The organism is Streptomyces sp. NPDC047049, assembly GCF_040643995.1.
Classification (GTDB): domain Bacteria; phylum Actinomycetota; class Actinomycetes; order Streptomycetales; family Streptomycetaceae; genus Streptomyces; species Streptomyces mooreae.
This window is the reverse complement of sequence record NZ_JBEYVM010000001.1, coordinates 1-56,799: the sequence shown is the minus strand read 5'-3', so window position 1 is coordinate 56,799 and position 56,799 is coordinate 1. Positions and strand designations below refer to the sequence as shown.

Here is a 56,799-nt window from a genome sequence, read left to right as displayed (position 1 = left end):
CGCGGTGGTCCGGGGACAGCTGGGCGGCGGGCCACGCCGGACTGCTGGCCGTGGTGTGGCCGCTGGTGCTGCTCGCGGTGTTCTTCCCGGCGGCGGTGCGGAGGTACCGGGGGCTGGGGCGGTAGGGCTGACCAGGAGCGGGCGCAGGGCGGAGCCCGTGGGCTGCTGTTCGGGGCGCTCGCTCCTTCCCGGCAGAGGCCCAGGTCCGGAGCCGCGGCGTGACCCGATGTCTCACCGGAGGGTGATCGCCCCGCGTTCCGCGAGACTGGTGCAGAGGTCGAGGCAGTGGGCAGCGAGCCGATCCGGCGGCGGGCTCGGACTCAGGTGCGCCGCCAGCTCGTCGACCGCAGCGGCCAGGGTCCGGCTTCCGGTACAGGCCTGGAGGAGCATTGCGACGGCCTGGTTGATCTCGTCCTGCCGGACGCTTCCGTCGGGCATCCCCTGGAGCAGCAGGAGGGTGCGGCGGGGGCCGGCGGGCGGGGGTGGCTCACCGCGATCGTGGCAGGCGACAATCTCCTCGATGTCGTGGTCGAGGGCGAGCAGCAGCGCGGAGGGAGCGAGCCGGGGCCGTACGCGGTGGAGGTCGGCGGTGACCTGGGGCAGGTGCGGGGCAGGGGCGGAGGCGGGCGTGAGGCGGATGCGAACCAGCGCGGTCTCGTAAGCCAGCACGTCGGGCAGGTATGCCGGGCCCGGTGCGGCGGTCCGTTCCGACTCCTTTTGGAGGAAGTCGGCAAAGGCCAAGGCCTGGTGACGCTTCTTCGGGTCGAGGGCCGGGCTGCGCAGGCTGTACTCCTCCACCAGGGCCGTGAGCCGCTCACCGAGTGTCCAGGCCGTCAGCGGCAGCACATCCGCGATCTTCGCGACCCGATTGGCGAGCAGGAGCCGGGAGAACATTGACACACGGGGCTGGTCCAGCTCGCGCAGCCGGTCCGCGATGTCCTGCCGGCCGGGCCAGGCGGGGCCGTCAGCCGGGGCGTGGTCCAGTACGGCCTGGCGCGCCAGGGGGTCCGTGAGGAAACGCGCCAGCGCCTGCTGTCGTTCAAGCTCGCTCATGGCGCCGCCTCCTCGCACCGGGCCGTCGGCCAGGACGGGGCGAGGACCTTGCGGACACCGGCGAGTTCAGCCAGCAGCTCGGCGGGGGGCGGGAAGTTCTGGTCGCGTTCGATCATGACGGCTTTCAGGGCGGGCATGCGCGGAGCGTAGGAGCCCAGCAGCTCCAGGACGTCCTGGGGGACCGGATGGCTGTGGGTGTCCAGCAGGACGCCGTTGTGCCAGTAGCCCCCGGCGAGGTGGATTTGCAGGACGCGTTCCAGCGGGATCCGGTCGAGGAATTCCGTCGCGGTGTACTCCAGGTTGGTCGCGTTGTTGACGACGTTGGTGAGGTCGAGGAGCAGATGGCAGTCGGCCCTGTCGACGACCTCGGTGAGGAACTCAGCCTCGCTGAGCGTGGACCAGGGGACGCGGAAGTAATAGGAGATGTTCTCCACCGCGAAGGGCTGGTCGAACTCCCGCGCAACGCTCTTGATGTTGCGGGCCGCGATGCGGGCGGTCTCCGGGGTGAAGGCGAGCGGCGTCAGCTGGCCGAGGCTGAGCCCGGGGACCTGGGTGAAGCACAGGTGGTCGCTGATCCACTCGGGGTGCACCCGTTCGGCCAGCCGCTGGATCTTTCCGACGTACTCGGCGTCGGGGGCCTGGTCCGTGCCCAGGGACATGTCGACGCCGTGCAGGAGGACCGGGAACCGGGCGGACAGGTCCACGGCCTCCGCATCCCGTTGCGGTGGGGCGTCGATGTACTGGTCGGTGAGGAGTTCGAGGAAGTCGATCACGTCGGCCGACTCCAGGATCATCTGACGCAACTCCTGCCGGTAGCCGAGCCCGACGCCCAGAACAGGTGGTCCATGCATGTTCTTCACCTCCGCGGGTGGTGCGGGTCGCTGTCGTGTGGTGTGGCTGGCCACCCGTTCCGCCTCGGCGCGCCGAGGCGGAACGGGCGGTGGGCCTCAGCCGGTGGGCGCTGCTGCCGCGCAGACGACGCAGATCAGGCAGACGATGCAGGTGATCTGCCCGGCCGCCGCTCCTCGGGCCGGCTTCATGGCGCGCAGCTCGAAGACGGTGTCCTCGCCACCAAGCGCCTTGGCCGCCTTGTATTTCGCGGCGTTGACGGTTCCTCGCACCTCGATCGCGTCGTTCGACTCGTTGGCGGATTCGCTCATCGTTCCTCCTCTTCGTGATGGTGCGGATATGTGTTGCCGCCGCTGGGGCGGCCTGTCGCGCTTACCGGGATCCGGGGCGCGTCAGTCGAAGGTGACGAGCCCCTCCCAGAACAGGCCTTCGAGGAGGTCGCGGCACTGCCGGGACGCGGCCCGCCCCGGATCCCGGAAGGCCGCCGGATAGCGCTTCCGGACCGCTTCCTCGATCTGGGCGACGGTCGGACGCCCGCCGGCCCGCAGCAGCCGGATGACCCACGCGGTGGGTTCGCTCACCCGCAGCGGAGCCGCCGCCTCATGGAAGAGGACGCGCAGCGGACCCTCGCCCGGGGCGCCCGGCCTCCCCTGCGCCAGGGCCTCGATGACGGGTTCCACGTCGTGGGCAAATTCCACGATCTCCCCCTCGCCGACGAACACCGGCCGCGCCCGCTCCGGGTGGGCCCGCCATCCGCCGTCCGCTCCGGGTGCCTCGACGGGTTTGCGGGCCGGGCCGGCGTCACGCGCCCATTGATGGATCTTGTACTCGTACCGGCACACGTCACGGCTCACCGAGGCGGGCTCCGGCAGCAGGTCCAATAGCAGCCGGCCGACCCTGAGCGCCGTGCCGCGCCGGGTTTCGTTGTCGTGGCCGGTGGCCGGGAGTCCCGGCACGGTCCGGCGGCGGAGCCGCTGCTCGTCGTCGGCCGTCAACAGGGCCCGGGTGCGCGGGTAGAAGCGCCCCACGGCACGCAGCACGCGCTCCGCGTCCGAGGGGGCGTCGGCCGTCGTCCGGGGGCGGGACCCGTACGTCGGCGGCTCGGCCGCGACCTCGGTCAACAGCCCTTCCAACTCGCCGATGTACGAGTCGTACGACTGCTCGTAGCGCAGCTCGGCATGGCCCCGCAGTCCGATCGCGCGGGCGCGGGCGCTGTCCTCCAGCGCGTAGCGGAGGCTCGCTGCCAGGTCCTCGTGACGGCGCGGATTGGTGACGATCACGTTCCGGCGGTCGCGGATCGACGTCCGGAAGAGCTGCTTGGCGGCGACTTCGGCGGAGACGACGAGCGGGCCTCCGCAGGCGATGACCTCCGTGGGGATCGTCGGGGTGTGCGCGGCGATGGGGAATTCGCGCTCCAGGAAGGCGACCGCCGTGCAGCTGCGGATGAAGGCGGGGATGTGCCAGTGCGGTACGAACGGGATGAGGTGCACGTGATCGCTGAGTCCGAGCTCCTCCGCCAACCGCCGGAAGGCCTGCTCCTGCCATCCGTGGGACGCGGCCAACAGGCGGAACCGGAATCCCTCGTCCCGCAGCCGCGCCATGGCATGCAGCACGTCCAGTGAGCCCTTGTACTCGCCGAGCTTTCCGTACATACCGAGCACCGGCAGGTCGTCGTCGGGGTAGGGGCCCGGACTGCCGCCGGTCGCGAGCCACTGGCCGAGGGAGCGGGATGCGCCCGTCGGGTTGAAGAACGCGGTCGGCAGCCCGAACCCGGCCTGCGCGGTGAGGACTTCCTCCGGGACGCCGGCCTCCAGCAGCCGGGCCCGCGAGGGGCCCCGGGAGATGACCCGGTTGGCGCCGCGCAGCACCTCCGTGTAGGTGGTGCGCAGCTCCGGGAGCCGCATGAGGCGGTGCAGGTCACTGCCCGCGTGCTTGAAGACGTACGGCACCCCGGTGAACCGGCCGGCCAGAAAGGCCGCGAGGCCATACGGTTCCAGGTAGTACGAGAAGACGACCTGGCAGTCGTGGTCGCGGATCACACCGGTCGCGATGCCGGCGAGCCGGCTGACGGTGGGATTCCCCAGGGGGATGTAGTAGAGCTCCCGGCGGTCCGGCGGCCGGGTGCTGAGCACTGTCACCGATCCGCCGGTTTCGGGAAATCGCGGCTGGTAGTGGCCGCCTTCGGCGAGATCCGCCTCGGGAATGCGGATACGGAAGGTATCTTCGACCTCGTCGGCGTTGGTGACCACGACGACCTGATGGCCGCGTTCGGCCAGGCCCCTCGCCGCCCAGTAGCAGTGCATGCTGACGCCGCCCTGGATCGGGGGGTATTTGGTCAGAAAGCAGATTCGCATGTGGCCGCCCCTAATGTTTCCGCGCTCAATCAGAAGCTGTGAGACTCGACTGAAGCCGACCGTGGATACACTGAACCGGATAATCTGCGATGCGTAAATGGCGGATCAGGCCAAACAGGATATTCCCACACGCCTCGTGAGTCGCCGTCAGTTCGCAGAAAGGCGCCGCCAATGCCTTGGAACTGCTAACGAAATGATCTGCGAGGTGGTGGGACCGTTCCGGGGCCGGTGATCCTGGTGTGTGCGTGAAGACGCGGCCGAAGCCATGGGGCGTTGATGACGAGCTGGGGGCCGGTGACCAGGCCCTCCGGCTCTGTCGGTGACGTACCGGAAAGAGCGGAACCACGGTCGACGAGAGCCGGAGCCTCACGTCGACGCATGCCCGAGCCGGCATGATTTCGCGGGCCGAAAAGACCTCTGCTGACGAAATCCCCTTGATTCCGCAGAGAGGCGGGTTCGATTGATGTCATGCGTAGGGGCTCGGGCAACTCCAGTAATTCAATTGGGTGTGAGATGCTCAAGGGGAGGTTGCGCTCGTGGGTGTACAACTGAGATCGGATTTCGCTGCGGGACGCTGTGGATATGTGGATCGCGATGTGTCGCATGACCCCGGTGAGTCGCCTGTTTCCCGGCGTAGCGCCGCCGATGCTGACCCAGGCTGACTTTCCAGATGTTCCGTCAGCTGAACGCGGCCCACGCCTCCGCGCTGTCGGAATTGCCTCAACTTCGCCAAGTCAAGTCCTAGTGGTGGAACGCCGTCGCCACGCTCTCCGGGCGTTGCAGTGGTCCCGGCTGTTGGCGGAGTTCGGTCAGCAGCTCTTCCAGGTCCGCGATGAACAGGTCGGCGAGGTCCAGGGAGAAGCCGTTGCGGCAGACCACCCGCAGGACGGACAGGTCCTCGCGCTTCGGGGGGAAGGTGTAGGCGGGGAGCAGCCAGCCGCGTTCCTTCATCCGCCGGGAGACGTCGAAGACATCGAAGGCGGTGACGTCGTCCGCGGTGGTGAAGGCGAAGACGGGCAGCTGGTCGCCCCGGGTGAGCAGTCTGAAGTCGCCCAGGGCGCCGATCCGTTCGGCCATCGACCGGGCCACGTCGCGGGTCGCCTGCTGGACGGCGCGGAAGCCGGCCCGGCCGAGCCGGAGGAAGGTGTAGTACTGCGCGGCGACCTGGGCGCCGGGCCGGGAGAAGTTGAGCGCGAAGGTCGGCATGTCGCCGCCCAGGTAGTTGACGCGGAAGACCAGCTCCTCGGGCAGCGCCTCCGTATTGCGCCACAGCGCCCAGCCGACGCCCGGGTAGACCAGGCCGTACTTGTGCCCCGAGGTGTTGATGGAGGCGACCCGCGGCAGCCGGAAGTCCCAGACCACGTCCGGGTCGAGGAACGGCGCGATCATGGCGCCGGACGCGCCGTCCACATGGACCGGGATGTCCCAGCCCTTCTGCTTCTGGACCTCGTCGAGCGCCGCGCAGATCTCGGCCACCGGCTCGTACGACCCGTCGAAGGTCGAGCCGAGGATCGCCACCACGCCGATGGTGTTCTCGTCGCAGAGCGCGGCGGCGGAGTCCGCGTCCAGGTGGAAGCGGTCGCCCTCCAGCGGGACCGTGCGCGCCTCGACCTCCCAGAAGTTGCAGAACTTCTCCCAGCAGACCTGGACGTTGGCGCCCATGACGAGGTTGGGCCGGGCCTGACCCGGATACCGGTCCTTGTTGCGCTGCATCCAGCGCCGTTTGAGGGCCATGCCGGCGAGCATGCAGGCCTCGCTCGACCCGGTGGTGGAGCAGCCGACGGCCTCGGACGGGACGGGGGCGTGCCACAGGTCGGCGAGCATCGCCACACACCGCTTCTCCAGTTCGGCGGTGCGCGGGTACTCGTCCTTGTCGATCATGTTCTTGTCCCGGCACTCCGCCATCAGCACCCCGGCCTGCGGCTCCATCCAGGTGGTGACGAACGTCGCCAGATTCAGCCGGGAGTTGCCGTCCAGCATCAGCTCGTCGTGCACGAACTGGTAGGCGGTGCGCGGGGAGACCGGGCCGTCGGGCAGGGTGTGCCGTGGTGGCGCGGACTCCATGCCGGCGACCGGGTCGGCCTCCCCGTAGAACGGGTTGACCGGATGTCCGATGTGCTTGCGGTCGGAGGCCGATGCGCCTTTGTGCAGAGTCATCTCTCGCCCCTACCCGTCAACTGGCCAAGGAAAGGCCGTGTTTGACGGCCTTGGTGAACTTCACCACGCGCTCCGCCTGGATGCGGGCGGCGGTGCGCGCGTCGTCGTCGAGCGGGGTGTCCGGGCCGCCGACGTGAGAGGTGCCGTAGGGATTGCCGTCGCGGAACTTCGCCGGGTCGGTGTAGCCCGGCGTCACGAGGATCCCGCCGAAATGGTGGACGGTGTGGTAGAGCGCGAGCAGGGTGGACTCCTGGCCGCCGTGCCGGGTGGCGCTCGCGGTGAAGCCGCTGTAGATCTTGTCCGCCAGTCTGCCCTGCTGCCAGAGGCCGCCCAGGGTGTCGAGGTACTGCTTGAGCTGCGAGGAGACGTTCCCGAAGCGGGTGGGGGTCCCGAAGATCACCGCGTCCGCCCAGAGCATGTCCTCGTGGGTGGCCTCCATGATGTCGGCGGTGGCCGTGGCGTTCGCCGCCCATGCCGGGTTGGCGTCGATCGCGGTCTGCGGTGCGAGTTCCGCGGTCCGGCGCAGTCGTACGTCGGCCCCCGCGTGCTCGGCGGCGTCCGCGATCCGCCGGGCGAGCTCGGCGATGGTGCCGGTCGACGAGTAGTAGATGACGGCGACCTTCACATCGTGCACGGGCATCGGCGTACCTCCTGGAACCCGACAATAAGGGCATAGGGGGTAAGTGGCCTCCAGGGTTCACCCAGTGGAAGCGCAACGGGCGGGCGGCCGTCCCGAGGGACCGCCACCCGCCCGTATCCGTCTTCACGAGACGCCGGGTCCGCCCGCCCGGCGCCGGCTCAGCTCGCGCTCGCCAGTGACAGCTTCGCGGCGAAGCCGAGGAACGCCGCGCCCGCACCCGCGGACAGCCCGGCGGTCAGCCGCTTGCGGCGGCGGAAGGTCGCCGCCAGAAACGTCCCGCTGAAGATCAGGACCGACAGGTACGTGAAGCTGAACAGCTGCGCCCAGGCACCCAGCGTCAGGAACGACAGCACCGGATGGGCATAGGACGGGTCGACGAACTGCACGAAGAAGGAGATGAAGAACAGGATCGCCTTCGGGTTGAGCAGGCTGACCACCAGCGCCCTGCGGTACGGCCGCTCCACGGTCTCCTTCGGCGCCTCGGACGCCCCGCCCCGCCGCTCGGCCCGGCGCGCCTCCCGGCCGCGCCACAGCGCCCAGGCGCCGCGCAGCATCCCGACCGCCAGCCACGTCAGATAGCCCGCGCCGGCGAACTTCACCACGGCGAACAGCACCGGGCTGGTCTGCAGCAGCGAGGCCACCCCGCCGGCCGACAGCGTCATCAGCACCGTGTCACCGCACAGCACCCCGGCCGCCGCCCGGTAGGCCACCCGCGGGCCGCGCCGGGCCGCCACCGACACGACGTACAGCGAATTCGGCCCCGGCAGCAGAATGATCAGCGCGAGACCCACCAGATACGTGGACAGATCCGTTATCCCCAGCATGTGCGGCAGGATCTCATCCCCCCGTTCACCGCCTCACCGGCTTTTCATGATGCGGACTTGCGCCTCACGCGACGTGAGGACACATCGTGGAGCGCGAAGCGAGAGGGGAGCGGAAGTGAGCTATTCGGTAGGGCAGGCCGCCGCCTTCGCCGGAGTGACGGTGCGCACCTTGCACCACTACGACGAGATCGGGCTGCTGCTGCCCGGCGCACGCAACCATGCAGGTCACCGGCGCTACGGCGAGGACGATCTGGACCGGCTGCAGCAGATCCTGTTCTACCGGGAGCTCGGCTTTCCGCTCGACGAGGTCGCGGCCCTCCTGGACGACCCGCACACGGATCCGCAGGACCATCTGCGGCGCCAGCACGGCCTGCTGACCGGGCGGATCGCCAGACTCCAGGAGATGGCCGCGGCCGTCGAACACGCGATGGAGGCACGCAGGATGAAGGTACGGCTCACACCGGAGGAGAAGTTCGAGGTCTTCGGGGGCTTCGACCCCGATGACCACGCCGCGGAGGCCGAGGAGCGCTGGGGCGGCACGGACGCCTACCAGGAGGCGCAGCGCAGGACGGCCGCGTACACCAAGGACGACTGGCAGCGCCTGACCGCCGAGTTCGACGCCCTGCACCGCACGATGGCGGACCTGCTCGCGCGGGACGTGCCGGCGGATTCCGAGGCGGCCATGGATGTCGCGGAGGAGCACCGGCGGTTCATCTGCGGTGCGTACTACGACTGCACCCACGAGGGCCACAGCGGACTCGGCGAGATGTATGTCGCGGACGAGCGGTTCACCGCCACCTACGAGGCCATCAGGCCCGGCCTCGCCGTCTACATGCGGGACGCGATGCTGGCCAACGCCGTCCGCCACCTGTGATCCGTACGGGCCGGGAGCGCGCCCCGGCCCGTAGGGGTCGCTTCCGCCGTGTGCTTCGGGGGCGGTGCGCCACCCGCCGCACACCCCGGCCCGGCGCTCAGCCCTGCGGGGAGAGCACCACAGCCGTCCCGTAGGCGCACACCTCGGTGCCCACGTCCGCGGCTTCCGTGACATCGAAGCGGAACATCAGCACCGCATTCGCACCGCGCGAGCGGGCCTGCTCCACCAGCCGTTCCATCGCCTGGTTACGGGTCTCGACCAGGGTCTTGGTCAGGCCCCGCAGCTCGCCGCCGATCATCGACTTCAGGCCCGCGCCGATCTGGCTGCCGAGGTGGCGCGAGCGCACGGTCAGGCCGAAGACCTCGCCGATGACACGTTCCACGTGAAACCCCGGGACGTCGTTGGTCGTGACCACCAGCACATCGGACTGCGCATGCTGCCCGCCGCCGTACTCCTCGATACCCATGGCGCGCACCTCCTTGCGGCCAGCATCACCCGGTCCGTCGGGCGCGGCCAGCGGTCGGGGGCGCTCGGGTGGGCCCCCGGGGCCCGCCTGGAACCAAGGGAGGCCGTGTGGCGTTGATAGTTTTGGGCCGCACACGCGCCTGCACCCTCGTCGCTTCGCTCGTCGCACCGCACGATCCGGCGCCCTCGACCCAGGAGCCTTCACCTCGTGAATACTCTCGCGCTCGGCCCTCAGTGGCTGGACCCGGACTATCTGATCGCGACCTTCGGCCTGGCCGGCGTCCTGGTCATCGTCTTCGCGGAGTCCGGCCTGCTGATCGGCTTCTTCCTGCCGGGCGACTCGCTGCTGTTCACCACCGGACTGCTGGTGACGACGAACAAGCTGGACCGGCCGCTGTGGCTGGTGTGTTCCCTGGTGGTGCTGGCCGCCGTCCTCGGTGACCAGGCGGGCTATCTTTTCGGCCGCAAGGTCGGCCCCTCGCTCTTCAAGCGCCCCGACTCCCGCCTCTTCAAGCAGGAGAACGTCGAGAAAGCGCATGCGTTCTTCGAGAAGCACGGCCCCAAGTCGCTGATCCTGGCGCGCTTCGTACCGATCGTGCGGACCTTCACGCCGATCATCGCCGGTGTGAGCCGGATGAACTACCGCTCCTTCATCACCTTCAACCTGATCGGCGGCGCCCTGTGGGGCGCCGGTGTCACGCTGCTCGGCGCCTCGCTGGGGAACATCGCGTTCGTCCACCAGCACATCGAGCTGATCCTGGTCGCGATCGTGCTGGTCTCCGTCGTACCGATCGCCATCGAGTACCTCCGCGCCCGCGGCAAGGCCAAGAACGAGCAGCCCGCCCCGCCCCACCCGGCGGACCGCGCCCACGGCCCCGCCCAGGACACCCGCCGCGGCCGCCACGCCAAGCGCTGACCACCGGCCACCGCCCGTCGCCTTACCCCACGGCCCCGCGCACCGGACCGGTAGCCGAAACGTCGCCCCCGCGCACGCGCCGTCCACCCCCATCAGGCATCGTGTCCTTCGTATCCGTCAGGAGGCTTACGAGGAGAGCGAAGAACCGTGGCGTCGGACCCACAACGCGGCCAGCGCGGCGCGAGCGGAAGTGGCAGCAGCAGCGGCGGCGGCCCGGACCCGGCAGATTCCGAGGAGCGCAAGCCCCAGCCGGACGAGGTGCACAGCGCCTTCACCCCGCCGCTGGGCGTGCCGTATCCGCCGCTGCCCGAGGACGAGCACCCCACCTCCGAGTTCGCGCTGCCCTCCGGCCTGCGCCCGGAGGCTCCCGCAGAGCAGGAGGGCTCGGCGTTCTCGCCGCCCAGCGGCACCACCGGCCAGACCCCGATGCCCGCCGGCTCCACCGCCCTCAGCTACGCCTTCACCCCGCCGCACGGCATCCCCGCCGTCCGCCTCACCAAGGAGGCGCCCTGGCAGGACCGGATGCGCACGATGCTGCGGATGCCGGTGGGGGAGCGGCCGGTCCCCGAACGCGTCGAGCGGGCCGACGACGAGACCGGCCCGGCCGTACCCCGCGTACTCGACCTGACGCTGCGTATCGGGGAGATCCTGCTGGCCGGCGGCGAGGGCGCCGAGGACGTCGAGGCCGCGATGTTCGGTGTGGCGCACGCCTACGGGCTGGAGCGCGTCGAGCCGACGGTCACCTTCACCCTGCTGTCGATCTCGTACCAGCCGTCGCTGGTCGACGACCCGGTCACGGCGAGCCGGACGGTGCGTCGCCGCGGCGTCGACTACAACCGGCTGTCCGCGGTCTTCCGGCTCGTCGACGAGATCACCTCCGAGGGCATCACCCTCGAAGAGGCCTACCGCGGCCTCGCCGAGATCCGCCGTAACCGCCACCCCTACCCGAGCTGGGCGCTGACGGTGGCCTCCGGGCTGCTGTCCGGTGCCGCCTCCATGCTGGTCGGCGGCACGATGCTGGTGTTCGTCGCGGCCGCGGTGGGCTCGATGCTCGGTGACCGGCTGGCCTGGCTCGCGTCCGGGCGCGGACTGCCGGAGTTCTACCAGTTCGTGGTCGCCGCGATGCCGCCCGCCGCGGTGGGTGTCGCCTTCGCTCTGGCGCACGCCGATGTGCAGGCCTCCGCGGTGATCACCGGTGGTCTGTTCGCACTGATCCCGGGGCGGGCGCTGGTCGCCGGTGTCCACGACGGACTGACCGGCTACTACATCACAGCCGCCGCCCGGCTGCTGGAGGTCGGCTACCTCATCGTCGGCATCGTCGTCGGCGTGCTCAGCGTGCTCTACATCGGCCTTCAGCTGAATCCCGGCCTGCGGCGGCTCAACCCCGAGCAGTCGCTGGGGGAGTACAACGTGCCGGTGGTGCAGACCGTGGCGGCCATGCTGCTGGCGCTGGCGTTCTGTGTGCTGCTCCAGCAGGAACGTCACACCGTGGCGTTTGCGACCCTGAACGGCGGCGTCGCCTGGGTCGTGTACGGCGCGCTCACCTACGTCGCCGGGATAAACGCCGTGCCCGCCACCGCGATCGCGGCCGGACTGGTCGGCCTGTTCGGCCAGTTGCTCTCCCGCTACCGCTATGCGTCCGCGCTGCCGTACGTCACCGCGGCCATCGGCCCGCTGCTGCCCGGTAGCGCCACGTACTTCGGCCTGCTCAACTTCGCCCAGGGGCATCTGCCGCAGGGCCTGACGTCGCTGGTCCAGGCCGCCTCGCTGGCGCTGGCCATCGCGGTGGGGGTCAACCTCGGCGCCGAGGTCGCCCGGCTGTTCCTGCGGGCGCCCGGCATCGAGGAGGCCGGCGGCCGCCGCGCCGCCAAGCGCACCCGCGGCTTCTAGGGCCTGTCGTTTGGATCATGCCGGGCTCGCCCCGGCAGGCGGCGCACCCCCGGCGGGCGGCGCACTGCCCGCGACACGCACGACGGGCGGCAACCCAACCGGGTGCCGCCCGTTCGCGTAAGAAAATCAGTCCGCGGACCCCGGCGCGTCGCGGTCACGAAAACCCCGCCGCGCGCCGGAACCGTACGGCTGTGTCAGTGCTTGCCGCCCTGCGCCTCGAGGCGCTTGTACGAGGCCTCGATCTCGGCCTCGGCCTCGGTGCGGCCGACCCAGTTGGCGCCCTCGACGGACTTGCCGGGCTCCAGGTCCTTGTAGACCTCGAAGAAGTGCTGGATCTCCAGGCGGTCGAACTCCGACACGTGGTGGATGTCCCGCAGGTGCTCCACCCGCGGGTCGGACGCCGGCACGCACAGCAGCTTGTCGTCGCCGCCGGCCTCGTCCGTCATCCGGAACATGCCGATGGCGCGGCACTTGATGAGGCAGCCGGGGAAGGTCGGCTCGTCCAGGATGACCAGCGCGTCCAGCGGGTCGCCGTCCTCGCCCAGGGTGTCCTCGACGAAGCCGTAGTCGGCCGGGTAGCTGGTCGAGGTGAAGAGTCGACGGTCCAGGCGGATCCGACCGGTCTCGTGGTCCACCTCGTACTTGTTCCGCGAACCCTTCGGGATCTCGATGGTGACGTCGAACTCCACGGGTGGCTCCTCCATGATCAACACATACGTCTGGTGATTAAGTGTCCCCCACGCAGGTGTGTGGTGGCGAAAGGGGCTGGTCCGAGGTGCCGGAGACCGGAAAGTGGCAGGTCAGATGGCAGTCGGCGCAGCGGTCCGGGCGGGCGGCGACGCGCGCGGCGGTCCGTGCGGCGCAGCGCGCGGCGGACGCGGCGCGCCGTACGGCCGAGCCCGCGCGGCATGCGTGGGAGGCCACACCGCGCCATACCCGGCAAACCTGGCGGCTGACGGCGGTCTCCGCAGCCACCGGCCTGGCGGTCGCGCTCGCCGCGGTGGCAGCGGCGGGGCCGTGGGACTCGGGTCAGCGTACGGCCGAGCGCGCACAGGCGGGCTCCATGGACGGTGCCAGTGGTGAGCATCACGCCGCCGACCCCGGGCGGGCACCCAGCGCCCCGCCCGTCCTGCCCGCGCTCGGCGGCGCGGCGCCCGGCTCCGCGGGCCGCGGCGCGGCCCCCGTGCCCACCGAGGCGGGACTGGCCGACGCGCTCTCCCCGCTGCTGAAGGACCCCGCGCTCGGCCCGCTGCGTACCGCCTCCGTCCTGGACGTCGCCGCGGGCCGCGAGGTCTTCGGCGAGGGCCAGGGCACGGCCGCCACCCCCGCCTCCACCGTCAAGCTCGCCACCGCCGTCGCCGCGCTCTCCGCGCTCGGACCCGACCACCGCATCGACACCACCGTCGTCATGGGCGGCAAGAACCGCATCGTCCTGGTCGGCGGCGGCGACCCCACGCTCACCGCCCGCGCCCCGCGACACGGCGCCGAGGAACAGCCCGCGAATCTGCGCACCCTCGCCGACGCCACCGCCCGCGCCCTCAAGAAGCGCCACCTCACCAAGGTCGGTCTCGGCTACGACACCGGCGCGTACACGGGCCCCGCCCTGCACCCCATCGGCCCGAACGAGAACATCGCCCCCGTCACCGCCCTGATGACCGACGAGGGGCGCCTGGACGACAGCGACCACGGCACCGCGCCCCGCAGCACCGATCCGGCCCGCGACGCGGCCCGCACCTTCGCCGGACTGCTGCACGAGCGCGGCATCACGGTCGACGGCGGCCCGTCGTACGCCAAGGCCCCCGAGAAGCCCGACCGGATCGCCACCGTCCGCTCGCTGCCGCTGTCCGCGCTCGTCGAGCGGATGCTCACCTACAGCGACAACGACATCGCCGAGGCCCTGGCCCGCCAGACCGCCCTCGCCCTGCGGCAGCCGCCCGGCTTCGCCGGCGCCGGAAAGGCCGTCCGCACCGCCCTCGCCCGGCAGCACCTGCCCCTGTCCGGCGCGGTCTTCGAGGACGGCAGCGGCCTGGACCGCGACGACAAGGTCACCGCCGCCCTGCTCTCCCACCTCCTGCTGCAGGCCTCGTCGCCCGACCGGCCCGCGCTGCGCCCCGTCCTCACCGGCCTCCCGGTGGCCGCCTTCACCGGCACCCTCAGCGACCGCTACCGGGGCCAGAGCGCCGGCGCCGGCGCCGTACGCGCAAAGACCGGCACCCTCACCGGCGTGAACACCCTTGCCGGCACCGTCGTCGACGCCGACGGCCGGCTCCTGGTCTTCTCCTTCATGACCACCGGCACCACCGACCCGCAAGGCGCCCAGAACGCCCTCGACAAACTCGCCTCGGCGGTGGCCAATTGCGGCTGCCGCTGAGTCCCGGGACCGCCGACCCCACCAGCCTTCACTTTCTCCCCCACGGGAGGGGACGGGCCGGAGGGGCCTGGTGTGTGGGGCTTTGCTTCCGAAGGCTCCGAGAAAGAGCAAAGGCGGAGCGCAGCGGAGCGTAAAGCGAAGCAGTCCACACACCAGGCCCCGGAGGCCCGTCACCGCACCCACCGCCCCGCGCAGCGGACCCGGCCCGCCGCCAGGCGAAACGGCGAGAAGCCCCTACGGCGGGACAGCCGAAAACGCGCGCCGAGGCAAAGCGCGGCGAACCGGCTACCCCGACGCCACGCGCCCACGTACGGTGAACTCATGACGAGCATCGGTGGAACCGAGATGGTCGACTGGAACCTCGCGGTCGCGACCGCGACCCGGTTCGTACGGCCGGGACCAGAGGTGAGCCGGGACGAGGCGCGCGCGATCGTCGCCGAGCTGCGCAAGCACGCCAAGTCCTCCGAGGCGCACGTCCGGGCCTTCACGCGGATGGCACAGCCCGACGCGACGGGCGATGCGCCGCATGACACGCCGGTCCTCGTCGTGGACCGGCCCGGCTGGATCAAGGCGAACGTCGCCGGTTTCCGGGCCGTGCTCAAGCCGCTGCTGGCCAAGATGGAGGACCGCCGCTCGGCGCTCCCCGGCGGCGCGGTGCTCGGCGCGGTGGGCGGCAAGGTCACCGGCGTGGAGCTGGGCATGCTGCTGTCGTTCCTGGCCTCGCGGGTCCTCGGCCAGTACGAGACCTTCGCCCCGGCCTCCCGGGACCTGCCGGCGGGGGCACAGGGCGGACGGCTGCTGCTCGTCGCGCCCAACATCGTGCACGTGGAGCGCGAGCTGGAGGTGGAACCGCACGACTTCCGGCTGTGGGTGTGCCTCCACGAGGAGACCCACCGCACCCAGTTCACCGCCGTGCCCTGGCTGCGGGACCACATCGAGGGCGAGATCCAGGCGTTCCTCGGGGAGACGGACATCGACCCGGGCACCCTCCTGGAGCGGCTGCGCGAGGCCGCCCAGTCGCTGGCCGGCGCCAAGCCCGAGGGCGAGGAGGGCGAGGAGGAGAGCAGCCGCTCCCTCGTCGATCTCGTCCAGACGCCCGCCCAGCGCGAGATCCTTGGCCGGCTGACGGCGGTGATGTCCCTGCTGGAGGGCCACGCGGACTACGTGATGGACGGCGTGGGCCCCGATGTCGTGCCGTCGGTCGCCGAGATCCGTGAGAAGTTCCAGAAGCGCCGGGCCAGCGGCGCCGGGCGGCTGGACCAGGCGCTGCGCAGGCTGCTCGGCCTGGACGCCAAGCTGCGGCAGTACCGCGACGGCGAGCGGTTCGTCAGCGCGGTCGTCGAGGAGGTGGGGATGGACGGCTTCAACCGCGTCTGGACGTCGCCGAACACCCTCCCGACCAAACAAGAGATCGCCAAACCGGCGGACTGGGTCGCGCGGGTGCACCGCAAAGCGGACGGGGCACCGTAATCGAACGGCGTGAGCTGGGCACGCCGGGTGGCAGTAGCGCGCCCCTTCAATCACCCGTCTGAGGGACCGTTACGGATGGATAGGCGTGCAATGCTCGGGGAACCGCTCGCCTCTGTCACCATCTAGGCACTCTGTGTGACGAAGATGCCCTCACCGGCGGGCTCCCAGCTGAACGATTGGAAACGGACATGGGTCCCCATCCAGCGGTCGCCGCGATACGCCTGGCGGTCCGCCGCGTACTCCACGACGTCCTCACCCACCACTGCGCGCAGGACCGGCACGAGCCCCCGCTCGTGCTCGTCGCCTGCTCCGGCGGCGCCGATTCGATGGCGCTCGCCTCCGCCCTCGCCTTCGAGGCCCCCAAGCTCGGGGTCCGCGCCGGGGGCGTCACCATCGACCACGGCCTCCAGGAGGGCTCGGACCTCCGCGCCGCCGAGGTCGCCCTGCGGCTGCGGGGCCTGCGACTGGACCCCGTCGAGGTCGTCGCCGTCGATGTGGACCAGCCGAACCGGGTGGCGCACGGCACCGCGTACCGGGGTGGTGGCGGGCGCGGGGCGGGCGGACCGGAAGCCGCCGCCCGTGACGCTCGTTACGCCGCCCTGGACGCCACCGCCGAGCGGCACGGCGCCACCGCGGTCCTCCTCGGCCACACCCGCGACGACCAGGCGGAAACGGTGCTGCTCGGCCTCGCCCGCGGCTCCGGGACCCGCTCGCTCTCCGGTATGGCGGCGACCAGCGGCAGGGACGGCCGCTACCGCCGGCCCTTCCTCGACGTGGACCGTCAGACCGCCCGCAAGGCCTGCCTGATCCAGTCGCTGCCCGTCTGGGACGACCCGCACAACACCGACCCCGCCTACACCCGCTCACGCCTGCGCCACGAGGGCCTGCCCGCCCTGGAGAAGGCGCTCGGCAAGGGCGTCGTCGAGGCGCTGGCCCGTACCGCCCAGCTCTCCCGTGACGATGCCGACGCCCTGGACGCCTGGGCTGCCGACGCGGAGGGCACGGTCCTCGACGACACCGGCACCCTCGACATCGCCGCTCTCTTCGTCCTGCCCCCCGCGGTGCGCCGCCGGGTGCTGCGCCGGGCCGTCATCGCCGCCGGCGCACCGGCCGGTTCGCTCTTCGCCCGCCACATCGAAGAAGTGGACCGGCTGATCACGGCCTGGCGGGGGCAGGGGGCCATCAACCTCCCCGGGCGAGTGGGTGTGCGACGGCAGGGTGGCAGACTGGTGATCCGGCAGGGCTGAGCCGCAGACGCTGCCCCGCATCCGAAGTCTCACGACTGACGCGAACACCGAACAGAGCGAGAGTGGCACGGGTGGACGACAAGGACATGGGCTCCGACCTTCAGTCGGTTCTCATCAGCAAGGAAGAGATCGACGCGAAGCTGGCTGAGCTGGCCGCGAAGATCGACGCGGAGTACGCGGGCAAGGACCTGCTCATCGTCGGTGTCCTCAAGGGCGCCGTGATGGTCATGGCGGACCTGGCGCGCGCGCTGTCCACCCCCGTCACGATGGACTGGATGGCCGTGTCGTCGTACGGCGCGGGCACCCAGTCCTCCGGTGTGGTCCGCATCCTCAAGGACCTCGACACCGACATCAAGGGCAAGCACGTCCTGATCGTCGAGGACATCATCGACTCCGGCCTGACGCTGTCGTGGCTGCTGTCGAACCTCGGCTCGCGCGAGCCGGCCTCGCTGGAGGTCTGCACGCTGCTGCGCAAGCCGGACGCGGCCAAGGTCGCCATCGACGTGAAGTGGATCGGCTTCGACATCCCCAACGAGTTCGTGGTGGGGTACGGCCTCGATTTCGCGGAGAAGTACCGCAATCTGCCGTTCGTCGGTACTCTCGCGCCGCACGTCTACGGCGGCTGACGGCGCTGCGCGTGCCCGTCCGGCCGGCGTGGCCGGACGGGGCCCGGCCCGGCTGCCGCGGGGCGGCGGGAACCCTTCGGGGCCGCCCGCCGTTGGAGCAGGGAGAGCGGAATCCCCGGCTTCGTGTTCACCCTCGGCGCAGGCGCCGGGTGACAATGCTGGGGTACCGTCCGAAGGCAGTTCTTTTTCGGGCCAGTAATACACCGTACGCACGACCAGCCCTCCCGAGGGCGTTGTGCCTCACTGTGGCAGGAGGGACGGGGCCTCAGCGGCTCCGTATGGATGGACGTGAAGCGATACTTCCGTGGGCCGGTCATGTGGATCGTGCTGGCCGTCCTCGCCGTGGTCGTGTTGATGCAGGTCGTCGGCTCGTCCGGCGGCTACAAGACGGTGGACACCGGTCAGGTCGTCAAGGCGATCGCTGACAACAAGGTGAAATCCGCCGAGCTGACGACCGGTGACGAGAACAAGATCAAGGTCGAGCTGTCGGGCTCCTACAAGATCGACGGCTCCAACAAGCTCCAGGCGAGCTACATCGGCGACCAGGGCGTCGACGTGGCCAAGAACCTGCAGGCCAAGTACCAGACCGGCGAGATCAAGGACGGGTACACCGTCTCCCCGTCGAAGCAGAACCCCTTCGTCTCGGTGCTGCTGTCGCTGCTCCCCTTCGTCCTCATCGTGGTCGTCTTCCTGTTCCTGATGAACCAGATGCAGGGCGGCGGCTCCCGGGTGATGAACTTCGGGAAGTCGAAGGCGAAGCTGATCACCAAGGACACCCCCAAGACGACGTTCTCGGACGTCGCGGGGTCGGACGAGGCGGTCGAGGAGCTCCACGAGATCAAGGAGTTCCTGCAGGAGCCGGCGAAGTTCCAGGCCGTCGGCGCCAAGATCCCCAAGGGTGTGCTGCTGTACGGCCCGCCCGGAACGGGCAAGACGCTGCTGGCGCGTGCCGTCGCCGGCGAGGCGGGCGTCCCGTTCTACTCGATCTCCGGCTCCGACTTCGTCGAGATGTTCGTCGGTGTCGGTGCCTCCCGTGTCCGTGACCTCTTCGAGCAGGCCAAGACGAACGCCCCGGCGATCGTCTTCGTCGACGAGATCGACGCCGTCGGCCGGCACCGTGGTGCGGGCCTGGGCGGTGGCCACGACGAGCGCGAGCAGACCCTCAACCAGCTCCTGGTCGAGATGGACGGCTTCGACGTCAAGGGCGGCGTGATCCTGATCGCCGCCACGAACCGTCCGGACATCCTCGACCCGGCGCTGCTGCGCCCCGGCCGTTTCGACCGGCAGATCGCCGTCGACCGCCCGGACCTGCAGGGCCGCCTCGAAATCCTCAAGGTCCACCAGAAGGGCAAGCCGGTCGCTCCGGACGTCGACCTCTCGGCCGTCGCCAAGCGCACCCCCGGCTTCACCGGTGCCGATCTGTCGAACGTCCTCAACGAGGCCGCGCTGCTGACGGCCCGCAGCGACGAGAAGCTGATCAACAACCACTTCCTGGACGAGGCGATCGACCGCGTCGTGGCCGGCCCGCAGAAGCGGACCCGGATCATGTCCGAGAAGGAGAAGAAGATCACCGCGTACCACGAGGGCGGACACGCCCTGGTCGCGGCGGCCTCACCGAACTCCGACCCGGTGCACAAGATCACGATCCTGTCCCGTGGCCGGGCCCTGGGCTACACCATGGTCCTGCCCGACGAGGACAAGTACTCCACGACCCGCAACGAGATGCTGGACCAGCTGGCGTACATGCTGGGCGGCCGCGCGGCCGAGGAGCTGGTCTTCCACGACCCGACCACGGGTGCCGCCAACGACATCGAGAAGGCCACCGCAACGGCCCGCGCGATGGTCACGCAGTACGGCATGACCGAACGGCTCGGCGCGATCAAGTTCGGCACCGACAACTCCGAGCCCTTCCTGGGCCGTGAGATGGGTCACCAGCGCGACTACTCGGAAGAGGTCGCCGCGCTGGTCGACGAGGAAGTCAAGAGGCTCATCGAGACCGCGCACAACGAGGCGTGGGAGATCCTGGTCGAGAACCGCGATGTGCTGGACAACCTGGTGCTGACGCTGCTGGAGAAGGAGACCCTCAACAAGGAGGAGATCGCCGAGCTCTTCAAGCACGTGGTCAAGCGCCCGGCCCGCCCGGCCTGGACCGGCTCCTCGCGCCGTACGCCCTCCAGCCGCCCGCCGGTGCTCTCGCCGCGGGAGCTGGCCCCGGCCAACGGCTCGGTGACCACGACCGCCACCGTTTCCACGGAGAAGGCGGAGGCCCCCGAGGAGCAGCGCCCCGAGAGCTGATCCCCGGGCCCACGGCCCCGGAATAAATGCCGCGCCCCCCAGGCTTAATCTGGGGGGCGCGGCATTCCGCTATTCCACCGCGATTACGAGCGGGCGCAGAAGGAACGAGGCACCACATGACCGACCCTGTGACGCTGGACGTCGACGGCAAGATCGGCGCATTCGACGAGAAGCGCGCCGAGAACGCCGTCCGCGAGCTGCTCATCGCGGTGGGCGAGGACCCGGACCGAGAGGGACTGCTGGAGACCCCGGCCCGGGTGGCGCGGGCGTACAAGGAGATCTTCGCCGGGCTGTGGCAGAAGCCGGAGGACGTGCTCACCACGACGTTCGACCTCGGCCATGACGAAATGGTGCTGGTCAAGGACATCGAGCTGGTATCGAGCTGTGAGCACCATCTGGTGCCGTTCGTCGGTGTGGCGCATGTCGGCTACATCCCGTCCGCCGACGGCAAGATCACCGGCCTGTCCAAGCTGGCCCGGCTGGTCGATGTCTACGCCCGGCGCCCGCAGGTTCAGGAGCGTCTGACCACGCAGATCGCGGACTCGCTGATGGAGATCCTGGAGCCGCGCGGCGTGATCGTCGTCATCGAGTGCGAGCACATGTGCATGACCATGCGCGGCGTACGCAAGCCGGGAGCCAAGACGACGACGTCGGCCGTCCGCGGCCAGCTGCGCGACGCCGCCACGCGCGCCGAGGCGATGAGCCTGATACTCGCCCGCTGAGGCGAGGAGCCTGCTGCTCCGCCCCGTCACGCCGACGGCCGGGCCCTCAGACGCTGCTTGAGGAACCCGGCCGCGGGCAGGGCCGTACGGGACTACGGGACGCGTACCGCCCCGTCAGGCCTTGAGGTGATTGCCCAGCCACTCCAGGGCGGCCGGGATCTCGCGGCGCCAGGTGTTGAAGTTGTGGCCGCCGCTGTCGAGGATGATCGACGAGACGCGGCTCGGTGACTTCGTCTGCTGGATGAACCGCAGGGTCTGGTGGTAATTGCCCTCACCCTGTTTGCTGCTGGTGACCAGCAGGTTCACCTCGGGGGCCGGCAGGTGCTGCTGACGCCACAGCAGGTTGTTCTCGCGCTGCAGCTGCGGGTTGCCGCCGAAGAGGTCGCCGGTGGTGGCGTCGAGGGGGGCCTTGTAGGCGCCGGAGAGGGCGACGGCGCTGGAGTACGCGTCGGGGTGGCGCATGGTCATCTTCAGCGCGCAGTAGCCGCCGGTGGAGTCACCGATGACGCCCCAGCTCCTGGCCTCGTGCCCTATTCGGTAGTGCCCGGCGATATCCGCCCGCAGGTCCTTGGTGAAAAAGGTCTCGGTCTGCGGGCCGCGCGGTATGTCCATGCACTCGGTGTCGCGGGGCGGCGCGACCGTCGGACGCATCATCACCAGGACGGTCGGCTGCATCCTGTGTTTCTTGAGCAGCGCGTGCTGGGTCTGCGGGAAATGCAGCTTTTTGTAGAGCGCCTGGGCGGTGCCCGGATAGCCGGTGAGCACCAGCGCCGCCGGGAATTTCTTGTGCGCGTATTCCTTCTGGAAGTACTGCGGGGGCAGATAGACAAAGGCGGGGCTGGCGATACGGGAGTGTTCGCCCTGGATCAGCACCTTGTCGATGCGGCCGCCGACCGCCGGGCGGGCCCCGTTCCGGACGCTGACCCGCTCGGTGCCCAGCATCTGCAGCTTGGTGCCGTTCGGCCCGGTCTGATAATTGGTGACCACACCCGGCTCCTGCTCCTGGCCGAAGAGGTCGGCCCAGGACGCGTAGAACCCGAACGAGTTGTTGGCGGACAGGCCGATCACGGCGAAAAGGGAAAGCTGGGTCGCCAGCAGGAGTCCGACCCGGCCGAGGACGGCCCGCCAGTTCCCCTTGGCCAGGCGAGGCCAGAGCCAAACGGTGAGGACGAACAGTGCCACCGCAACGAGGACGGCAAGAAGCAGCACTTTCTTGCTGGTGAGACCCATGTGGTGCTTTCTTCCGGGCGGCCGGGCCATCCGTACCGCTGGTGGAACCCCGAGCCCTGAAACGCCGTCATACAGGGCGCATAAAGTCCAGATGCTGCGACAAGGCTCGCACGTTCTCTCGACCGGGGCGACGGGAAAGTGATGTCTGACAGGCTAGATGGCGAAAAGTCGGAGAAGGTTGCGTGGCGTCCGCCACGCTGGCTCCGCGGTCCGCGGCCCGAAGCGGTGCCGGGGTGCGTCGGTACGGCCGGTGTGGTCGTCGGCCTGTTGAACCTCGCCGCCGGGATGTTCCCGCGGTTCCGGCACAGCCGGGTGCACGCCCTCGCGGAGGTGCTGCCGGGCGCGGTGAGTCCGCTGGCGGCCGCCGCGTCCCTCGTCGTGGGCATCCTGCTGCTCCTTTTGGCCCACGGACTCAAACGGCGTAAGCGGCGGGCCTGGGGAGCGGCCGTGGCGCTGCTCCCGGTGGGGATCGCCGCCCAGCTGGTCTACCGCCACTCCGTGTTCGGCGCGGTGCTCTCGCTGGCCCTGCTGGCGTTCCTGGTGTGGCACCGCAGGGAGTTCGCGGCGCTGCCCGACCCGCGCAGCCGCTGGAAGGCGCTGGCCAACTTCGTCGTGCTCGGCGGTGCCGCCTTCGGCATCGGCATGATCATCGTCAGCTCCCACCCCAGCAAGATCATCGGCTCGCCCTCCGTCTGGGACCGCGTCCAGCACGTCCTGTGGGGTTTGTGCGGCTTCGAGGGCCCGATCGGCTACACCCAGCAGGTGGACTACACCGTCGGCTACTCCCTCGGCGCACTCGGCCTGCTGACGGTCGCCACCACCGCCTACCTCGCCTTCCGCCCCGAGCACCCGGCGGCCCGGCTGACCGACGACGACGAGCGGCAGCTGCGCGAACTGCTCGCCCGGCACGGCGCCCGTGACTCGCTCGGCTACTTCGCGCTGCGCCGCGACAAGGGCGTGGTCTTCTCCCCGACCGGCAAGGCCGCGGTCTGCTACCGGGTGATCTCCGGTGTGATGCTCGCCAGCGGCGACCCGATAGGCGATGTCGAGGCCTGGCCCGGCGCCATCGAGCGCTTCATGGCGGAGGCCAAGGCGCACTCCTGGACCCCGGCGGTCACCGGCTGCAGCGAGACCGGAGGCCAGGTGTGGACCCGGGAGACCGGGATGGACGCGCTGGAGCTCGGCGACGAGGCGATCGTGGAGGTGGCCGACTTCACCCTCGCCGGCCGCGCGATGCGCAACGTACGGCAGATGGTCAAGCGCATCGAGCGCAACGGTTACGAGACCCGGGTGCGCCGGGTGCGCGATCTGGACCCGGCAGAGCTGGCGCGGATCCAGCAGGCCGCGGACGCCTGGCGGGACACCGACACCGAGCGCGGCTTCTCCATGGCGCTGGGCCGGATCGATGCGGTGGCCGACGGCGACGCGGTGATCGCCACCGCGCATCTGGCGGCCGGCGAGGGCGAGGAGCCCGGCCCGTACGGGGACCTGAAGGCGATGCAGCACTACGTGCCGTGGGGCGACAGCGGCATCTCCCTGGAGCTGATGCGGCGCGACCGCAGCGCCGACCCCGGCATGAACGAGCTGCTGATCGTCGCCGCGCTGCAGGCCGCCCCGGACCTCAAGATCAAGCAGGTGTCGCTGAACTTCGCGGTCTTCCGCTCCTCCCTGGAGCGCGGCGAGAAGCTGGGCGCGGGGCCGGTGATCCGGATCTGGCGCGGCATGCTGGTCTTCCTGTCCCGCTGGTACCAGATCGAGTCGCTGTACAAGTTCAACGACAAGTTCCGGCCTCGCTGGGAGCCCCGTTTCGTGGTCTTCCGCAACAGCCGTGACATCCCCCGGATCGGGCTGGCGGCGCTGCAGGCCGAGGGCTATCTGGAGCTGAGCCTGCCGCGCGTACTGCGGCGCAGGAAGCCCGCCGAGCCGCGGCCGTGCGTGCACACGCCGGAGCCGGTCAGGGCGGCGGGCGCGGTCGAGCGGGCGGCCTGACCGGCTGCCGGACCAGGCGCCGGAGGGAGGCGTTCCGCGTCGCCCGGAGGGTGCCGCCGTCCGGGTGGCCCCGCAGCCGACGGCAGCAATCCGGCCGGTCGGCACACGGCCTAGGCTGGTGCCATGAGTACCTTGCGTGGCCGGGTGGCCGGACTGCCGGACTGGGATCGCTGCGCGGTGATGGGCGTCGTCAATGTGACGCCCGATTCGTTCTCCGACGGCGGTGACTGGTTCGATACCGAACTCGCCGTCAAACACGGTCTCGACCTGGTGGCGCAGGGCGCCGACATGGTGGACGTGGGCGGTGAGTCGACCCGGCCGGGCGCGGCGCGGGTGGACGAGGCCGAGGAGCTGCGCCGGGTCGTCCCGGTCGTCCGGGAGCTCGCCGCCGCCGGTGTCGTGGTCTCCGTCGACACCATGCGCGCCTCGGTCGCCGAACAGGCCGTGGAGGCCGGGGCGCGCCTGGTCAACGACGTCAGCGCAGGCGCCGCCGACCCGGCGATGGTGTCCGCGGTGGCCACCCACCACGTCCCGTTCGTGGTGATGCACTGGCGGGGCCAGTCCATCGACATGAACAACCGCGCCGTCTACGGGGACGTGGTCGCCGAGGTCGTCGACGAACTCGCCCGGAGCATGGAGCGCGCGGTGGCCGGCGGGATTGACCCGGACCGGATCGTCATCGACCCCGGCCTGGGCTTCGCCAAGCAGGCGGAGCACGATCTCGCGCTGGTCGCCGGGCTGGCGCGGCTGCGGACGCTGGGCCGTCCGTTGCTGGTGGCGGCATCGAGGAAACGGTTCCTGGGCAGGGTGCTGGCAGGGAACGAGGGAGCTGCCCCGCCGCCGGCCCGGGAGCGGGACGCGGCGACGGCGGCGGTGTCGGCGATCGTGGCGCGAGAGGGGGCCTGGGCGGTGCGGGTGCACGAGGTCAGGGCGAGCGCGGACGCGGTACGGGTGGCCCGTGCCGTGGAGGACGCGGCGGCGGACCGGAGTGGCGAAACGGCCGGTGCGGCCGGTGCGGGTGAGATGAGCGACACGACGGCGAACACGACGGGAACGGTGTGAGCGGCTTGGGCCCACGGACGGACATCGAGCTGGTCGAGCAGGCGAACACCACGCTGTACGAGACCATCGAGCGCGGCGATCACGAGGCGCTGTCCGAGCTGTGGCTGGACGGTCAGGTGAGTGTGGTCCACCCCGGGTGGCCGGTGCTGCGGGGGCGCGGCGAGGTGCTGCGCTCGTACGCCCTGATCATGGCGAACACCGAGTACATCCAGTTCTTCCTCACCGATGTGGAGATCGATGTCGTCGGTGACACCGCGCTGGTGACCTGCACCGAGAACATCCTCAGCGGCGGGCCCGCGGAGGACGACGGCTCGGTGGGGCCGCTGATCGGCCAGCTGGTCGTGGCGACCAATGTCTTCCGGCGTACGGAGGACGGCTGGCGGGTGTGGTCGCACCACGGCTCGCCGGTGCTGGCGGACCGCGACGAGGAGGACGAGGACGACGAGGCCGGGGGCGACGGCGACGAGGACGCCCTCTGAGCCCGCTGCCCGGGGCGGTACGCCCCGGGGACGCGACCGGGGCCGCGGACGGAGGTGTGAGCCTCGCCATGCCGCCCGCCCTTGCGTCCGGGGCGCCGCCCTGCCCCGTCGTCAGTGGCGGGGGTCAGCCATCCGGGCGAGGGCGCACCCGTTCGAGCCAAGTGCGGCACGGGTAGGGGTGGGGCGTGGGCAGGGGGGTAAGAGGCCGCGCGGACGATCTCCCGGTTTGCCGGATGCGGTCCCGATGGGCGGCTTCTAGCAGCAGGACGGGGTCTTGTCCATAGCCCCCGTAGGCGAGGACTGTCGTTCCTCGAAGGTAGATTCGACGCCGGGGCAGTGTTGCCGGATCGCTCCGGCGGCTGCCCGGAATCCGATGAACAGTGGCGCCAGAGGTGCCCGTGGACCAGTGGGAGTGATTCGCGTGGATCGTGTCGCGCTGCGTGGGCTGAAGGCCCGGGGCCACCACGGGGTGTTTCCCCGGGAGCGCGAGGAAGGGCAGACCTTCATCGTCGACCTGGTGCTCGGCCTGGACACCCGCCCGGCAGCGGCCGCCGACGATCTCGCGAAGACCGTGCACTACGGCGTTGTGGCCGAGGAGGTGGTGGCCGTCGTGCAGGGCGAGCCCGTTGACCTCATCGAGACCCTGGCGGAGCGCATCGCCGGCCAGTGCCTCAAGCACGAGGGCGTGCAGGAGGTGGAGGTGGTGGTGCACAAGCCGGACGCGCCCATCACCGTCCCCTTCGATGACGTGACCATCACCATCACTCGGAGCCGAGTATGAATTCCGCCCGTCAGCCGACCACCACCACTGAGGGCACCGCCGTGCGGCGGCCCCAGCCCGGTGACCCGACCGTACAGCCGGTGCCCGCCTCCGTCGTGGAGCAGGTGGACGCCGCGGATGTGACGCTCTCCAACCCCAAACGCGCGGTGATCTCGCTCGGCAGCAACCTCGGCAACCGCCTGGAGACGCTGCAGGGCGCCGTCGACGCGCTGGAGGACACCCCCGGGCTGCGGGTCAAGGCGGTCTCACCGGTCTACGAGACCGAGCCGTGGGGTGTGGCCCCGGGTTCCCAGCCGACGTACTTCAACGCCGTGGTGCTGATCAAGACGACGCTGCCGCCGGCCTCCCTCCTGGAGCGCGGGCACGCCATCGAGGAGGCCTTCGAGCGGGTCCGCGACGAGCAGTGGGGTCCGCGCACGATCGACGTCGACATCGTGGCGTACCAGGATGTGCTCTCCGACGACCCGCGGCTGACGCTGCCGCACCCGCGCGCCCATGAGCGGGCGTTCGTGCTGGCGCCCTGGCACGACATCGACCCGGAGGCGGAGGTCCCGGGGCACGGTCCGGTGGCCGCGCTGCTGTCGGCCGTCGGCCGCGACGGGGTGGCGCCGCGGGCGGACCTGGAACTGCGACTGCCGGAGTAGCCGTTAGGGTTGCGGGTCGGTTCCCTGCGGGATGCATGCGTACGGGACGGACAAGGCGGCCATAACGGCAAGAATGGTCGCCGTGCAGGGATGGTCATGACGGCGCGAGGGGCGATCGCTCGGTGAAGCAGCTACACATCAAGGTGCTGGTCGGGCTGTTTCTGGCGGCCGGGGTGCTGGCATGGGGAGGCGCCCGGCTGTGGGACTCCGTCGGCACCCTCCCCAGCGTTCCGGTGGCCGCGCCGATCGTGCTGGCGCTGATCGCCGCGGTGCTCGCCGCCACCGCGCTCGCGCTCCGGGCGCGGCTGCGGGCACAGCGCGAGCGCCGGCCGGGCGCCAAGGGCGTCGATCCGCTGGTGGCCGCCCGTGCGGTGGTCTTCGGCCAGGCGAGCGCGCTGGTGGCGTCGCTGGTCGCGGGGCTGTACGGCGGCGTCGGCGTATTTCTGCTGACCACCGGCCTCGATGCCGTGCCGCGCCGGGACCAGGCGATCTACGCCGGTCTGTCGGTGGCCGCCGGGGTGGCGGTGGTCGCCGCGGCGATCTTCCTGGAGCGGGTGTGCAAGCTCCCGGAGGACGACGGCAACGGGAACGGCGGGGCCGATGTGTCGGTGTGAGGCCGGTGCGGCCGGCGGGGTGGCTTGAGGCCTCAGGGATGGGGCACGGAATACGCCTCCGCCCCCCGCCGAATTTCTCGACGCGAAGAAGAACGGCACCAAGAAGAAGAACGGCACCAAGGCGCAGCTCGTCGCCTCCGGCTGGTATTTCTCCCTGATCACCTCGAACCGCACCGTCGATGCCGAACGGCTCAACCCCGCGGATGTTGCACGGGCTTGTGCGGAGTCCGGGGGACTGGTCACGAAGTAACCAGCGGGAAACGGATTGGTGTGTGAGGCCCCATAGATCCCGCACGCACGGTAAGTTTCTGGCCATGCCACGAGGACGCCACCGCCAATCACCACCCCTCCACCGGCTGCTTCCTCCCGCGACGGTCGCCGGTGCGTCAATAGCCTGCGCCGCGGGTGCGTGGTTCACCGGCGACGATCTGGTGCAACGGGTGCTCGCCGCGGGTGCGGCGGCCGCCGCCCTCACCGGCGCCGTCCTTCTGCGGACCTGGGATCGTACGGCCGGCCGACGGGTCGCCGAACTGGACCGCGCCCGGGTGCGCGACGAGTGGCGCACCGAGGAGCGGATAGCCGAGCTCGAAACGGATCTGGAGGAAGCCCGCGAGGGCCGCGCCGCCACGGAAGCCAAACTCCGTTCCAAGCGCGCCGAGTTGGCCCGGCTGCGCAGCGAACACGCCGCCCTGCTGCGCCGTTACGCCACCGCCGAGACCGAACGGGCCAGCGCTCTGGAGGGCCGCCGGCTGCTCGCCATCGAGGCCGCCGCCCCGGCCAAGGCGCTGCCGGCCGCCGCCGCTCTGCCCCGCGCGCTCGACTTCGTCCGCGCAGGGCAGCCCTCGACGGCTTCGGTCCCCGTCCGGCGCCGGCCCACCGCGAACGGCGACGGCCAGGCCCCGGCCGCATCCCCGGCCCGCGCCACCGCGACCTTCGCCCAGGCCGACCGGGCGCTGCGTCAGCTGGCCCGCAACGCCGCCCGGCAGCGCACCGCCCAGAAGGCCGCACGCCTGGCACGGGACGGCGCCGGTTCCGGGGCCGAAGGGACCACCCCGTCCGGGCCGCCCGCGGCGCGTGATGCCGGGGAGGGCCAGGACGGTGAGAGGGGCCGGGGGAACCCGTCGGCGGCCGCCGCACAGCGCACGGGCGACGCACCAGCCCGTACGGCCGCCGCCTCCGGACCCGCGCTCCGCCCGGTCCCGGCCACCGCCACCGCCCTCGCCCCGTCCCGTCCCGCCACCTCCCGCGCACAGGGCGGCTTCGACTTCTTCGGCAACGCGACCGCTCCGGCCGGCCCCCGGGAGGTGACCACGCCGCTGGAGGACGACCTGGCGGATGTCGTCGGCGACGAGGCGCTTGCCGAACAGTCGGCCCGTGCACGGGCCCGCACGGCCCGCGCGGCCCGTACGGACGCGCGTCCGCAGCCGTCCACGGAGGACGACGCGGCGGACGGCGCACACGCCCGTGACGGCAACTCCCGTGACAGGAACGCCCGCGCCGGGCAGTCCCGCGACGCACAGCAGGCGGACGGCGAGCGCCCGGACGAGCGGACCGACGGCGCCACGACCGCGGGCACCGGCGAGGTCATCGACCTGACCGCGCACGACGAGACCGAGCAGTTCGACTTCGGCGCCCTGCGCAGCGCCATCTCCTGAACCCGAGCTGACGGCCGCCCGGCCCCGGAGCGTTCACCGGCTCCGGGGCCGGGCGGCTTTCGGCAGGCCGGGGCAGCCGTGACGAGCAGGGCGGCCGTGACGAGCAGGGCGGACAGGCGCCCCCCGGCTACTTGTCGATGTCCCCGACGACGAAGAAGAACGAGCCGAGAATGGCGACCATGTCGGCGACCAGCGTGCCCGGCAGCAGCTCCACCAGCGCCTGGATGTTGTTGAACGACGCCGAGCGCAGCTTGAGGCGGTAGGGGGTCTTGTCGCCCTTGGAGACGAGGTAGTAGCCGTTGATGCCGAGGGGGTTCTCGGTCCAGGCGTACGTCGCGCCCTCGGGGGCCTTCAGCACCTTCGGCAGCCGCTGATTGACCGGCCCCGGCGGCAGCTGTGCGATCCGGTCCATGCAGGCATCGGCGAGATCGAGCGCGTTGTGGCTCTGTTCCAGCAGGCATTCGAAGCGGGCCAGGCAGTCGCCCTCCTCGCGGGTGACCACCTTGAGCGTGGACTGCAGCTCCCCGTACGCCAGATACGGCTCGTCGCGCCGCAGGTCGAAGTCCACACCGGACGCCCGCGCGATCGGCCCGGAGACGCCGTAGCCGTGCACCGTCTCCGGCGCGAGCACCCCGACCCCGCGGGTCCGGCCGCGGAAGATCTCGTTGCCCAGGACCAGGTTGTCGAAGACGTCCATCCGGGAGCGCACCTCGGCGACGGCGTGCCGGGCCCGGCCGAGCCAGCCCGCCGGCAGGTCCTCCTTGAGGCCGCCGACGCGGTTGAACATGTAGTGCATCCGGCCGCCGGAGATCTCCTCCATCACGGACTGGAGCTCTTCCCGCTCGCGGAAGGCGTGGAAGACGGGGGTGATCCCGCCGAGCTCCAGGGGGTACGAGCCCAGGAACATCAGGTGATTCAGCACCCGGTTCAGCTCGGCGAGCAGCGTCCGCAGCCATACGGCGCGCTCCGGCACCTCCATGCCGAGCATCCGCTCGACGGCCAGCACCACGCCCAGCTCGTTGGAGAACGCCGACAGCCAGTCGTGCCGGTTGGCGAGCATGATGATCTGGCGGTAGTCGCGTGCCTCGAAGAGCTTTTCGGCGCCGCGGTGCATATAGCCGATCACCGGTTCGGCGTGCTGGATGCGCTCGCCGTCCAGGACGAGGCGCAGCCGCAGCACGCCGTGCGTCGAGGGATGCTGCGGGCCGATGTTCAGCACCATGTCGGTGCTCTCCGCCGCGCCGCCGATGCCGACCGTCGTCTCCGTCATGGGAACAGTCTTGCAGCACCCCGGCGCGGGAGCCGCCCTGGCCCTCAGGCGGCGTCCGCCGGCCCGAGCAGGCCCGCGCACGCCCCGCCCACCGGCTCCAGTAGCCAGCCGAAGCCGCCGAGGCCCGCCGGATCGGTCAGCTCCGCCGCGGCCCCGGACGCGCTCAGGGCCCGTACGTAGCCGGCGGGGTCGGTGGCGGCCATGGCCAGCGGCGGACGGCGGCCGTCCACCCCCAGGGCGCGCAGCGCCGCGCGCTGGGTGAGCCGCTGCGCCGACGGCCCGGCGCAGGCGTCCAGCGCCACATGCGCCGTGATGTCGCAGCTCCCGTCCGGTACGGGCGCCACCTCGCGGCCGTCGCGGAAGCCGGTGAGCGTGCCGAAGAGCGGCCGGCCGTCCCGCTCGTGCGCATAGTCGACGGCGACCGCGAGCCCGGCGCGCAGCGTACGGACGGCCTGCGCCCAGGCCTCGTCCCGGGGCCGGCCGATCTCGGCACGCAGCCCGGGGGAGGCGGCATCCGGGGCGTTCACGGCGCCGCCCGCGGGCGGGAGCGCCCACCACCGGCCCAGCCACTGTGCGTCCGCGCCGTCCACAGGATCGCCCAGCCGCTCCGTGCCGTCGGCGCGTACGAGGACCCGGCGCGGCACCCCGTCCGCGTCCGTCTCGACGACGTCCACCGGCACATTGTCGAGCCATTCGTTCGCGAACAGCATGCCGGTGACCGAGCCCGGGGCGGGCAGCTCGCCGCGCCAGGCGATCCGCGGGTCGAGGCCCCGGGGGCGCGCGGCGCGCTCGACCGCGCACGGACGCAGCCGCGCGGCCACCTCGTCGGGCAGCGCGGCCAGCACACCGGTCAGCAGCTCGCCGCGCCCCGCGCCCACATCGACCAGCGCCAGCTCGTCCGGACGGCCCAGCGCGGTGTCCACCCGGCACAGGAGGGTGGCGACGGCTTCGGCGTACAGGGGGGAGGCGTGCACGGAGGTACGGAAATGCCCGGCCGGGCCGGGGCCCCCGGGGCGCGTGTAGAAGCCGTCACCGGGGCCGTACAGCGCCCGTTCCGTGGCCTCGCGCCACCCGCACCACTCGTTCGTCACCCGCCCCACGGTACGGGCGGGCGGCGCCCCGCGCGGACGGGGTGGTACGCGGGCCGTCCCCCCTTCCCGCACATACGGCGCAGGGAGTCTCCACCTTGGGGAGTAGGCCCGGCGCGCAGGATCGCTCCTCCGGTTGACTCGTACACGTATGCGCGGTGCCTACGCTGGGTTACGTGCAGCGCCTCTATGACTTCCTCCGCAGGCACCCGACGGGAGTGGACACCTTCTGGACCGTCCCCCTGCTCGGGTTCAGCGCCCTGTGGGCAAGGACCGAGGAGGGCAGCCACCAGATCTTCGGCGTGATCTTCTCGGTCGGCCTGTGCCTCGTCCTCGCGCTGCGCCGCAAGGCCCCGGTCAACATGCTGCTGCTGACGGCGGCCATCGGCGTCGGCCAGCTGATCACCGGTGTCCAGATCGTTCCCGCCGACTTCGCGATGTTCGTGATCGCCTACACCGTCGCGTCGGCGCCCGCCGTCCCCCGCTGGGCCTCCCGCTGCGCCCTCGCCGGCGCCCTCGTCGGTCCCGCCCTCTCCACCATTCGCTTCAATGACGCGTTCGGCGGGCGGACGATATGGCAGAGCCTGTTCGGCACCGTGCTGTTCACCGTGCCCTTCGTCCTGGCCTGGGTGCTCGGCGACTCCATGCGCACCCGCCGCGCCTACTGGGCGCAACTGGAGGAGAAGGCCGCCCGGCTGGAGAAGGAGCGCGAGGCACAGTCCCGGATCGCGGTGGCGGCCGAGCGCGCCCGTATCGCCCGGGAACTCCACGATGTCGTCGCCCACAACGTCTCGGTTATGGTCGTCCAGGCCGACGGCGCCGCATACGTCCTCGATGCCGCGCCCGAGCAGACCCGGCAGGCCCTGGAGACGATCTCCGGCACCGGACGCCAGGCGCTGGCCGAGATGCGCCGGCTGCTGGGCGTCCTGCGCACCGGCGAACAGCCCGAGGGCGGCGAATACGTCCCCCAGCCGGGCGTGGACCAGCTCAGCGACCTCATGGAGCAGGTCCGCGGCGCGGGGCTGCCGGTCGACTTCCAGGTCGAGGGCGAGCCGCGGGAGCTGCCCAGCAGCGTCGAACTCACCGCCTACCGCATCGTCCAGGAAGCACTCACCAACACCCGCAAACACGGCGGCCCCTCCGTCGGCGCGACCGTCCGTCTCTCCTACCAGGACGACGATCTTGATCTGCTCATCGAGGACGACGGCCGGGGCGCACAGCGCGAGCTCTACGAAGAGGGCGGGGCGGACGGCCTCGGCCACGGCCTGATCGGGATGCGCGAGCGGGTCGGCATGGTCGGCGGCACCCTGGCTGCCGGACCGCGGCCGGGGGGCGGCTTCCGGGTCAGCGCCGTCCTGCCGCTCAAACCGGTGCGGTGAGCGGGATGACCGGGCCGGTTGCCGCGGCCGGCCGGCCCGGCGACGCTCACCCGGGCATCCGGCCCGCCGCACTTCACCCCGTACGCTCGGCCCCATTCCTGCCCGAAAGGACCCCCTGCCCATGACCATCCGTGTGATGCTCGTCGACGACCAGGTGCTGCTGCGCACCGGTTTCCGGATGGTGCTGGCCGCACAGCCCGACATGGAGGTCGTCGCGGAGGCAGGGAACGGCGTGGAAGCCCTGGAGGTGCTGCGCGCCACCCAGGTCGACGTGATCCTTATGGACGTACGGATGCCGCATCTGGACGGCGTGGAGGCCACCCGCCGGATCTGCGAGGGCGGGCAGAAGGAGGGGGCGCCGAAGGTCCTCATCCTGACCACCTTCGACCTCGACGAATACGCCTTCTCCGCGCTGAAGGCCGGGGCCAGCGGATTTATGCTCAAGGACGTTCCGCCCGGTGACCTGCTCGCCGCGATCCGGGCGGTGGAGAGCGGCGACGCGGTCGTCGCCCCGTCCACCACCCGCCGGCTCCTCGACCGCTTCACCCCCATGCTGCCCGCCACCTCCGCCGAGCCGGCCCGGCCCGAGCTGGAGCGGCTGACGGATCGCGAGCGGGAGGTGCTGCTGCTGGTCGCCCAGGGCCTGTCCAACGGCGAGATCGCGGCGCGGCTGGTGCTCTCGGAGGCCACCGTCAAAACCCATGTGGGGCGCATCCTCGCCAAGTTGGGCCTGCGGGACCGGGTCCAGGCGGTGGTACTCGCCTATGAGACGGGGCTGGTGCGGGCGGGGGGAGCGGGGGCGTAGCAAAAACGCGCGGCTGGGGAGCGTGGCAGGACCGCGCGGCTGGGGAGCGTGGCAGGAGCGCGCGGCGCGGAAGTGTGGCAGGAGCCTCAGCGGGCCCTGCCCTCCTGCGGACGGACCGTCGTCAACGCAGCACGCCTTCAAGGAAGTCGCTGCCCAGCCGGGCCACCAACTGGAGGTCCAGCTGGTGCAGCACATAGCGCCCGCGACGCCGCGTCTGGATCAGCCCGGCCTTCTTCAGAGTGGCGATATGCCGCGAGACCTCCGGCGAGGTGATCCCGAACGCGTGCGCCAGCTCTCCCGTCGTGTGCGGCCCCCGTGACAGCGTCCGGCACAGCTGCATCCGCATCGGGTGGGCCAGCGCCTCCAGCCGCTGCTGGACGAGTTCCAGCGCGGCCGGCGCCGGCAACTCCCGGTCGGCGACCGGGTACTGGAGCACGGGGCGCCAGCCCGGGGCGTGTCCGAACACCAGATGCGGCCAGCCGAACGACGTCGGCAGGAAGGTGACGCCCGGATCCTCGGGCCTGGCGAAGGCCGTCGTACGCCCCCGGGCCAGCTTGTCCACCAGGATGCGGCTACCGCCACTGCCGTCCTGCGCACTCTCCAGGGACAGCGCCTTCGACGTCGCGGACAGCGTCTCGGCCAGGCCCTTGTGGCGCAGCAGTTCGGTCTTGTGCCGGGCGTCCGCCGCCAGCTGGATGCCCACCCGCCGCCAGATGTCCCCGAAGAACGCCTCCTCGCAGTCCTCGAACAGGCGGCGCAGCCATACCCGCAGGCCGTCGGGGTCGGTGAGCATCCGGTCGGTGAAGGCCGCCTGCCGCGGACCGCGCGCGGCGGCCATCTCCCGTACCCGCGCCCGCTCGCCCGCATCGACGAGGGGCGAGGGTGTGGGGGAGGTGTAGCTCGCCGAGCAGGTGATCTCGAACGCGGCGGCCACGAACCGCTCGTCGTCGATCGTGTCCAGCTCGTCCAGCTCCGCGGCCAGGGTCGCCCCGGGACGGGCCGGCAGCAGGATGTCGGCACGGGAGGAGCGCCACAGGAAGTCCGCCTCGCACAGCCGGTCGGCCAGGTCGGTCTTCAGCGCCGCGTTGGTGGCGGTGACCCAGCCGTGCAGCCCGGGGTGGTGGCCCGGCTCGGAGAGCGCATGCAGCGCGGCGCCCAGCTCCGCCAGCGGCGAGGGGGAGAAGACGACGCGCTCCGGCGGCAGCCCGGTGATGTCGATGACGTTGGCCATGCGCCCATCATGCGCGAGGCCACCACCTGCACGGACGTCGATTGACGGCTCCCGTCAATCGACGGGCCACCGGCCCCGGGGCCGCCCCACAGTGAAGGACATGAACGCCGCTCAGCAGCACCTCCTCGACACCTACCGGGCCGCCCGGCGAGGTGAAGCAGCCCCACCCGCCCCGGGCGCCCACACCGTCCGCACCGCGCGCGAAATCCAGCAGTGGCGCCGCTTCCAGGCCGTCGTCACGGACCCCGGCAGCCGCCTTCGGGGACGCGTCCGGCGGGGCGGGCTGCCGGGCCTCACGGCCTGGCTGCGCCGCCTCACCCCCCGGCCCGGCCCACGAACCCCACGAACTCCCTGACGGCCGCCCGCACCTCACCTGCCGTCCAGCCCAGGGCGGAGGCGGCAACGGTCACCTCGGTCAGCGCCACCCCGGGCGGTCCGCCCGGGGCCGGCTCGAACCACCTCTGGAACAGCGCCGTCCCGGTCTTCTCCGCCTGGCGTACGACGGCCTCGTCGAGCAGCGCGGGCGGGTGCGGCAGCCACACCTGGAACTGATGGGTGTGCGGCACCTCCGGGTGCACCCTGAACCATGGGACACCGGCCCCGTCCAGGCCCTCGCCCAGCGCGCGGGCCACGACCTTTGCCTGGGCCACGTACTCCGGCAGGCGCGGCAGCTCACGGTCCAGGCCGGTCAGGGCGGCCAGCGCGGCCGGCCACTGCTGGAAGAGCCGGCCGCCGTACCGGTGCCGCCAGGTCCGCGCCTCCTCGATGAAGTCCTCGCTGCCCGCGAGCGCGGCGCCCGATATCCCGCCCAGCGTCTTGTAGAAGGAGACATACACGCTGTCCGCGAGGGCCGCGATCTCCGGGAGCGTACGGCCGAAGTGCGGGCCGCACTCCCACAGCCGCGCGCCGTCGAAGTGCACCACCGCATCCCGCTCCCGGGCCGCCGCCACCGCCGCGGTCAGCTCGTCCCACGACGGCAGGACGAATCCGGCATCGCGGAGCGGCAGTTCGAGCGCAAGGGCCCCGAAGGGCTCAGCCAGGCCGGACACCTCCGCGGCGGTCGGCAGCCGTGGCGCGTCCGTCGGATGCACCATGCGCAGCCCGCTGACCACCGCGTAGGCATCGCGCTCATGCATCTCCAGATGCGACAGCGGATGTCCGGCGACCGTGGCGTTGCCCGTACGCCCGGCCCAGCAGCGCAGCGCCACCTGCTGGGCCATAGTGCCGCTCGGGAAGAAGGCGGCGGCCTCGGTCCCCAGGGCGTCGGCGGTCCGGCGTTCCAGCTCGCCGACGATGCTGTCCTCGTCGCCGTAGAAGTCGGGACGGCTGTCCAGGTCGTAGCCGGCCGGAGCTTCGGCCACCAGGCGGTCCAGCCGCTCGCGGACCGTCTCCAGGGAAGCGTTCCCCGTCAGCATCCGCTCCGCGCCGCGGAAGGCGGCCAGCCTTCGCGCAAGCCCGGCCGGTGCGGTCTCCTCCTCGCCGGGAGCGCCACTCGTGACGCCCGGTGCCGTGGTGCCCGGGCTCGTGATGCCCGAGCCCGTGCTGTCCGCGCTCGTGCCGCCCGCGCCCGCTTCCGTCTTGTGCCTCATGTGTTCCATACGCCCCCCTGGCTGCTGTTTCTCTCCCGGCCCGCGGCCGGCTGCGGCCATGCCTCCGCCACGCCTTGGCCACTCCTCCGCGCGGGCACTGCACCGAGCATCGCTCAGACCCGCGCGAAGCCGCGACCCCTGTGGATAACCTCGTGAGAGACCCCCGTCTCACCTTCCCTACAGCTCTGAGGGCCGCCGGAAACACTCGCGTAGCATGGCGAGGAATCGTCCGGTACCCCCCGCGGACTGGAACGGAAGGCCATCGCCGCGTGAATGCAATGCCACCCACCGAGGCCCAGGACCGCCCCGCCCGGCTGACCGTCGGAGTCGTCGGCGCGGGCCGTGTCGGGCCCGCCCTCGCCGCTTCGCTGCAGCTCGCAGGGCACCGTCCGGTTGCCGTGTCGGGCGTCTCCGACGCCTCCGTACGGCGCGCCGCCGAGCTGCTGCCCGACGTCCCGCTGGTCACCCCGGCCGAGGTGCTGGCCCGCGCCGACCTCGTGCTGCTGACCGTCCCCGACGACGCCCTGGCCGACCTGGTGAGCGGCCTCGCCGAGACCGGCGCCGTACGGCCCGGCCAGCTGCTGGTGCACACCTCGGGCCGGTACGGAACCGCGGTGCTGGACCCGGCCACCCGGGCCGGCGCCCTGCCCCTCGCCCTGCATCCGGCCATGACGTTCACCGGCACCTCCGTGGACGTCCAGCGGCTGGCCGGCTGCTCGTTCGGGGTGACCTCGCCCGACGAGCTGCGGATGGCCGCCGAGGCGCTGGTCATCGAGATGGGCGGGGAGCCCGAGTGGATCACGGAATCGGCGCGTCCGCTCTACCACGCGGCGCTCGCCATCGGCGCGAACCACCTGGTCACGCTGGTGGCCCAGTCGATGGAGCTGCTGCACGACGCGGGTGTGCAGGCACCGGACCGGATGCTGGGGCCGCTGCTCGGCGCCGCCCTGGACAATGCGCTGCGCTCCGGTGACGCGGCGCTGACCGGCCCGGTCGCCCGGGGGGACGCCGGCACGGTCGCCGCCCATATCGCGGAGCTGCGCCGGCATGCGCCACAGACCGTTGCCGGGTACGTCGCCATGGCCCGTACGACCGCGGACCGGGCCCTGGACCACGGCCTGCTGAAGCCGGAACTGGCCGCGGACCTCCTCGACGTGCTCGCCCAAGGCCCTGACGCCCCCGACCACGGCCCCGAGGAAGGCGACCGATGACCGCCGCGCCGCAGATTCCGGACCCGGAGCAGCCCATGGACAGGGGCCGGGCCCGCCCCGCCGACGCCGCCCACTCCGCCTCGCCCGGCGACGCCGGCCACCCCGCCCCGCCCGTGGACGCCGGCCACCCCGTTCACCTCGTCCACACCGCCGCCGCCCTGCGTGACGTGCCCCGCCGCGCCGGAGCGCGCGCCGTCGTCATGACCATGGGCGCGCTGCACGAGGGCCACGCCACCTTGATCCGCGCCGCCCGTCGCCGGGTCGGTCCCGGAGGCCAGGTCGTCGTCACGGTCTTCGTCAACCCGCTGCAGTTCGGCGCCGGGGAAGACCTGGACCGCTATCCGCGCACCCTTGACGCGGATGTCGAGCTGGCCGCAGCGGCCGGCGCGGACGCGGTCTTCGCCCCGTCCGTCGACGAGGTCTATCCCGGCGGAGAACCGCAGATCCGGATCGCCGCGGGCCCCATGGGCACCCTCCTGGAGGGCGCCAGCCGCCCCGGCCACTTCGACGGCGTACTGACCGTGGTCGCCAAGCTGCTGCACCTGACCGCGCCGGACCTCGCCTTCTACGGCCAGAAGGACGCCCAGCAGCTCGCGGTCATCACCCGGATGGCCGCCGACCTCAACTTCCCCGTCGAGATCATCGGCGTCCCCACGGTGCGCGAGGAGGACGGCCTCGCCCTCTCCAGCCGCAACCGCTACCTCTCGGCCCCGGAGCGGAGCACCGCGCTCGCGCTGTCGGCGGCGCTGTTCGCGGCCCGCGACCGGCTCGCAGCAGAGGAGGCGCTGCGGGTCCGCGCCGCCTCCGTGGGCCACGCGGCCCAGCACCGTTCCGCCGCCCTGGCCGCTCTCGGTGAGGACCGGGCGGCCGCCGACGCGCACGCCGTCGCCTACGCCGCCGCAGGCCCCCTGCACGGCCCCTCCGTGGCGCGCGCCGCGGCGCGCGCGGTGCTGGAGGACGCCGCCCGGCTCGACCCGCCGCTCACACTGGACTACCTGGCTCTGGTCGACCCGTCCGATTTCACCGAGATCCCCGATGCCTACGAGGGCGAGGCCATCCTCGCGGTCGCCGCCAAGGTCGGCAGCACGCGGCTCATCGACAACATCCGTCTCGTCTTCGGAGCCGGACGCCCGGAGGCAACGGCCGCTCACCGTAGTGCCGCCACCAGGGACGACGGCGCCACCACGGACGCGGCCAATACCGCCGAACCCGCCGCACCCGCCGCACCCGTCACACCCCCCACCCCCCAAGGCCCCCTCGGAGCGACCCGATGACCGCCACCGGAACAGGTACCGGAACTGGCACCGGACCCGACAGCGGGGCAGGCCCCGGCCCCGTATCAGGCACCGGCATACGCCTGAAGGCCCCCGCCCCCGGCTGGTCCATCGAAGCGGACGTCGTGGTCGTGGGCTCGGGAGTGGCGGGGCTGACCGCCGCGCTGCGCTGCGCCGCGGCCGGCCGCCGTACCGTCGTCGTCACCAAGGCCCGCCTGGACGACGGCTCCACGCGCTGGGCGCAGGGCGGAATCGCGGCGGCTCTGGGCGACGGCGACACCCCCGAGCAGCATCTGGCCGACACTCTCGTGGCAGGCGCCGGACTGTGCGACGAGGCGGCCGTACGGACCCTGGTCACCGAGGGCCCGGACGCCGTCCACCGGCTGATCCGCACCGGCGCCCGCTTCGACACCGCGCCGGACAGCGACGAGATAGCGCTCACCCGCGAAGGCGGCCACCACCGCCGCCGTATCGCGCACGCCGGCGGTGACGCCACCGGGGCCGAGATCTCCCGCGCGCTCGTCGAGGCGGTCCGCGCCGCCGGGCTGCGCACCATCGAGAACGCACTCGTCCTCGACCTGCTCACGGACGCCGACGGCCACACGTCCGGCGTCACCCTGCACGTCATGGGGGAGGGCCAGCACGACGGCGTCGGCGCCGTACGCGCCCCGGCGGTGGTGCTCGCCACCGGGGGCATGGGCCAGGTCTTCTCCGCGACCACCAACCCGGCGGTCTCCACCGGCGACGGGGTGGCCCTGGCGCTGCGCGCCGGCGCGGAGGTCTCCGACCTGGAATTCGTCCAATTCCACCCCACCCCCCTCTATTTGGGGCCGGACGCGGAAGGCCAGCAGCCGCTGATCTCCGAGGCCGTACGGGGCGAGGGCGCACACCTCGTCGACGCCGACGGCACCCGCTTCATGGTCGGGCAGCATGAACTCGCCGAGCTGGCGCCGCGCGACATCGTCGCCAAGGCGATCATGCGCCGGGCGCACGAACAGGGCGTCGAGCACATGTATTTGGACGGCCGGCACTTCGGCGCGCAGATGTGGGAGACCCGTTTCCCGACCATCCTCGCCGCCTGCCGCAGCCACGGCATCGACCCGGTCACCGAGCCGATACCGGTCGCCCCGGCCGCGCACTACGCCTCCGGCGGCGTACGCACCGACCTGCGCGGACGCACCACGGTCCCGGGGCTCTACGCCTGCGGCGAGGTCGCCTGCACCGGCGTCCACGGCGCCAACCGGCTCGCCTCCAACTCCCTCCTGGAGGGCCTGGTCTTCGCGGAGCGGATCGCCGCCGATATCGCCGAAGGCCCCGCGCCGGCGTCCGCCACGCACCCCGATCCGGCGCTCACCCCGGCGCCCGCCACGCATCCCGCCCCGGCATCCGCACCGCGCACCACCCTCCCCCTCCTCGCCCCCGAAACCCGTACCGCCGTGCAGCGGATCATGACCGCCGGCGCCGGCGTGCTGCGCAGCGCCGGGAGCCTCGCCCACGCCGCCGCCGAACTGGACCGCCTCCACCGCGAGGCGACGGAGGCGAGCGCCGGCACCACCCACAAGTCCCCCGAGCCCGGCGTGGAGGCCTGGGAGGCCACCAACCTCCTGTGCGTCGCCCGGGTGCTGGTCGCCGCGGCACAGCGCCGTACGGAGACCCGCGGCTGCCATTGGCGCGAGGACCACCCGGACCGGGACGATGCCTCCTGGCGCCGGCACTTCCGCATCACCCTGGACGCGGACCGCGCGCTGACCCTCCATACGACGGAGACCGCCGCTTTCCCGCCGACCACGGCCTCCTGACCACCGATCCACCGAACCATCGATCCCACTGATTCCGCCGATCCACCGATCCCGCCGATTCACCGATGACTTTCCACGAAGACGGAGCCCAGCCCGTGAGCAGCACCCGCGACGACCTCCCCCTCCTCCAGATCGGCGGGCCCGACGGCGGCGCCTCGGCCGGCGGCTGCGGTGACGCCTGCGGCTGCGGCGGCGACGAGGGCGCGTACGAGCTCGACCCGCTGACCTGCGGCCTCGACCCCGACCTGGCCGCCCTCCTGGTGGCCGCCGGGCTCGACCCCGTACAGGTCGAGGACATCGCGCACCTCGCCGTCGAGGAGGACCTCGACCAGGGCGTGGACGTCACGACCGTGGCCACCGTCCCCGAGGACGCGGTCGCCACCGGCGACTTCACGGCCCGTGAGGCCGGTACGGTCGCCGGGCTGCGGATCGCCGAGGCGGTGCTGTCCATCGTGTGCACCGACGAGTTCGCGGTCGAGCGGCACGTCGAGGACGGCGACCGGGTCGCGGCCGGCACCCCGCTGCTGAGCGTCACCACCCGCACCCGCGACCTGCTCACCGCCGAGCGCAGCGCGCTGAACATCCTGTGCCGCCTGTCGGGCATCGCGACCGCCACCCGGGCCTGGGCCGACGCGCTCGACGGGACGAAGACCAAGGTCCGCGACACCCGTAAGACGACGCCGGGGCTGCGCGCCCTGGAGAAGTTCGCGGTGCGCTGCGGCGGCGGCGTCAACCACCGGATGTCGCTGTCGGACGCGGCGCTGATCAAGGACAACCACGTGGTCGCGGCGGGCGGCGTCGCCGCGGCGTTCACGGCCGTACGGTCCGAGTTCCCCGGCGTGCCGATCGAGGTGGAGGTCGACCGGATCGACCAGATCCCGCCGATCCTCGCCGAGGGCGCCGATCTGATCCTGCTGGACAACTTCACCCCGGAGCAGACCCGCGAGGCCGTGGAGCTGGTGGCCGGGCGCGCCATGCTGGAGTCGTCGGGCCGGCTGACCCTGGGCAACGCCCGCACCTACGCCGAGACCGGCGTCGACTACCTCGCGGTGGGTGCGCTCACGCACTCCTCCCCGGTCCTCGACATCGGCCTCGACCTGCGCGAGGACGACGGGCAGGGTGGCAAGGACGCGGACGACGACGCGCGTGAGGGCAGCTGACGGCCATGCTCCTGACCATCGACGTAGGAAACACCCGCCCACCCGTCGCCCCACCCGCCACCCCGGGCGAGCCCTTCGTGCATGACGTGAACCGGAGGCGGTGCGGAGCATGCTCCTGACCATCGACGTAGGAAACACCCACACCGTGCTCGGCCTCTTCGACGGCGAGGAGATCGTCGAGCACTGGCGGATCTCCACCGACGCCCGGCGCACCGCCGACGAGCTCGCCGTCCTCCTCCAGGGCCTGATGGGCATGCACCCGCTGCTCGGCGACGACCTGGGCGACGGTATCGAGGGCATCTCGATCTGCTCCACGGTCCCCTCCGTGCTGCACGAGCTGCGCGAGGTGACCCGCCGCTACTACGGCGACGTACCCGCCGTCCTGGTGGAGCCGGGCGTCAAGACGGGCGTGCCGATCCTGATGGACAACCCGAAGGAGGTCGGCGCCGACCGGATCATCAACGCCCTGGCGGCCGTCGAGCTCTACGGCGGCCCGGCGGTGGTCGTCGACTTCGGCACGGCCACCACGTTCGACGCGGTCAGCGCGCGCGGCGAGTACGTCGGCGGCGTGATCGCGCCGGGCATCGAGATCTCCGTGGACGCGCTGGGCGTCAAGGGCGCCCAGCTCCGCAAGATCGAACTCGCCCGGCCGCGCAGCGTCATCGGCAAGAACACCGTGGAGGCCATGCAGTCCGGCATCCTCTACGGCTTCACGGGCCAGGTCGACGGTGTGGTGCAGCGGATGGCGCGCGAGCTGGCCGAGGACCCGGACGAGGTGACCGTGATCGCCACCGGCGGGCTGGCGCCGATGGTGCTCGGCGAGTCGTCGGTGATCGACGCGCACGAGCCGTGGCTCACCCTCATCGGCCTGCGGCTGGTCTACGAGCGGAACATCGCCCGGTCGTAGCCGCGCCCGGCCCGGATGTGGGCGCGCCCGGCCCGGTCCGCGCGCCCCTCCCGGCGCCGGGTGCGCGGTGGTGCGGCTCGCTGCCGCGCCACCGTTCACGAATTAAGCGGCTTTTGTCGAAAACGGTCGTAAAGTCGCCACATGCCAATGCCAAACGGAACCCGCGGCGGCATGGCGTTCAGCGCCGATGAGTTGCGTGTGCTCCGTCGCGCCCTCGCCCATGCCCTGCAGACGACGTCCCACCCCGCTCCGCTCGGCGCCCTCGGCCCCGAGTGGTCACAGGACATCCAGGAATATCTCCGGCTGGCCGAGGCGGTCGACGAGGCGGTCCGCGAAGGCGGCCGGCTGCGTGCCTTCCTGCTCGCCGATCTCGCCCGGTACCGCGGAGCCCTGCCCGGCTCGGCCGCCGGCTACCTCGCGCAGCTGACCGAGGCGCTGGCAGCCGGCCATGTCCCCGGTCCCGACGACCTCGCCGCCCTGCGCTCGCTGCGGGCACGGCCTGCCGGCCCGGCCGAGCGGGAACGCCGCGGCGCCCTCCTGCGGCACTGCGAGCAACTGGCCGAACAGTCCGTGCGGACCCGGCTCCGCGCACTGCCGGGCGGCCGGCCGGCAGTGCGCGGCGGGCGGGAGCCGGAGCCGGAGCCCGAGCGGGAGCCCGAGCCGGAGCGCAAACCGGAGCCCGCGCCCTCGCCGCGGCCCAAGGCTCCGCGGCGGGACCGGCCGATCCCCACGCCGGGCGAGGTGTTCCCGCCCCGCCGCAGGCCCGCCCGGCCCCCCGAGAGCCGCACCGCCTGAGGGCTGCGTACTCTGGACTCCCCGCCCCAAAGGAGGCCGAAAGCCATGGATTACGTCGCAGCGCTGCTCCCGCCCGTAGTGATGGCCGTGGCCTTCACCGCCCTGATCGTGACGATCGTCAAGAGCCAGGGCGGGGCGAACAAGGCCAAGGAGGACGCCGCCGCGGACGCCGTGCTGGCCCGCGCCGAGTCCGCCGGCCAGGAGCCCACGGCGCACGGCGCCTGAGCCGCCCGCCGCCCGTTCGGCGGCCCGCACGCACCGCACGGCCCGGGAGGGATTCTCCCGGGCCGTGCCCCCTTTTCCGCTCCAAACGCAACAAGATCAACGGGCATTCGCGACATCTCCCACTATTGTTCTTGTGTGCCGAGACGCTTGGGAGATCTGGAAGACGCGGTCATGACGCGGGTCTGGGAGTGGAACCGCCCGGTCACCGTTCGAGAAGTCCTGGAAGATCTGCAGAAGGAACGGTCGATCGCCTACACCACGGTCATGACCGTATTGGACAACCTCCACCAGAAGGGCTGGGTGCGCCGCGAAGCCGAAGGCCGCGCTTATCGATATGAGGCGGTCTCCACCCGCGCCGCCTACGCGGCCGCACTGATGAACGAAGCATGGTCCGCCAGCGACAACCCCGCAGCTGCTCTTGTGGCCTTCTTCGGCATGATGTCCCCGGAACAGCGGCATGCCCTGCGCGATGCCGTACGGATGGTGCAAGTCGACGCACCGGCGGAAGGCACGGAACAACGGACACCGCAGCCGCAAGGGACCGCGCCCGCGGAAGAAGCCGGAGCACAAGAAGCCGGAGCACAAGGAGCGCAAGCGGCACCGGAAGGCGCCGGCGGAGCCGGACCGGCCGAAGGGGATGAACCCGGGGCGAGTGCCACCGGCAACGGGCGATAGCGTCCCGGCATGCCTCCGCATTCAAAAGGCCTCACCGTCCGACGTGCCAGGACCGCCGATGTACCGGCCGTACGCCGCCTCATCGACGCCTACTCACGCGACGGGATCCTGCTCGACAAAGCCACCGTCACGCTTTACGAGGACATCCAGGAGTTCTGGGTGGCGGAGCGCGACGAAGACGCCGAGGTCGTGGGCTGCGGAGCGCTCCACGTCATGTGGGAAGACCTCGCGGAGGTCCGCACCCTGGCCGTGGATCCGAGGATGAAGGGATCGGGCGTCGGTCACCAAGTGCTGGACAAGCTGCTGCGCACGGCGAGCTGGCTCGGAGTGCGGCGCATTTTCTGTCTCACCTTCGAAGTCGACTTCTTCACCAAGCACGGCTTCGTGGAGATCGGCGAAGCTCCGGTAGACGGTGATGTCTACAGCGAGCTGCTGCGTTCCTATGACGAGGGCGTTGCGGAGTTCCTGGGTCTCGAACGAGTGAAGCCCAACACCCTGGGTAACAGTCGGATGCTTCTGCACCTGTGATGAGTGTTCTATGTCCGAATCGCTCCCCTATCTCATGGCTACGGAAGCATGCGTTCCCCGGTCTGCGGGCAAGTGAACCCTACCCAAGGGTTTGTGTTTTTCCCGGAAAAGCGGTTTGCTTTCCGTCGTAATCCGCATTCGATGAAAGGGAAACCGGTGGCACAGAAGGTTCAGGTTCTTCTTGTCGATGACCTCAACGGTGGCGAGGCGGACGAGACCGTGACGTTCGCTCTCGACGGCAAGTCCTACGAGATCGACCTCTCCGACAGCAACGCGCAGAAGCTGCGCGACTCGCTTGCCGACTTCGTGAAGGCGGGCCGCCGTACCGGTGGCCGCGCTTCTTCGGGTCGTGGCAAGTCGCGTGCGGCGGCTTCCGGCGGCGGCCAGGACACTGCGAAGATCCGCGCCTGGGCCAAGGAGAACGGCTACAACGTCAATGACCGTGGCCGCGTCCCCGCCGACATTCGCGAGGCATTCGAGAAGGCCAACGGCTGATCGCCGCACTCGCGGTCCGATTGGGCATTACGAGCACGCCACAACCGGGCACGGTGGCACTCGGTCGCTGCTGCGCTCACGAGCCGTACGAGGTCGGGGGCGTCCCCGACGTCCCCGATTCCTGCTCCCGACCCCGTGGTGGGCAGGGAATTCTCCGCCTCGTACCCGGGCTGGGGAGGCCGCACCCAAGTCGCGGCCTCCCAAGAGCCGAATCCGTATGACGGTGCCGTGCCGCCCGGGAACGCCGGCGCGGGCATCCGGTCGCCGGTCCCCCGGGTCGTGAGATCCGCTGCGAGTGTGCCCCACTCCAGCCATTCCAGGATTCCCGGAAGTTCTTCCGCGCCACCGGCCGCGATGAGCATGAGCAATTTCGGCCGATCACCCGGTTGTTTCCCGCCGCATCGGGTCCGCAGGAGCGCCACGGGGCCGGTGAGCGGCAGCCGCCGCAATACCGCACTTCCCGCATCGGCCGGCATCTCCAGGACATCGAAGCGCAGCCCCGTCAGCAGTTCCACCGGCTCCGTGCCGGTGGTCGGCCAGCCCAGCTCGTCCTCGTACCGGCGGCGCACCGAGGCACGGGGGGCGAGGGGAGCGCGGGGGCGCGGAAGCACGCGAGCCATGCCCGGTGCAACTCCCGGAACCCCGGGAAGTTACGCTGGGTGGAGGTGCGGATACGCAACGTGCCCGGGTGAGGGGGCGTGAGGGGGTATCCGGTGGCGTGCGGATGTTCGCCCGTAGCGGATGGAAGGGCCCCGCGCCGCATGGAGTGTCCGTGCCTGCGGGTAAGACAGTCTCAGTGGGAAGAGACGGTGTGACCGGCGCCCGAGGCGCTTCTCCCCGGCTGACGGCTGGCGGCGGACGGCGTGTCGGTACAGGGCGCGTTCGCCACGGGCGTAGTGGCAGAGGGCGTATATGCCTGGCCTGCGGGAACATCGTCTCGCACCATCGAGTTGGAGCAGATGTCAGCTGTTCGGCAGTAAATTTCCCCGCCGGAGCGGGGGTGATCCGGACGGGTGTCGGCAGTTGGAATGAGCTGTCCCGCCCCGCGGGACTAGCATGCGGAAGGACAGGGAGGGGACCGACCCCTAACTGCCTGACCGCTCTGAGGAGCGATTAACGATGTTCGAGAGGTTCACCGACCGTGCGCGGCGGGTTGTCGTCCTGGCTCAGGAAGAAGCCCGGATGCTCAACCACAACTACATCGGCACCGAGCACATCCTCCTGGGCCTGATCCATGAGGGTGAGGGTGTCGCCGCTAAGGCCCTGGAGAGCCTCGGGATTTCGCTCGAGGCGGTCCGCCAGCAGGTGGAGGAGATCATCGGTCAGGGCCAGCAGGCCCCGTCCGGGCACATCCCCTTCACCCCCCGTGCCAAGAAGGTCCTGGAGCTCTCGCTCCGCGAGGCCCTCCAGCTCGGCCACAACTACATCGGTACGGAGCACATCCTGCTCGGCCTGATCCGCGAGGGCGAGGGCGTCGCCGCCCAGGTCCTGGTGAAGCTGGGCGCCGATCTCAACCGCGTGCGGCAGCAGGTCATCCAGCTGCTGTCCGGCTACCAGGGCAAGGAAGCCGCCACGGCCGGCGGCCCCGCCGAGGGCACTCCCTCGACCTCCCTCGTCCTGGACCAGTTCGGCCGCAACCTGACGCAGGCCGCTCGCGAGACCAAGCTCGACCCGGTCATCGGGCGCGAGAAGGAAATCGAGCGGGTCATGCAGGTCCTGTCCCGCCGTACCAAGAACAACCCGGTCCTCATCGGCGAGCCCGGCGTCGGCAAGACGGCGGTCGTCGAGGGCCTGGCACAGGCCATCGTCAAGGGCGAGGTGCCCGAAACCCTCAAGGACAAGCACCTCTACACCCTCGACCTCGGTGCCCTGGTCGCCGGCTCCCGCTACCGCGGTGACTTCGAGGAGCGCCTGAAGAAGGTGCTCAAGGAGATCCGCACCCGCGGCGACATCATCCTGTTCATCGACGAGCTCCACACCCTGGTGGGTGCGGGCGCCGCCGAGGGCGCGATCGACGCCGCGAGCATCCTCAAGCCCATGCTGGCGCGAGGCGAGCTGCAGACCATCGGTGCCACCACGCTCGACGAGTACCGCAAGCACCTGGAGAAGGACGCGGCCCTGGAGCGCCGCTTCCAGCCGATCCAGGTCGCGGAGCCGTCGCTGCCGCACACCATCGAGATCCTCAAGGGTCTGCGGGACCGCTACGAAGCGCACCACCGCGTGTCCATCACGGACTCCGCGCTGGTCGCGGCGGCCACCCTCGCCGACCGCTACATCTCCGACCGCTTCCTGCCGGACAAGGCGATCGACCTGATCGACGAGGCCGGCTCCCGGATGCGGATCCGCCGGATGACCGCGCCGCCGGACCTGCGCGAATTCGACGAGAAGATCGCCGATGTGCGCCGGGAGAAGGAGTCCGCGATCGACTCGCAGGACTTCGAGATGGCCGCGGGTCTGCGCGACAAGGAGAAGCAGCTCCTGGCCGCGAAGGCGAAGCGGGAGAAGGAGTGGAAGGCCGGCGACATGGACGTCGTCGCCGAGGTGGACGAGGAGCTGATCGCCGAGGTCCTGGCGACGGCCACCGGCATCCCGGTCTTCAAGCTCACCGAGGAGGAGTCCTCCCGGCTGCTGCGGATGGAAGACGAGCTGCACAAGCGCGTCATCGGCCAGAAGGACGCCATCAAGGCGCTCTCCCAGGCCATCCGCCGTACCCGTGCCGGCCTGAAGGACCCCAAGCGTCCCGGTGGCTCGTTCATCTTCGCCGGTCCGTCCGGTGTGGGTAAGACGGAGCTGTCCAAGACGCTGGCGGAGTTCCTGTTCGGCGACGAGGACGCGCTGATCTCCCTCGACATGTCGGAGTTCAGCGAGAAGCACACCGTCTCGCGGCTGTTCGGTTCGCCTCCCGGCTACGTCGGCTACGAAGAGGGCGGTCAGCTCACCGAGAAGGTGCGCCGCAAGCCGTTCTCCGTGGTGCTCTTCGACGAGGTCGAGAAGGCCCACCCGGACATCTTCAACTCGCTGCTGCAGATCCTGGAGGACGGTCGCCTGACCGACTCCCAGGGCCGGGTCGTGGACTTCAAGAACACGGTCATCATCATGACGACCAACCTCGGCACCCGGGACATCTCCAAGGGCTTCAACCTCGGCTTCGCGGCCCAGGGCGACACCAAGTCCAGCTACGAGCGGATGAAGAACAAGGTCAACGAAGAGCTCAAGCAGCACTTCCGCCCCGAGTTCCTCAACCGTGTCGACGACACCGTCGTCTTCCACCAGCTGACCGAGGACGACATCATCCAGATCGTCGACCTCATGATCGCCAAGGTGGACGAGCGGCTGAAGGACCGCGACATGGGCATCGAGCTCAGCGGCGAGGCAAAGTCGCTGCTGGCCAAGCGCGGGTACGACCCGGTGCTCGGCGCCCGTCCGCTGCGCCGCACGATCCAGCGCGAGATCGAGGACGCCCTCTCGGAGAAGATCCTCTTCAGCGAGCTGCGTCCGGGCCACATCGTGGTCGTCGACACCGAGGGCGAGGGTGACACCGCCAAGTTCACCTTCCGCGGCGAGGAGAAGTCGGCCCTGCCCGACGCCCCGCCGATCGAGTCCGCGACCGGCGGTTCGGGACCGAACCTGAGCAAGGACGCCTGACCGGCACCGCGGATATCCGCATACGGCACTGCCCCGGAATCGTTTCTTACGGTTCCGGGGCAGCGCCGTATGTGACGCCGTATGCCGTGCCGTAAGCGACGCAGTATGTGGCGGATAAATTCAGCTCCGTAATTGCTAGGTCATTTTCAGCCGTTTCTGGACAAGGCCGCCGACACCCGCCCCTTACGAGCTGCACATCCGCACGACGCGTATTCCCACGGGAACACTCCGCACCGCTGGAATACGACGGTGGCTGGTGCGCAGTGAGTCCCGATCCGGAAAGGCGGAGAGCCCCGGCCTATGCGCGGGGGCGGGGGTAGCGGGTGAGTTCGACGTGCGGCGGGAGTTCGGGGGCGGGCTCGGCGCGCAGGTAGGAGAGCAAGACCTCCCGTAGCTCGGGCAGGCCGGTCAGCGGCGGCAGCGCGATGGTGCCGCCGGTGAGCCCGTAGAGCTGGAGTGTGCGGAGGGCGGGGAACGCCGGGAGGGCGGCGGCCACGGAACGGCTCAGGTCGGCGAGCGGGCCGTGCGCGGCGTTAATGACGCTCAGCGTCGTCACCTGCGGCAGCCGGAGGTCCGCTGGGATCCGCAGGGCGGTCTCTCCGGCCGCCCTGCCGAACGCGAACTCCTGCAGGCGGGGCAGGTGTGCCAGCGCGTCCCAGGCGTCGTCGGTGAAGGCTCCGGTGAGGCTTCGCAGCTGCACTGTGCTGAGCTGCTGCCAGTGGCGCAGCGCGGAGAACCCGGTCTCGACCGGGTAGCCGAGCAACAGCGAGTCCAGCGGGGCATCCGTCGGAAGCGCCCGCAGCCCCGTCGGGGGGAGGGGGACAAGGAGGCTCAGGTGGCGGAGGTGCTTCAGGAGGTGCAGTCCGTCCGGACAGTGCACTCCGACGCGGTCCCGTTCCGTGACCGTGAGCGTGGTCAACGGCGCTCCGGCGAGTGGGGCGAGGCTGCCGACCCCGGGGCAGTCCACCAGCGTCAGGGAGCGCAGGGCGGGGAACTCCGTGAGGAAGTCCAGGCTGCCGATCTTGTCGTTGTCGGTCAGTGTCAGGTGGGTGATCTGGTGGGGGTGCAGGGAGTCGAGGAGTTCACGGGAGGTGAACGGGCCGACCGCCTCGATGCACGGTCGTCCTCCCAGGGTCTTCAGGGCACGGAGTTCGGCGGCGTCGACGACCGAGAAGATCGTCGCGGGGTCGAGCTGCCGAATGATCTCCTCCATATATCGCTCGGTGTCGAACGCGTGCCAGGAATGGGACAGTTGATGCCGGACACCGATGGCGGGGTGCTGGCGGAACCGCCTGATCACCTCCATCGCCGCGTCCGATCCGACGAGTGCGGCGGTGGCGATCACCTCCTGCGCCTCGTCGTCCTCCAGCCCCTCCGGCCCCGGCAGCAGTTCCAGAGCGAGGTGACCCACCCCGGCCAGGAGCGTGGCCTCCTCATGGGACCGGGGCGGCAGGATCGCCCGCGCCCGCTCGTTCACCTCCTCGCGCACCCGGGGATCGAGCTCCGTGGCGTGTTCCAGGCACGCCATGGCGAGAAGATGGACGCGCAGGCGGGCGGCGTCGCCCCCGATGCCGTCCCCGCGGGCGAGCAACCCCCGCAGGATCTCCGCCCGTTCGCGCGGCCGGGCATGGGCCACCGCCATCCGGATCACGTCCTCCCACTGGGAGTCCTCCGCCTGGGCCACCAGCAGCCCGAAATCGCCGTCCTCCACGGCGGCCTTGGCGCCGAGGTAGTCCTGGAAGGTCCGGTGGACGAAATCGGCCGAGCCGGGGGCCGGTTCGCGGAGCAGGCCGCTGCGCAGCAGGAGATGGCGGAAAATGGCCGTCGCGCCGCCCTGCTGCGCGGCCGAGGGCACGGCGGGCAGGGCCTCGCCGATGATGCGCTCGGCCCGTTCGCGGTCGAGTTCGTTGCGGCCGTTGCGGATGAGCCAGTACGCGAGCCGCTGGAGGAGCTGGATCTGCGGCTCGTCGCTCAGCTCGATGCCCGTGGGGGCGGCCATATCGCGCTCCCGGTCGCGGCGGGAGAGCAGCATGCCCAGGGCGGCGTCGTAGAGCTCCTTGCGGCCGGTGGGCAGATAGCCGCGGCGGTCCCGGTGCAGGGCGCAGATCAGGCCGCACATGAGGGGGTTGGTGGCGAGCCGGGCGAGGTCCTGTGTGGTGTGGACGGCGGTGAGGAGGGACTGCTCGTAGGCGTCGAGGCGTTCGGGGTCCTCGGCGTCACAGCGGGCCGCGGCGTGCCAGCGGCCGATGAAGGCGGCGACCTCGGTGCGGCTCATGGCGGAGAGCGTGAGCTCGCCGAAGCCGTCGGCGGCGAGCCAGTCGTCGCGCACGGCGGAGGGGCGGGAGGTGACCAGCCACAGGTTGTCCGGGAAGGCGTCGGCCAGATCGCGCAGCCAGCGGCGGGTCAGCTCGCGCTCCCGCTCGGGGATCTCGTCCAGGCCGTCGACCAGGAGGAGCGCCCGCCCGCCGGCCAGTACGCGGTCGGCCCAGCCGTCGGGCTGCGAGCCGGACACGGGGCAGCCGACGGCGGCGAGGAAGCGGTCGGGGGTGGGCAGGGGCGCCCCGTCGCGGGTGAGGGTGCGCAGCGGGAGGACAAAGGGAACCCGGCCGTAGAGGTGGGGGAGGGCCGTCTCGCCGGGGGGCTTGGTGCAGGAGACGGCGAGCCACTGGACGAGGGTGCTCTTGCCGGATCCGGCGACACCGCGCAGCAGCACCCGGTCCCGGCCGGCCAGGGCCTGGTCGGCCGGGACGGGAACGGGCGCGGACGGCCCGGACGGCGGGCCGCCCTCGTCGCCGAAGGGGCCGGCGGCGGGCAGGCCGGGGGCGGCCGGGGCGGTGGCCGCCAGGCTCAGATACGCCGCGTCCAGGGGCCAGCGGTCCGGGGAATGGGCGAGATCGATGCCGTAGATGGTCAGCCGGCCGTGTTTGCGGGCCAGATAGGCGAGGTAGCCGCGCTCGAAGGCGGTGTCGGCGGCCTGCGGGGAGGGGTGGCGCGCGAGGACGGTATCCATCGCGGTGATCAGGATGTCCAGGTTCCGGCTCTGCTGGACGAGGGTGCGGGCCACGAAGGCGGACCGCTGGGTGAAGAAGTGCACGATGTGCAGGCAGGCGATGTCGAGCAGGGTGTCGTGCAGCAGCTCGGCGTCCCGGGACAGGCCGCGGACGGCATCGGGGCGGGCCGCCTTCAGTCGTCCGGCGAGTCCGCCGGCTCCCAGGTGGACGGCCTGTACGTCGTCCATGTCGAGAGCGCCGAGGCCGCGCAGGGTGGCGGCCAGGGCATCGGCCACGGCCGGCTCCTCGTCCGCGGGCAGTGGGCGCTCGCCGGGGCCGGCGGCCCGTACGGCCCGGCCCACCAGTTCGCTCGCGAGTTTGTGCAGGTCCTTGTCGGTGAGGGTTCGCTTCTCGCCGGTGAAGGTGACCAGCCGGGATATCCGTACCGGCCCGTCCACCAGGCCGGCGCCGGGCCCCTCCTTGACGAAGAGCTTCTTGACGAGCGGGGCGACCACGCCGGAGGCGAGTCGGATGCCCACTGCTGACGGGTCCATCGTGGGTCCGCCCTCCCCCGTGGCCGGTGCTGCGGTCGGGCCAGGCTAGAGCGGCCGGAGGGGTGGTGGGTGCGGATCGGCCAGGTTCGCACGAAGGGGGAGCGGTGTGGCGGCGGTCACGGAAATCGGCACTCCATTTCCCTTCAATTCGGACATTTGGCGGATGTGGGTAATCCAGGTCACTCGCGTCGCGTAACCCGGGTCACAAAGGGCGGGTAATCCGGGTCACAAAGGCCGGGTTACCCGGGTCACACATTCCGGGTAACCGGCGTCACAAAGGGCCGGGTGGCGCGGTTCGTAAGGGTTCCAGGGGGTGAATCGGGGGTCCGGCGGGGGCGCGAAAATGGGTTGGATCTTGGTTATCGGTGACATGGCACACAGCCGAATTGAGGCCTACTAAAAGAATTAGGGGAAGCGCGCGGCGGAGAAACGGGGGCGGGAGCCCCGAGGGGAGAGGGGCGCGGGGGGTGGAGGGGGTGAAGTGCGCACCGCCCGTGCGACATATGGCAAAAATGCCTGTTCAAGGGGTGTGCAACGGCCTCACCAGGCACTGCAGTATGTCCGAATTTGGGGTTTTCGTGCGGAGCTCGGGAGGGTGCGCAAGGGCCCCGTTCACTCGGCTCCTGATACGGGCCGGGTTAGTAGAAAGGCCCCTTGGCGGGGCGGCGAAGGCGGGTTACCAAGGAATGGCGATCCCGGTCCGCAGCCGGGTAACCCATCAATTCGCTGGAGGAAAACCCGCATGTCCAAGTTTGCCGCTCTCCGCAATTCGAAGAAGTTCGCCGTGCGCAATCGCGTCGCCGTTGTCGCCGCCGGTGTCGGTGTTACCGCCGCACTGGGTGCCGGTATTGCGACCGCCGCCGACGCGGGTCTGCAGAACCTCACCTCGGGTGTCGGTTCGGCCGTGGCCGCGCAGGCCGACGCGCAGGCGAAGTCCGCGGCCGCCGCGAAGGCCGCCGCCGTCAAGGCCAAGCAGGACGCCGCCAAGGCGGTCGATGCCTGGGTCAAGCCGGTCGACAACTACACCCTGGGCGAGCCCTTCGGTATCGCCGGCAGCCACTGGTCGCACAAGCACAGTGGTCAGGACTTCGTCGTGCCGACCGGTACCGCGGTCAAGGCCGTCCACAAGGGCACCGTCATCAAGGCCGGCCCCTGGGGTGGCGGCGACGGCCCGGCCTACGGCAACGCCATCGTGATCCAGCACGACAACGGTACGTACACCCAGTACGCGCACCTGTCACAGATACAGGTCCGGGTCGGCCAGCAGGTCGGTGCCGGCCAGCAGATCGGCCTGTCCGGCAGCACGGGTAACTCCACCGGTCCCCACCTGCACTTCGAGGTCCGCACCGGTCCCAACTACGGGACGGGCATCGAGCCGACCGGATTCCTGCGGGCTCACGGCGACGCCGTCTGAGCTGAGTCCGGCCGGGCTGGCCGGCGGTTCGGCGGGTTTGCCGCCGTGACCAGTTCTGTGGCGACCTCGAGGATGGCCTTGCGCTTCTCCTCGGGGTCGCCCTCCACGTGCTGCATCGCGAACATGCCCGCATGCATGGAGAACAGCGCCGTGATGCAGCGCACCTGATCCGCCAGCTCCGATTCGGGCTCCTTGAGGAGGCCGAAGAGGGTCAGCATGCGCGATTTGAACGTCTCGCCGATGCTCAGATCGCGCACCGTCGCCTGGTTCTCCTGCATGAACCGGAAAAGGGGCTCGCCCGAGCGCAGCGACTCGCTGTAGCGGCGGATCAGCTCCTGCTTGGTCTCCAGGGTGCGCGGCTGCTCCTCGGCCCAGGCGATCAGCTCGTCGATGGGCCTGCCCAGGTCCTGGAACAGGCTGATGACGATGTCTTCCTTGGTCTTGAAGTGGTAGTACAGCGCCGCCTTCGTGACCTCCAGCTTTTCGGCGATCTCGCGCAGCGACGTCTTGTCGTAGCCCTGTTCGGAGAACAGCTCCAGAGCGACGTCCTGGATGCGCTGGCGGGTGTTTCCCTTGCGCGCCTGTGTGCTCATGGTGCTCTCCTGCGTCGTCGGTACTGGTCAGAGGGCTGCCCCAGGGGGCGCCAAAGAAACTTACTTGACGCCCGGCTAGTTGGCCGCCTACCTTCCTCACTGTACTGAACTAGCCGGGCGGCAAGTAAGTAGGAGTGAGTGATGGGGAAGTCGCAACATGCGACCCCGACGGGGGACGGACGGACGGCGGACCGGTCGGGGAGACCGGACGCGGTGCCGGTGACCGGCTCGGGCAAGAAGCCCGCCGGTGTACGGATGGTGCTCTTCGCACTGATGATCGCGATGCTGCTCGCGATGCTGGACAACATGATCGTCGGCACCGCGATGCCGACCATCGTCGGTGAACTGGGCGGGATGGACCACCTGTCCTGGGTCGTCACCGCCTACACGCTCGCCACCGCGGCCTCGACGCCGATCTGGGGCAAGCTCGGCGACATGTACGGACGCAAGGGCGTCTTCCTGTCGTCCATCGTGCTCTTCCTGATCGGCTCCGCGCTGTCCGGCATGGCGCAGGACATGGGGCAGCTGATCGGCTTCCGCGCCGTGCAGGGCCTGGGCGCGGGCGGTCTGATGGTCGGCGTCATGGCGATCATCGGCGATCTGATTCCGCCGCGGGAGCGCGGCAAGTACCAGGGCATGATGGCCGGCGTCATGGCCGTCGCCATGGTCGGCGGACCGCTGGTCGGCGGCAGCATCACCGACCACCTCGGCTGGCGCTGGAGCTTCTACATCAACCTGCCGCTCGGTGCGATCGCGCTGGTCATGGTGACCGCGGTGCTGCATCTGCCGAAGAAGCGGTCGCAGACCCGGATCGACTACGTCGGCGCCGCGCTGCTCACCCTCGGCATCACCTCGCTGGTGCTGATCACCACCTGGGGCGGCACCGAGTACGACTGGCTGTCCGGCCAGATCATCGGCCTCGGCATCCTCGGCGTGGTCGCGCTCGCCCTCTTCCTGGTGGTGGAGCGCAGGGTCAACGAGCCGGTGCTGCCGCTGCACATCTTCCGCAACGGCAACTTCTCGCTGATCACGCTCATCGGCTTCCTGGTCGGCTTCGTGATGTTCGGGTCGATGACCTTCCTGCCGCTGTTCCAGCAGACCGTGCAGGGCGCCTCGGCCACCAACTCCGGTCTGCTGCTGCTGCCGCTGATGGGCGGGCTGCTGGTCGTCTCGCTGATCGCGGGCCGGGTCACCACACAGACCGGCAAGTACAAGATCTTCGTGGTCGGCGGCAGCGGGCTGCTCATCGTGGGCCTGGTGCTGCTGTCCCTGATGGGCGTCGGAACGACCCGCTTCACCTCCAGCCTCTACATGGTCGTGCTCGGCGCCGGTATGGGCTTCCTGATGCAGACCACGATGCTGATCGCGCAGAACAGCGTCGAGATGAAGGACATGGGCGTCGGCTCGTCCTCGGCCACCCTCTTCCGCACGATCGGCGGCTCCTTCGGCGTCGCGATCTTCGGTGCGATCTTCACCCACCAGGTGCAGACGACGATGGTCGAGCGGATCGGCAAGGCCGGCGAGAAGATGACCAGCGGCGGCGCCCAGATGGACCCGAAGGGGCTGGCCCAGCTCCCCCCGGCGATCAAGGACGCCTACGCGCATGCGGTGGCCTCCGGTACGCACCACGTCTTCCTCTGGGGCGCGGCGATCAGCGTCGTCGGCTTTGTGGCGGCATGGTTCCTCAAGGAGGTTCCGCTGCGCGGTGGGCCGGCCAAGCCGGCCGAGTCCACGGCGGAGCGTGTGCCAGCGCGTAGCGCTGTTTGATCCCACGTTTTTGTCTGCGGCGCCGTGGTTGCTTCTCGCCGTTTCGCTGCGCTTTGCCTCGGCCCGTTTTTTGGCTTTCCCGCCGTTGCGCCTGGCGGCGGGCCGGGTCCGCTGCGCGGGGCTGTGGGTGCGGTGACGGGCCTCCGGGGCCTGGTGTGTGGACTGCTTCGCTTTACGTCCACACACCAGGCCCCTCCG

Annotated in this window: 50 protein-coding genes (1 of these 50 only partly in view); 33 read left to right on the top strand and 17 right to left on the bottom strand. The window is 71.0% G+C overall.

The features are described 5' to 3' along the window. Window positions 1-125, top strand: the end of a protein-coding gene (locus ABZ851_RS00250; RefSeq protein WP_361119963.1) for an ABC transporter permease. 667 nt of this gene lie to the left of the window's left edge; the window shows 125 of its 792 coding nt (coding positions 668-792); the start codon falls outside the window, past its left edge; its stop codon occupies window positions 123-125. Between the two features lie 106 nt (window positions 126-231). Here the strand turns inward: ABZ851_RS00250 and ABZ851_RS00245 are convergent, their stop codons facing one another. The 7 genes from ABZ851_RS00245 to leuE form a co-directional block, all read right to left on the bottom strand. Next, window positions 232-1,053 carry a hypothetical protein gene (locus tag ABZ851_RS00245; RefSeq protein WP_361119961.1) on the bottom strand — a complete coding sequence of 274 codons (822 nt, stop codon included), beginning with the start codon at window positions 1,051-1,053 and terminating at the stop codon, window positions 232-234. Next, entirely contained in the window at window positions 1,050-1,904 is an 855-nt protein-coding gene (locus ABZ851_RS00240) for a DUF692 domain-containing protein (RefSeq protein ID WP_361119958.1), read from the bottom strand. The genes ABZ851_RS00245 and ABZ851_RS00240 overlap by 4 nt, the downstream gene beginning before the upstream one ends. 96 nt (window positions 1,905-2,000) lie before the next feature. Next, window positions 2,001-2,213 (bottom strand): hypothetical protein, encoded by a 213-nt coding sequence (locus tag ABZ851_RS00235; RefSeq protein WP_361119955.1) that lies wholly within the window; start codon window positions 2,211-2,213, stop codon window positions 2,001-2,003. A gap of 81 nt (window positions 2,214-2,294) precedes the next feature. Then, window positions 2,295-4,256: a glycosyltransferase family 4 protein gene (locus ABZ851_RS00230; RefSeq protein WP_361119952.1), complete on the bottom strand. Its 1,962-nt coding sequence runs from the start codon at window positions 4,254-4,256 to the stop codon at window positions 2,295-2,297. Between the two features lie 741 nt (window positions 4,257-4,997). Beyond that, window positions 4,998-6,413, bottom strand: coding sequence for a glutamate decarboxylase (locus ABZ851_RS00225; RefSeq protein ID WP_361119949.1), 1,416 nt, complete (start codon window positions 6,411-6,413; stop codon window positions 4,998-5,000). 16 nt (window positions 6,414-6,429) lie between these two features. Continuing rightward, window positions 6,430-7,053 carry an NAD(P)H:quinone oxidoreductase gene (gene wrbA, locus ABZ851_RS00220; RefSeq protein WP_361119946.1) on the bottom strand — a complete coding sequence of 208 codons (624 nt, stop codon included), beginning with the start codon at window positions 7,051-7,053 and terminating at the stop codon, window positions 6,430-6,432. Between the two features lie 158 nt (window positions 7,054-7,211). Then, entirely contained in the window at window positions 7,212-7,877 is a 666-nt protein-coding gene (gene leuE, locus ABZ851_RS00215; RefSeq protein WP_361119943.1) for a leucine efflux protein LeuE, read from the bottom strand. 115 nt (window positions 7,878-7,992) lie between these two features. Between leuE and ABZ851_RS00210 the strand changes: the two genes are divergently transcribed. Beyond that, window positions 7,993-8,751, top strand: coding sequence for a MerR family transcriptional regulator (locus ABZ851_RS00210; RefSeq protein ID WP_361119941.1), 759 nt, complete (start codon window positions 7,993-7,995; stop codon window positions 8,749-8,751). 97 nt (window positions 8,752-8,848) lie between these two features. Here ABZ851_RS00210 and ABZ851_RS00205 read toward each other — a convergent pair whose 3' ends face one another. After that, entirely contained in the window at window positions 8,849-9,217 is a 369-nt protein-coding gene (locus tag ABZ851_RS00205; RefSeq protein WP_088799183.1) for a YbjQ family protein, read from the bottom strand. Between the two features lie 207 nt (window positions 9,218-9,424). On the opposite strand from ABZ851_RS00205, the gene ABZ851_RS00200 reads away from it, so the two are divergent. Together ABZ851_RS00200 and ABZ851_RS00195 are read left to right on the top strand one after the other, a co-directional pair. Beyond that, the gene (locus ABZ851_RS00200; protein WP_336054755.1) at window positions 9,425-10,132 is read left to right on the top strand and encodes a VTT domain-containing protein; all 708 of its coding nucleotides are present in this window, start codon (window positions 9,425-9,427) and stop codon (window positions 10,130-10,132) included. Between the two features lie 147 nt (window positions 10,133-10,279). Beyond that, window positions 10,280-12,022, top strand: a complete 1,743-nt coding sequence (locus ABZ851_RS00195) for a threonine/serine exporter family protein (RefSeq protein ID WP_361119938.1) — start codon at window positions 10,280-10,282, stop codon at window positions 12,020-12,022. A gap of 194 nt (window positions 12,023-12,216) precedes the next feature. Here the strand turns inward: ABZ851_RS00195 and ABZ851_RS00190 are convergent, their stop codons facing one another. Continuing rightward, window positions 12,217-12,711, bottom strand: coding sequence for an inorganic diphosphatase (locus ABZ851_RS00190; RefSeq protein ID WP_088799186.1), 495 nt, complete (start codon window positions 12,709-12,711; stop codon window positions 12,217-12,219). Window positions 12,712-12,797: 86 nt separating this feature from the next. Between ABZ851_RS00190 and dacB the strand changes: the two genes are divergently transcribed. The 6 genes from dacB to folE all read left to right on the top strand — a co-directional run bounded on the left by dacB (window position 12,798) and on the right by folE (window position 20,753). Continuing rightward, entirely contained in the window at window positions 12,798-14,393 is a 1,596-nt protein-coding gene (gene dacB, locus ABZ851_RS00185; RefSeq protein ID WP_361119936.1) for a D-alanyl-D-alanine carboxypeptidase/D-alanyl-D-alanine-endopeptidase, read from the top strand. 321 nt (window positions 14,394-14,714) lie between these two features. Continuing rightward, entirely contained in the window at window positions 14,715-15,863 is a 1,149-nt protein-coding gene (locus ABZ851_RS00180) for a zinc-dependent metalloprotease (RefSeq protein WP_361119933.1), read from the top strand. Between the two features lie 188 nt (window positions 15,864-16,051). Further along, the gene (tilS, locus tag ABZ851_RS00175; RefSeq protein WP_361119930.1) at window positions 16,052-17,110 is read left to right on the top strand and encodes a tRNA lysidine(34) synthetase TilS; all 1,059 of its coding nucleotides are present in this window, start codon (window positions 16,052-16,054) and stop codon (window positions 17,108-17,110) included. An 86-nt stretch (window positions 17,111-17,196) separates the two neighbouring features. Continuing rightward, window positions 17,197-17,736 (top strand): hypoxanthine phosphoribosyltransferase, encoded by a 540-nt coding sequence (gene hpt / locus ABZ851_RS00170; RefSeq protein WP_030077134.1) that lies wholly within the window; start codon window positions 17,197-17,199, stop codon window positions 17,734-17,736. Window positions 17,737-18,018: 282 nt separating this feature from the next. Next, window positions 18,019-20,031 (top strand): ATP-dependent zinc metalloprotease FtsH, encoded by a 2,013-nt coding sequence (ftsH, locus tag ABZ851_RS00165; protein WP_088799190.1) that lies wholly within the window; start codon window positions 18,019-18,021, stop codon window positions 20,029-20,031. Between the two features lie 116 nt (window positions 20,032-20,147). Then, the gene (gene folE, locus ABZ851_RS00160) at window positions 20,148-20,753 is read left to right on the top strand and encodes a GTP cyclohydrolase I FolE (protein WP_361119927.1); all 606 of its coding nucleotides are present in this window, start codon (window positions 20,148-20,150) and stop codon (window positions 20,751-20,753) included. A 114-nt stretch (window positions 20,754-20,867) separates the two neighbouring features. On the opposite strand, the gene ABZ851_RS00155 is transcribed toward folE, so the two are convergent. Further along, window positions 20,868-21,983 carry an alpha/beta hydrolase-fold protein gene (locus ABZ851_RS00155; RefSeq protein ID WP_336054351.1) on the bottom strand — a complete coding sequence of 372 codons (1,116 nt, stop codon included), beginning with the start codon at window positions 21,981-21,983 and terminating at the stop codon, window positions 20,868-20,870. Window positions 21,984-22,124: 141 nt separating this feature from the next. Between ABZ851_RS00155 and ABZ851_RS00150 the strand changes: the two genes are divergently transcribed. The 7 genes from ABZ851_RS00150 (at window position 22,125) to ABZ851_RS00120 (ending at window position 29,207) form a co-directional block, all read left to right on the top strand. Continuing rightward, complete coding sequence (locus ABZ851_RS00150) at window positions 22,125-23,972, top strand: phosphatidylglycerol lysyltransferase domain-containing protein (protein WP_361119924.1); 1,848 nt, start codon at window positions 22,125-22,127, stop codon at window positions 23,970-23,972. A 123-nt stretch (window positions 23,973-24,095) separates the two neighbouring features. After that, window positions 24,096-25,034, top strand: a complete 939-nt coding sequence (gene folP, locus ABZ851_RS00145; RefSeq protein ID WP_361119921.1) for a dihydropteroate synthase — start codon at window positions 24,096-24,098, stop codon at window positions 25,032-25,034. 5 nt (window positions 25,035-25,039) lie between these two features. Then, window positions 25,040-25,513: a nuclear transport factor 2 family protein gene (locus ABZ851_RS00140; RefSeq protein ID WP_088802230.1), complete on the top strand. Its 474-nt coding sequence runs from the start codon at window positions 25,040-25,042 to the stop codon at window positions 25,511-25,513. 421 nt (window positions 25,514-25,934) lie between these two features. Then, window positions 25,935-26,294, top strand: coding sequence for a dihydroneopterin aldolase (gene folB / locus ABZ851_RS00135; protein ID WP_088799195.1), 360 nt, complete (start codon window positions 25,935-25,937; stop codon window positions 26,292-26,294). Next, window positions 26,291-26,938, top strand: coding sequence for a 2-amino-4-hydroxy-6-hydroxymethyldihydropteridine diphosphokinase (gene folK / locus ABZ851_RS00130; RefSeq protein WP_336054354.1), 648 nt, complete (start codon window positions 26,291-26,293; stop codon window positions 26,936-26,938). The genes folB and folK overlap by 4 nt, the downstream gene beginning before the upstream one ends. A gap of 122 nt (window positions 26,939-27,060) precedes the next feature. Next, a complete protein-coding gene (locus ABZ851_RS00125; protein WP_361119916.1) occupies window positions 27,061-27,552 on the top strand; it encodes a DUF3180 domain-containing protein in 492 nt (163 codons plus the stop codon). A 314-nt stretch (window positions 27,553-27,866) separates the two neighbouring features. Next, a complete protein-coding gene (locus tag ABZ851_RS00120; protein WP_361119913.1) occupies window positions 27,867-29,207 on the top strand; it encodes a hypothetical protein in 1,341 nt (446 codons plus the stop codon). 127 nt (window positions 29,208-29,334) lie between these two features. Here ABZ851_RS00120 and ABZ851_RS00115 read toward each other — a convergent pair whose 3' ends face one another. Both ABZ851_RS00115 and ABZ851_RS00110 read right to left on the bottom strand, forming a co-directional pair. Continuing rightward, window positions 29,335-30,477 carry an NADH-quinone oxidoreductase subunit D gene (locus tag ABZ851_RS00115; RefSeq protein ID WP_088799198.1) on the bottom strand — a complete coding sequence of 381 codons (1,143 nt, stop codon included), beginning with the start codon at window positions 30,475-30,477 and terminating at the stop codon, window positions 29,335-29,337. A gap of 44 nt (window positions 30,478-30,521) precedes the next feature. Continuing rightward, a complete protein-coding gene (locus tag ABZ851_RS00110) occupies window positions 30,522-31,568 on the bottom strand; it encodes an SAM-dependent methyltransferase (protein ID WP_361119909.1) in 1,047 nt (348 codons plus the stop codon). A gap of 173 nt (window positions 31,569-31,741) precedes the next feature. On the opposite strand from ABZ851_RS00110, the gene ABZ851_RS00105 reads away from it, so the two are divergent. Both ABZ851_RS00105 and ABZ851_RS00100 read left to right on the top strand, forming a co-directional pair. Next, window positions 31,742-32,944, top strand: a complete 1,203-nt coding sequence (locus ABZ851_RS00105; protein WP_361119906.1) for a sensor histidine kinase — start codon at window positions 31,742-31,744, stop codon at window positions 32,942-32,944. A gap of 121 nt (window positions 32,945-33,065) precedes the next feature. Continuing rightward, the gene (locus ABZ851_RS00100) at window positions 33,066-33,749 is read left to right on the top strand and encodes a response regulator transcription factor (RefSeq protein ID WP_361119903.1); all 684 of its coding nucleotides are present in this window, start codon (window positions 33,066-33,068) and stop codon (window positions 33,747-33,749) included. Between the two features lie 121 nt (window positions 33,750-33,870). Here ABZ851_RS00100 and ABZ851_RS00095 read toward each other — a convergent pair whose 3' ends face one another. Continuing rightward, window positions 33,871-34,980, bottom strand: a complete 1,110-nt coding sequence (locus ABZ851_RS00095) for a DUF5937 family protein (RefSeq protein WP_361119900.1) — start codon at window positions 34,978-34,980, stop codon at window positions 33,871-33,873. Between the two features lie 100 nt (window positions 34,981-35,080). On the opposite strand from ABZ851_RS00095, the gene ABZ851_RS00090 reads away from it, so the two are divergent. Next, complete coding sequence (locus tag ABZ851_RS00090) at window positions 35,081-35,335, top strand: hypothetical protein (RefSeq protein ID WP_361119898.1); 255 nt, start codon at window positions 35,081-35,083, stop codon at window positions 35,333-35,335. Here the strand turns inward: ABZ851_RS00090 and ABZ851_RS00085 are convergent. Further along, window positions 35,295-36,395, bottom strand: coding sequence for a beta-eliminating lyase-related protein (locus ABZ851_RS00085; protein WP_361121731.1), 1,101 nt, complete (start codon window positions 36,393-36,395; stop codon window positions 35,295-35,297). The two genes, ABZ851_RS00090 and ABZ851_RS00085, sit on opposite strands and share 41 nt — an antisense overlap. Window positions 36,396-36,847: 452 nt before the next feature. Here ABZ851_RS00085 and ABZ851_RS00080 point away from each other — a divergent pair, with 452 nt between their 5' ends. The 10 genes from ABZ851_RS00080 (at window position 36,848) to ABZ851_RS00035 (ending at window position 45,638) form a co-directional block, all read left to right on the top strand. Continuing rightward, window positions 36,848-37,780, top strand: coding sequence for a DUF2520 domain-containing protein (locus ABZ851_RS00080; RefSeq protein WP_361121728.1), 933 nt, complete (start codon window positions 36,848-36,850; stop codon window positions 37,778-37,780). Then, the gene (gene panC / locus ABZ851_RS00075; RefSeq protein WP_361119895.1) at window positions 37,777-39,054 is read left to right on the top strand and encodes a pantoate--beta-alanine ligase; all 1,278 of its coding nucleotides are present in this window, start codon (window positions 37,777-37,779) and stop codon (window positions 39,052-39,054) included. Before ABZ851_RS00080 ends, panC begins: the two co-directional genes overlap by 4 nt. After that, on the top strand, window positions 39,051-40,853 hold the full coding sequence (locus ABZ851_RS00070) for an L-aspartate oxidase (RefSeq protein ID WP_361119892.1): 1,803 nt from the start codon (window positions 39,051-39,053) through the stop codon (window positions 40,851-40,853). The genes panC and ABZ851_RS00070 overlap by 4 nt, the downstream gene beginning before the upstream one ends. A gap of 95 nt (window positions 40,854-40,948) precedes the next feature. Continuing rightward, entirely contained in the window at window positions 40,949-42,013 is a 1,065-nt protein-coding gene (gene nadC, locus ABZ851_RS00065) for a carboxylating nicotinate-nucleotide diphosphorylase (RefSeq protein WP_361119889.1), read from the top strand. Between the two features lie 109 nt (window positions 42,014-42,122). Beyond that, on the top strand, window positions 42,123-42,920 hold the full coding sequence (locus ABZ851_RS00060; RefSeq protein ID WP_030081646.1) for a type III pantothenate kinase: 798 nt from the start codon (window positions 42,123-42,125) through the stop codon (window positions 42,918-42,920). Between the two features lie 171 nt (window positions 42,921-43,091). Continuing rightward, window positions 43,092-43,715, top strand: a complete 624-nt coding sequence (locus tag ABZ851_RS00055) for a hypothetical protein (RefSeq protein ID WP_361121725.1) — start codon at window positions 43,092-43,094, stop codon at window positions 43,713-43,715. A gap of 45 nt (window positions 43,716-43,760) precedes the next feature. Continuing rightward, entirely contained in the window at window positions 43,761-43,940 is a 180-nt protein-coding gene (locus ABZ851_RS00050) for a hypothetical protein (RefSeq protein WP_129294912.1), read from the top strand. A gap of 135 nt (window positions 43,941-44,075) precedes the next feature. Next, the gene (locus ABZ851_RS00045; RefSeq protein ID WP_361119884.1) at window positions 44,076-44,615 is read left to right on the top strand and encodes a BlaI/MecI/CopY family transcriptional regulator; all 540 of its coding nucleotides are present in this window, start codon (window positions 44,076-44,078) and stop codon (window positions 44,613-44,615) included. Window positions 44,616-44,624: 9 nt separating this feature from the next. Continuing rightward, window positions 44,625-45,143, top strand: coding sequence for an amino-acid N-acetyltransferase (locus ABZ851_RS00040; protein WP_088799208.1), 519 nt, complete (start codon window positions 44,625-44,627; stop codon window positions 45,141-45,143). A gap of 156 nt (window positions 45,144-45,299) precedes the next feature. Further along, window positions 45,300-45,638: an Lsr2 family protein gene (locus ABZ851_RS00035; protein ID WP_088799209.1), complete on the top strand. Its 339-nt coding sequence runs from the start codon at window positions 45,300-45,302 to the stop codon at window positions 45,636-45,638. Here ABZ851_RS00035 and ABZ851_RS00030 read toward each other — a convergent pair. Continuing rightward, window positions 45,569-46,258 (bottom strand): SCO3374 family protein, encoded by a 690-nt coding sequence (locus ABZ851_RS00030; protein WP_361119881.1) that lies wholly within the window; start codon window positions 46,256-46,258, stop codon window positions 45,569-45,571. The genes ABZ851_RS00035 and ABZ851_RS00030 overlap by 70 nt on opposite strands. Window positions 46,259-46,757: 499 nt before the next feature. On the opposite strand from ABZ851_RS00030, the gene ABZ851_RS00025 reads away from it, so the two are divergent. After that, window positions 46,758-49,283, top strand: coding sequence for an ATP-dependent Clp protease ATP-binding subunit (locus ABZ851_RS00025; protein ID WP_336054368.1), 2,526 nt, complete (start codon window positions 46,758-46,760; stop codon window positions 49,281-49,283). A 298-nt stretch (window positions 49,284-49,581) separates the two neighbouring features. On the opposite strand, the gene ABZ851_RS00020 is transcribed toward ABZ851_RS00025, so the two are convergent. Continuing rightward, window positions 49,582-52,827 carry an NACHT domain-containing protein gene (locus ABZ851_RS00020; RefSeq protein ID WP_361119878.1) on the bottom strand — a complete coding sequence of 1,082 codons (3,246 nt, stop codon included), beginning with the start codon at window positions 52,825-52,827 and terminating at the stop codon, window positions 49,582-49,584. Window positions 52,828-53,569: 742 nt separating this feature from the next. On the opposite strand from ABZ851_RS00020, the gene ABZ851_RS00015 reads away from it, so the two are divergent. After that, a complete protein-coding gene (locus ABZ851_RS00015) occupies window positions 53,570-54,241 on the top strand; it encodes a M23 family metallopeptidase (RefSeq protein WP_361119875.1) in 672 nt (223 codons plus the stop codon). Here ABZ851_RS00015 and ABZ851_RS00010 read toward each other — a convergent pair. After that, window positions 54,223-54,834 (bottom strand): helix-turn-helix domain-containing protein, encoded by a 612-nt coding sequence (locus ABZ851_RS00010; RefSeq protein WP_361119872.1) that lies wholly within the window; start codon window positions 54,832-54,834, stop codon window positions 54,223-54,225. The two genes, ABZ851_RS00015 and ABZ851_RS00010, sit on opposite strands and share 19 nt — an antisense overlap. 255 nt (window positions 54,835-55,089) lie before the next feature. Here ABZ851_RS00010 and ABZ851_RS00005 point away from each other — a divergent pair, with 255 nt between their 5' ends. Next, window positions 55,090-56,601 carry an MDR family MFS transporter gene (locus ABZ851_RS00005; RefSeq protein WP_361121722.1) on the top strand — a complete coding sequence of 504 codons (1,512 nt, stop codon included), beginning with the start codon at window positions 55,090-55,092 and terminating at the stop codon, window positions 56,599-56,601. Window positions 56,602-56,799: the final 198 nt, after the last annotated feature.

What these genes read in the sequence shown, in the direction of transcription:
- hpt (WP_030077134.1), top strand. Translation starts at nt 17,197, where the DNA reads ATGGGCTCCGACCTTCAGTCGGTTCTCATCAGCAAGGAAGAGATCGAC.
- leuE (WP_361119943.1), bottom strand. Translation starts at nt 7,877, where the DNA reads ATGCTGGGGATAACGGATCTGTCCACGTATCTGGTGGGTCTCGCGCTG.
- folP (WP_361119921.1), top strand. Translation starts at nt 24,096, where the DNA reads ATGAGTACCTTGCGTGGCCGGGTGGCCGGACTGCCGGACTGGGATCGC.
- ABZ851_RS00040 (WP_088799208.1), top strand. Translation starts at nt 44,625, where the DNA reads ATGCCTCCGCATTCAAAAGGCCTCACCGTCCGACGTGCCAGGACCGCC.
- ABZ851_RS00240 (WP_361119958.1), bottom strand. Translation starts at nt 1,904, where the DNA reads ATGCATGGACCACCTGTTCTGGGCGTCGGGCTCGGCTACCGGCAGGAG.
- tilS (WP_361119930.1), top strand. Translation starts at nt 16,052, where the DNA reads ATGGGTCCCCATCCAGCGGTCGCCGCGATACGCCTGGCGGTCCGCCGC.
- ABZ851_RS00085 (WP_361121731.1), bottom strand. Translation starts at nt 36,395, where the DNA reads ATGCTGACGGGGAACGCTTCCCTGGAGACGGTCCGCGAGCGGCTGGAC.
- ABZ851_RS00050 (WP_129294912.1), top strand. Translation starts at nt 43,761, where the DNA reads ATGGATTACGTCGCAGCGCTGCTCCCGCCCGTAGTGATGGCCGTGGCC.
- ABZ851_RS00150 (WP_361119924.1), top strand. Translation starts at nt 22,125, where the DNA reads ATGTCTGACAGGCTAGATGGCGAAAAGTCGGAGAAGGTTGCGTGGCGT.
- ABZ851_RS00070 (WP_361119892.1), top strand. Translation starts at nt 39,051, where the DNA reads ATGACCGCCACCGGAACAGGTACCGGAACTGGCACCGGACCCGACAGC.
- ABZ851_RS00205 (WP_088799183.1), bottom strand. Translation starts at nt 9,217, where the DNA reads ATGGGTATCGAGGAGTACGGCGGCGGGCAGCATGCGCAGTCCGATGTG.
- ABZ851_RS00115 (WP_088799198.1), bottom strand. Translation starts at nt 30,477, where the DNA reads ATGACGGAGACGACGGTCGGCATCGGCGGCGCGGCGGAGAGCACCGAC.
- ABZ851_RS00030 (WP_361119881.1), bottom strand. Translation starts at nt 46,258, where the DNA reads ATGGCTCGCGTGCTTCCGCGCCCCCGCGCTCCCCTCGCCCCCCGTGCC.
- ABZ851_RS00055 (WP_361121725.1), top strand. Translation starts at nt 43,092, where the DNA reads ATGGCGTTCAGCGCCGATGAGTTGCGTGTGCTCCGTCGCGCCCTCGCC.
- ABZ851_RS00015 (WP_361119875.1), top strand. Translation starts at nt 53,570, where the DNA reads ATGTCCAAGTTTGCCGCTCTCCGCAATTCGAAGAAGTTCGCCGTGCGC.
- ABZ851_RS00155 (WP_336054351.1), bottom strand. Translation starts at nt 21,983, where the DNA reads ATGGGTCTCACCAGCAAGAAAGTGCTGCTTCTTGCCGTCCTCGTTGCG.
- ABZ851_RS00245 (WP_361119961.1), bottom strand. Translation starts at nt 1,053, where the DNA reads ATGAGCGAGCTTGAACGACAGCAGGCGCTGGCGCGTTTCCTCACGGAC.
- ABZ851_RS00235 (WP_361119955.1), bottom strand. Translation starts at nt 2,213, where the DNA reads ATGAGCGAATCCGCCAACGAGTCGAACGACGCGATCGAGGTGCGAGGA.
- panC (WP_361119895.1), top strand. Translation starts at nt 37,777, where the DNA reads ATGACCGCCGCGCCGCAGATTCCGGACCCGGAGCAGCCCATGGACAGG.
- ABZ851_RS00025 (WP_336054368.1), top strand. Translation starts at nt 46,758, where the DNA reads ATGTTCGAGAGGTTCACCGACCGTGCGCGGCGGGTTGTCGTCCTGGCT.
- ABZ851_RS00120 (WP_361119913.1), top strand. Translation starts at nt 27,867, where the DNA reads ATGCCACGAGGACGCCACCGCCAATCACCACCCCTCCACCGGCTGCTT.
- ABZ851_RS00020 (WP_361119878.1), bottom strand. Translation starts at nt 52,827, where the DNA reads ATGGACCCGTCAGCAGTGGGCATCCGACTCGCCTCCGGCGTGGTCGCC.
- wrbA (WP_361119946.1), bottom strand. Translation starts at nt 7,053, where the DNA reads ATGCCCGTGCACGATGTGAAGGTCGCCGTCATCTACTACTCGTCGACC.
- ABZ851_RS00225 (WP_361119949.1), bottom strand. Translation starts at nt 6,413, where the DNA reads ATGACTCTGCACAAAGGCGCATCGGCCTCCGACCGCAAGCACATCGGA.
- ABZ851_RS00100 (WP_361119903.1), top strand. Translation starts at nt 33,066, where the DNA reads ATGACCATCCGTGTGATGCTCGTCGACGACCAGGTGCTGCTGCGCACC.
- ABZ851_RS00230 (WP_361119952.1), bottom strand. Translation starts at nt 4,256, where the DNA reads ATGCGAATCTGCTTTCTGACCAAATACCCCCCGATCCAGGGCGGCGTC.
- ABZ851_RS00005 (WP_361121722.1), top strand. Translation starts at nt 55,090, where the DNA reads ATGGTGCTCTTCGCACTGATGATCGCGATGCTGCTCGCGATGCTGGAC.
- ABZ851_RS00180 (WP_361119933.1), top strand. Translation starts at nt 14,715, where the DNA reads ATGACGAGCATCGGTGGAACCGAGATGGTCGACTGGAACCTCGCGGTC.
- folE (WP_361119927.1), top strand. Translation starts at nt 20,148, where the DNA reads ATGACCGACCCTGTGACGCTGGACGTCGACGGCAAGATCGGCGCATTC.
- ABZ851_RS00060 (WP_030081646.1), top strand. Translation starts at nt 42,123, where the DNA reads ATGCTCCTGACCATCGACGTAGGAAACACCCACACCGTGCTCGGCCTC.
- ABZ851_RS00095 (WP_361119900.1), bottom strand. Translation starts at nt 34,980, where the DNA reads ATGGCCAACGTCATCGACATCACCGGGCTGCCGCCGGAGCGCGTCGTC.
- folK (WP_336054354.1), top strand. Translation starts at nt 26,291, where the DNA reads ATGAATTCCGCCCGTCAGCCGACCACCACCACTGAGGGCACCGCCGTG.
- ABZ851_RS00010 (WP_361119872.1), bottom strand. Translation starts at nt 54,834, where the DNA reads ATGAGCACACAGGCGCGCAAGGGAAACACCCGCCAGCGCATCCAGGAC.
- ftsH (WP_088799190.1), top strand. Translation starts at nt 18,019, where the DNA reads ATGGACGTGAAGCGATACTTCCGTGGGCCGGTCATGTGGATCGTGCTG.
- ABZ851_RS00080 (WP_361121728.1), top strand. Translation starts at nt 36,848, where the DNA reads ATGCCACCCACCGAGGCCCAGGACCGCCCCGCCCGGCTGACCGTCGGA.
- ABZ851_RS00090 (WP_361119898.1), top strand. Translation starts at nt 35,081, where the DNA reads ATGAACGCCGCTCAGCAGCACCTCCTCGACACCTACCGGGCCGCCCGG.